Below are 57,671 nucleotides of genomic sequence, written 5' to 3'. Positions count from 1 at the left end.
GGACCTCGGCGGTGACGCGCCGGTAGCCCTCGGCGTGGCCGCCGTCGAAGCCCGCGGCCTCCGCGAACTGGTCCATCTCGCCGTCCGCCATCGGCGTGCGCACCCAGCCGGGGCAGACCGCGTTCGCACGGACGCCCTTCGGCCCGTAGTCGCGCGCGATCGAGCGCGTCAGCCCGATCAGCGCGTGTTTCGCGACGGTGTAGCCGGCGACGTTCGGCCCGGCGAACAGCCCGGCCAGCGACGACACGACGACGACCTGGCCACCGGTTTCGATCAGCGACGGCAGCGTGGCCCGGCAGAACACGAAGGCACTCGACAGGTTCGAGCGCAGCGCCAGTTCCCATTCCTCGTCACCGGTGTCGACCACCGAGGACAGCCCGTGCCCGCCGGCGTTGGCCACCACGACGTCCAGCCTGCCGAACTTGCCGACGATTTCCGCCACGGCGTTCTCGGCGGCTTCGCGATCGCTGGCGTCGCACGAGATGACGTGCGCGCCGGTTTCCGCGGCAACCTTCTCCAACGGTTCGAGCCGCCGTCCGAGCACCACCACCTGGGCGCCCTCGTCGGCGTACCGGCGGGCGACAGCGGCGCCGATTCCGGTACCGCCACCCGTGATCGCGACAACCTTCTTCACTTGCGGAGTCCTTTCTAAGCGGGAAAACCGGAACGGGCCGAGACGCCGAAGTCGGCGAGCACGGCCTGGCCGTTGACCGCCCGCGAACGCGCGGACGCGAGATGGAGCACCTGCCAGGCGACTTCTTCCGGAGCCTGCACCGGGAACGCGGGATCGTCGAGCACCTCGCCGAGATCGCCGCGCGCCATCGGGGTGTCGACCACCGACGGGCAGACGCAGTTCACCCGGACGCCGGGGAGATCGACCGCGAGGGCCCTGGTCATCGCGACCACGGCCCCTTTCGACGCGCAGTACGGGACCATGCCGGGCGCGCTGGTGAACGCCGAGTCGCTGGCCAGCAGCACGACCGAGCCACCCGACTCGGTGAGCCAGGGCGCGGCGTGTTTGACCAGCAGGAACTGGCCGGTGACGTTGACCGCCAAGAGCGCGGCGAAGTCCGCGGCGGAGGTCTCCGTGACCGGCGTCCCCACCGGACCGGAGATCCCGGCACAGCCGACGACGACGTCGAGCCCACCGAAGCGACTCGCCACGGTGTCGATCGCGGCGGCCACCGACGGCTCGTCGGTCACGTCGGCCTCGAGCGCCAGGAGACCGTCGGCCAGGGTGGGCACGGGTGCCCGGTCGAGGGCGCCGACCCGCGCGCCCTCGGCGAGGAATGCCTGGACGCAGGCAAGGCCGATACCGGATGCCGCGCCGGTCACCAGCACGGCCTTGCCCGCGAGATCCAGTCCCATGCCGTCATCCTCCGGTCCGGACCTTTCACGAAGCTTGGCCGTCAGTGCATCCTTCTTGTCGGCAGCCGCATGACGGTCTTTCCAGCCGGGGACGGACCGGCAAGACTGCGAAGCATGACCAGGCCGCATCCACTCGACCCGCTGACCGCCGACGAACTCATCGCAGGCCGAGCGATCCTGACCGCCGAAGGCCTGCTCACCGCCACCACGCGGTTCCCGGCCGTGCTGCCAGTGGAGCCGGAGAAGGGCGACGCCGCCCCCGATCGCCGCGTCCGGTACACGCTGCTGGACACCGCGACCGGTGAGGCCCGCGACGTGGTCGTCTCGCTGGCGAAACGCGAAGTGGTCTCCACCGAGGACTGCGGGCCCGGCCAGCCCGCGTACCTGTTCGAGGAGTACGACCTCGCCGCGTCGATCACCAAGGCGTCGCCGGAATGGCAGGCCGCCATGGAACGGCGCGGGCTCGCCGACCGGATCGAACACGCCTTCTGTGCTCCACTGGCGCCCGGGTTCTTCGGCAGGCCGGACGAGACCGGCCGGGTCATCCGCTCGCTGACCTTCCTGCGTGACGACGCGTCCGACAGCCCGTGGGCGCATCCGGTCGAGGGCCTGATCGTCCACATCAACCTGACCGAGCAGCGGGTCATCCGCGTCGAGGACGAGGGCGACGTGCCTGTGCCGCCGGAGCACGGCCGCTACGGCGACGTCCCGGCCAGGACCACGCTCAAGCCGATCGAGATCACCCAGCCGGAGGGTCCGAGCTTCACCGTCGACGGCAACGAGGTCACCTGGGAGGGCTGGAAACTCCGCGTCGGCTTCAACGCCCGCGAAGGCTTGACACTGCATGAGATCGGCTTCCAGGGCCGGTCGGTGCTGCACCGCGCGTCGGTACCGGAGATGGTGGTGCCCTACGGCGACACCGCGCCCGGCCGGTTCTGGATCAGCTACTTCGACGCGGGCGAGTACCTGCTCGGCAAGAACGGCAACGACCTGCGGCTGGGCTGCGACTGCCTCGGCGTCATCCACTACTTCCCCGCGTTCGTCGCCGACGACCACGGCCACCCGGTCGAGATCCCGCGCGCGATCTGCATGCACGAGGAGGACTACGGGATCCTGTGGAAACACACGGATCTCGACGGCCGCGCCGAGGTCCGCCGCTCGCGGCGGCTGGTGATCTCGTCGATCTCCACCATCGGCAACTACGACTACGGCTTCTTCTGGTACCTCTACCTCGACGGCACCGTGGAACTGGAGGCGAAAGCCACCGGCATCGTGTTCGCCGGCGCCGCGCATCCCGGCACGGATCACCCGCACGCCAACGAAATCGCGCCCGGCCTGTTCGCGCCGGTGCACCAGCACCTGTTCTGCGCGCGGCTCGACGTGGCGATCGACGGCGAACGCAATTCGCTCGTCGAGGTCGACGTAGAACGGGTCCCCGTGGGCGAGCAGAACCCGTACGGGAACGCGTTCACCTGGAAGGAAACCCCGCTGCGGACCGAACAGGAGGCGCAGCGGTTCGCGGATCCGGCCAAGGCGCGCGTGTGGGAGATCCGCAGCGCGGATCGGACCAACCGCCTCGGCTCCCCCACGGCGTACCAGCTCGTGCCGCGGCCGTCCGCGACCTTGATGGCGCAGCCGGAATCGACCGTCCACCAGCGGGCCACGTTCGCCACCCGTCACCTGTGGGCGACGCCGTACCGCGCCGACGAACGCTTCCCCGCGGGCGACCGCCCGAACGCGCATCCGGGCGGCGCGGGGCTGCCCGCCTGGACCGCCGCCGACCGCGACCTCACCGACACCGATCTCGTGCTGTGGCACGTGTTCGGCCCGACCCACATCCCGCGTCCGGAGGACTGGCCGGTCATGCCGGTCGACTACTCCGGTTTCTCCTTGCGCCCCTACGGCTTCCTGGACCGAAACCCGGCCCTCGACCTGCCTTCCGGCGCCTCCGCTGATCACTGTTCCGCCCACGAGCACTAGGACTTCTTCGATGCCCGAACTGACCCTGTCCGACACGTCCACCTGGCTGCCGCTGGACGGACTCGCCCCCGGCTTCGACGCGAACAAGGCGCCCACGGTCGGCGACCTGCACGGCCGCTCGTTCGCACTCGCCTGCGAAGACGGCACCACGTTCACCGCCGCCTTCTCCGGCACCCGGATCGACTGGGCCTACCACGGCAAGGGCACCGACCGCTGCGAGACGTTCCTGGTCGACGACGACCTGTACTACGTCCAGTTCCACCCGCAGGCACGGCAGGAGGAGGCCTTCACCCTGCTGCTCGACCTGCGCCGCGGCCGGGCGCTGCTGGTGCTGAGCAAGATCGGCGACACCTCGCCGCGCGTCACGCAGTCCTTCGTGGCCGCCACGATCGGCGGCATCGAGCCTGCCGGGGAGCCGCTCGCCCCGACCACGTCGCTGGTCGGACGCCGGGTGCTGTGGGTGTACAGCACCGAGCACGCGTACGAGCACGTGTACCTCAGCCCGCACTGGTACACGTGGCAGTGCCTGGCCGGGCCGGAGCGCGGGCTCGCGGACACCGACGAGAACTCGGTCTACGAGCTGCGTCCGGGCATCTACGTGTTCGCCTGGCGGGAGAAGGTGATCCCGTGCGCGTCGGTGACCGTCGCCGACCACCGGGACGCGAAGCGGCTGCGCTCGCACGGTGTCCTTTTCGGACTGGACGCCAGCGGGAGCACTCCCACCCACTTCACCTTCGGCGCGCACGGCAAGCTGCTCAGCACCACCGTGCACCCCGAGGCGTACGACCCGGCCGGGAGCTGAGCCTTGACCGCCGACATCGTCCTCACCAACGCCACGGTGTACACAGTGGACGGTCACCGCCCCTGGGCGTCGTCACTGGCGATCAAGGACGGCAAGGTGCTGTCGCTGGAGGACATCGAACGCGGGCCGAGCACCGAGGTCGTCGACCTCGACGGCGCGTTCGTGATGCCCGGCCTGGTCGACGTGCACAACCATCACGCCCTGGCCGGGCGCGCGGCGCTGTTCGAGCTGAACTTCGGCCTCGACGCGGGCCTGGACGACATCCTCGCCGCGGTCCGGTCGCGGGCCGCGGGGCTCGGGCCGGACGAGTGGGTGGTCGGCGGCGCTTGGGCGTCCACCCTGGTCGGCACGCTGTCGCGGACTTCGGCCCGCCACGCGCTCGACGAGGCCGCCGGCGGGCGTCCGGTCATGCTTTCGGACGACAGCAGGCACAACCGCTGGGTGAGCAGCCGGGCCTTGGAACTCGCAGGGGTCACCGCGTCGACACCCGACCCGGCGGGTGGGGAGATCGTCCGTGATCCCGCCACGGGCGAACCCGTCGGTGTCCTGCTCGAAGCGGCGGGCGTCGCCGTCGAGCGGGCGCTCAGCGAGACCCGGACGCTCACCGCCGAGCAGCATGTGGCGGCGTCGCGGCACGGGATCGGCACCCTGCATTCGTACGGGGTCACCGCGTTCCAGGACGCCGGCGTCTCCGCGGACATCCTGCGGGCGCTGAAGTCGCTCGACGACGCGGGCGAACTGCACGCGTGGGTCGTCTCGTCGCTGCTGATCAACGACCCGATCTTCGGTTTCGACCCGATCGGGGCACCGCTGCTGGAGGTCGCCGGGCAGTACCGGAGCGAACACCACCGGCCGGACTTCGTGAAGATCTTCCTCGACGGGGTCCCGCCGACGCGGACCGCGGCCTTCCTGGAGCCGTATCTGCCGGACGCCGCGCACGGAGCCTGCCACCACGGCGCCACCACCATGCCGGGTGACGAACTCGTGGGCTGGCTTCGCACGGCGGCCGCGGCGGGGCTGTCGGCGAAGGTGCACTGCACCGGGGACGCGTCGGTGCGCGCGACGCTCGACGCCGTCGAGAAGGTGCGTGCCGAGGGCTTCGCCGACGCGCGGTTCCAGGTCGCGCACGGCCAGTTCGTCCACCCCGACGATCTCCCCCGCTTCGCCGCGTTGGGGGTCGCCGCGGACATCTCGCCGTTCCTCTGGGTCCCCGGCGTCATCCCGGCGGCGATCGCCGAGGTGCTGCCCGGCGAGCGGGCCGGGCGGATGCAGCCGAACCGGTCGTTGCTGGACGAGGGCGCGCTGGTGGCCGGCGGTTCGGACTGGCCGGTCAGCGAGTCGCCGAACGCGTGGGAAGGCATCCACGGCCTGGTCACGCGCCAGGATCCGACCGGCACGTTCCCCGGCGCGCTGTGGCCCGAGCAGGCGATCACCCTCGCCGAGGCGATCGAGGTCTTCACCCTGGCCGCCGCACGGGCGATGGGGCTGGGCGACGTCACCGGCTCGCTGGTCCCCGGGAAGTCGGCGGATTTCGTGGTACTGGACCGCGATCCGTTCAAGACCGATCCGTCGGCGCTCGTCAAGACAAAGGTGACGCAAACGTGGTTCGCCGGGCACCGCGTGTATCACGAGGCCTGATCTCCTACACTGGTAGAAGAACCAGTGCGGGAGGTCTGCCGATGCCGAAGATCATCGACCACGACGAGCGGCGCAGCCATATCGTCGACGTCACCTGGGATTTGATCACCCAGGGCGGGATCGAGGCCGCCACCATGCGCGAGATCGCGGCGGCCGCCGGCTTCGCCAACGGCGCGCTCAAGCTCTACTTCCCGAGCAAGGAAGACATCATCCAGGCCACCTACGAACGCGCGCTCGGCATGATGCGCGAGTACGTGGAGCTGGACGAGTTGCGCGGGCTGACCGCGCTCCGCGAGCTGTGCGTCTCGTCGATGCCCATCGACGAGGACCGCATCGCCGCGGGGCGCGTCCTGCTCACCTTCTGGCAGCTGTCGCTGACCAACCCGAAACTGCAGGACAAGTACCTCGAGCACATCCGCTCGTGGCGGGGCCTGCTGCACCGGTATCTCACCGAGGGCCGCGAAGACGGCGACATCGTCACCGAAACGCCCGACGAGCAGCTCGTCGACGAGGTCGTGCTGATCAACGCCGGGGCGAACGTGATGAGCCTGGTCGCCGGGGAGTTCTCGACGATCGCCCTGCAGCGGCAGCACCTGGAGTCGTTCTTCGCGCGCCTGACCCGCCCCTGACCCTACGTACTACCGCATTTCGTCCTCTGAATGCGGTAGTACGTAGGGCGAACAGGCGCATTCAGAGGACTAAACGCGGCGGTCGAAGGTCCGGGTCAGGAAGCTCGCCACGTGCCGGTGCGAGCGCGGCGACGCGGGAAGATCCGTGTAGAGACCGTAGAAGCCGTGGATCTGGCCCGAATAGCGCGTCATCTCCACCTGGGTCCCGGCATCGGTCAGGCGCCGCGCGAACTCCTCCCCTTCGTCCCGGAGGACGTCGTACTCCGCCGTGAGCACCAACGCCGGCGGGAGCCCGGTCAGGTCGTCGGCGCGCAACGGCAGCAGGTACGGATCGTTCAGCTGCGCCGGATCCGACACGTACTGCTCGAAGAAGAACCGCATCGCCCCCGCGGTCATGCCGAAACCCTCGGCGAAGTCCACATAGGACCGGAACCCGTCGTCCGGGTGCCCGAAGACCGGGCAGATCAGCACCTGCGCGGCCAACGCCGGCCCGCCCCGGTCGCGGGACATCATCGACACCACCGTCGACAGGTTGCCGCCCGCGCTTTCGCCGCCGACGGCGATCCGCGCCCCGTCCACCGAAGGACCGGCACCGCCCGCGGCGAGCCACTCGACGACGGCGTAGCAGTCGTCCGGGGCCGCCGGGTACGGATGCTCGGGCGCGAGCCGGTAGTCGACCGCGACGACGGCGACCCCGGCCGCGTTGCACACCGCCCGCGACGCGACCTCGTTCTCGTCGATCGACCCGATCGTCCACCCGCCGCCGTGGATCCAGACGAACGCGGGCACCGGCGCCGTGGCCTCCGGCAGATAGATCCGCACCCGCACGCCGGAAGGCAGGACGTGGTCGCTCACCGAAGCGACCTCTTCGACCGAATCGGGACGTCGCCACGAAGCGGCGAACGCGGCGCGCAACTCGGGAGCCGTGAGCGGCCCAGCCGGAGCCTCCGAGGGAGCACTGCGGGCCAGCAGTTCCTTGACCGCGGGATCGAGGGTCACGGTCACACCGCTTCCGCGACGAGCACCCGCGGGCTGCCCGGCAGCGCGAGCCGGTCGGTGACCCGCCAGCCCGCCGCGTCCAGCCAGCCACGGACCTCGGCCTCCGGGTAGACGACCGTCCCGTCGATCACCAGGTACTCCCCCGCGTGCAACGCGTCGATCGGCCGCTGGACGGCGTCGTCGTCGAGGAAGAAGTCGAGCAGCAGCAACGTCGCCCCCGGCGCGGCGGCGGCGCGGGCGTTGCGCAGGATCCCGGCGTTCTGCTCGGCGTCGAAACGGTGGACGACGTGGTTGACCATCACCAGGTCGAATTCGCCCTCAGGCCGCGCGGTGGGTGTCTCCGCCCCGATGACGATCGCGCGATCGGCGAGCCCGGCCTCGGCCGCCGCGGTGGTGACCGACTCGGTGAAGCCCGGATCGAAGACGAACGTCGTGTGGAGTTCGTCGTTGGTCTTCATGGCTTCGACGGCGAACGCGCTCGACAGACCACCGAGGTCCAGCGCCTTGCGATGGGAGCCGAAATCGTACGCGCCGGCCAGCATCTTGGCGTGCAGGGCGTTGTACGTCATGACCCCGGCCATGAACGTGCCCCAGCGCGCGTCGTCCATCTCCAGCTTGCCCGGCTCGCCACTGTCGGCCGTGTGGCCGAACTGCAGCCAATGCGGGTAGCTGATCGAGTCCAGGAACGTGAGGAACGGCGCCAGATCGAGGTCCCCGCCACCGAGGTACTCCGCGGCGTCGTCGGCCAGTGCGTAGCGTCCGTCCACACGGGACAGCAGACCGAGTGATGACATGGCGTCACCGAGGATGCGGGTGATCTTCTCCGGTTTGCCGGTCTTCTCCGCCAGTTCCGCGGCCGTCAGCGGCCCGACGGCGAGCGCGGTGAACAGGCCGATCCGGCTCGCCGCGAAGAGTTGCTTGGCCGCCATGTACCCCACGGCGATGTCCACGATCCGCTCGGGACCGGCAGTCTTGGTCGACCCGCTCACGGGTGCCCTCCTTAGCTCGTTTCCGCCGAGAGTCTACAGACGTAGACAAAAGAATCCAGTGCAACTTTTCGCCCACCACCAGGAAAAACCTGCCGGATATCAACTTCCTACATTCGTAGAATATACCCATTGACAGCGCACTCCCCCAGTGTCAACATGCGTAGAACTACCCCCGCCGGAGGTCCGTTCCCCGGCAGTGCGGTCCGCTCCGGGCGGGCTCGGGAAAGGGGATTCATGACCCTGCTCGAATTACGAGAACTCACCGTCGGTGTGATCGCCGACGAAACCGAACGCGAACTGGTCCGCGAACTTTCGTTCGACCTCGACCAAGGCCGGACACTCTGCGTGGTCGGCGAATCCGGCAGCGGTAAAACGGTGACGGCCTTGTCGATCATCCGGTTGCTGGAGTTCGTCGCGCCGGTGTTCACCCGCGGCGAGATCAGCGTCGACGGCGTCGATCTCACGCGGCTGTCCGCCGACGAGATGCGCGCGTACCGCGGCCCGCGGATCGGCATGATCTTCCAGGAGGCGCTGGATTCGCTCAATCCCAGTCAACGGGTCGGCAAGCAGCTGGTCGAGGCCTACCGGAAGCCCGGCTCCCTGCCGCGTCAAGCCGCGCGCAAGGGAACGCCGTTGCACCGCGAGGCCGAGGCGAAGGCCCGAGGCCTCTTGAAGGAGGTCGGCCTCACCGACACCGACCGCGTGCTTTCCCTGTACCCGCACCAGATGTCGGGCGGGATGCAACAGCGCGTGATGATCGCGCTCGCCCTGATGGCCGACCCGAGCCTGCTGATCGCCGACGAGCCGACCACGGCGCTGGACGTGACCACGCAGGCGGAGATCCTCACCCTGTTCGACCGCGTCCGCCGTGACCACGGCACCGCGTGCGTCTTCATCACGCACGACATGGGTGTGGCCGCGCAGGTCGCGGACCGGATCGCGGTGATGTACCGGGGCGAACTGGTCGAACTCGGGTCCACAGAGGACATTCTGCATTCGCCGAAGCATCCCTACACCAAGGCGTTGCTCGACTGTGTCCCGCAGCTCGGGGTGAGCAGACGCGACGGCTTCCCCACCATCTCCGAGGCACTGCTCGAAGCCGCGATGAACGGCGAGTCGGCGGTCGCGACCGAGACCAGGTCCTTGAGCCGCCCGCAGGCCAGGGAGACGGACGAGGGCACCGCGCTCGTCATCGAATCGGTGTCCAAAGTGTACGGACGGCGCGGCCGGTTCTCGCTGAGCCGCGAGCCCGAGGTGCACGCGGTCAAGGACGTCTCGCTGGAGATCGCGCCGGGCGAGTTCTTCGGCCTGGTCGGGGAATCCGGTTCGGGCAAGACCACGCTCGGCCGTCTGGTGAGCGCGCTGGAAACCCCGACCGAGGGCACCATCGCCTTCGGTGAGCACCGGTGCACGCCGTCCGGTCTCGAAGGCGACGAGCGCGCGTTCCGTCGTCGCGCGCAGCTCATCTTCCAGGATCCGCAGAGCTCGCTCGATCCCCGGCACACCGCCGCCAGGATCATCGCCGAGCCGCTGCGGGAGCTCACCGGTCTCCGCGGCGCGGAACTCGACCGCCGCGTCACCGAATTGATCGACGAGGTCGGGCTTCCCTCCGACACCGCGAAGAAGCTGCCATCGCAGCTCTCCGGCGGACAACGGCAGCGCGTCTCGATCGCCCGCGCGATCGCGGCCGAACCCGACCTCATCGTCGCCGACGAGCCCACCTCCGCGCTCGACGTCTCGGTGCAGGGCCAGGTGATGAACCTGTTGCTGGACCTGCGGCGCACCCGCGCGCTCAGCTTCCTGTTCATCACGCACAACCTCAGCCTGGTGCTGTCGGTCGCCGACCGGGTCGGCGTGATGTACCGGGGCGAACTGATCGAAATCGGCGAACCGGACGAGATCCGGCTCCACGCCCGGCACGAGTACACCCGCCGTCTCCTCGCGGCGAATCCCGAACTGCCCGCCCACCCCCACACTGGAGTGCGGAACCCATGAGACGAACCCTGACCTCGGCCGCCCTCGGCCTGGCGACCGTCCTGCTGATCGGCTCGTGCATGGGAGGGCAGGCGGGCGGTGGCGCCGCCGACGGGCCCCCGAAGCCCGGCGGCAACCTCAACGTGGCCGTGCCCACCGATCCGCAGTCGCTCGACATGGTCGCGAACCCCGGCCAGGTGACCGCGCATATCGGCAACATGATGTACGAGAAGCTGTTCGAGGTGGACCGGAACTTCACCTCGCGGCCCATGCTGGTCGAGGACTACACCACCAGCCCGGACAGGCTCACCTACACCTTCAAACTGCGCCAGGGCGTCACCTTCCACGACGGCAACCCGCTGACGTCCGAGGACGTCGTGGCGAGCCTGAAGCGGTGGCAGCAGGTGCACCGCACCGGTCAGCTGGTCACGCCGGACATCGAGGCGATCACGCCGACCGACCCGGCGACGGTGACCATCAAGCTCAAGCAGCCGCGATACCCGCTGATCAACGAACTCGCCGGCGCGGGCACGGAGATCTACGAGGCGAAGAACCTCACCGGTGTCGCGCCGACCGGGTTCGCCCAGGACAAGGCGATCGGGACCGGCCCGTACAAGCTGAAGAGCTGGGACATCGGCCGTGAACTGGTGCTGGAGCGGTACACCGGCTACAAGTCGCGGTCCGAAGAGGACTGGGGCGGGCAAGCGGGCGCCAAGCACGCGTACCTCGACACCGTGACCTACAAGGTCGTCTCCGACCAGGACGCGCTGATCAACGGCCTGCAGACCGGCCAGTGGGACCACATCATGCCCACGAACGACCAGTACGAGCCGCTGCGCAACAACCCGGCCGTGGTCGTGCACAACCTGCCCGGCGGCAACGACAACGTGGTGATCCCGAACTTCAACACCGGTTCGAAGTTCGCCGACCCCCGTGCCCGCGAGGCGCTGAACCTCCTGCTGGACAAGCCCGCGATCAACGCGGCCACCGGCGGCAGCAAGGACCTCACCGTCGAAACCGGCGCCTTCGCCTCGCCGGACAACAAGCAGTTCTATTCCACCGCGGGCGAAGAGGTCTACAAGGCGCACGACCCGGAGAAGGCCAAGCAGCTGCTGGCCTCGGCGGGGATCACCGCCGGCGCGACCATCCGCATCGTCACCACGAACTCGTACCCGGAGTTCGGCAAGTGGGCCGTGCTGATCCAGGACAGCCTGTCGAAGATCGGCATCAACACCAAGATCGACACCTTCGACTTCGCCACCATGCTCGGCACGCTGACCAAGGAGCCGGGCGGCTGGGACATCACCACGCTGTTCTTCGACTCGGCGCTGACCTCGCCTGCCCAGATGCCGGCGCTGACCCTGGGTACGCTGAACGGTTCGACCTCGCCCGAGCTGGACGGGCTCATGGCGGAGTTCAACGCCTCGACCACGCCTGAGCAGGCGAAGGCGGTGGTGGACAAGCTGCAGGCGTTCACCTGGAAGCAGCTTTCGGTGATCACCCTGAGCCAGTCCAGGCTGTACGCGGCCTACTCCCCCAAGCTCAAGGGCTACGGCGACTTCTACCGCGTCTTCTGGAACACCTGGCTGGCGTCATGACCGGTCTGCTGCTGCGCAGGCTGCGCGATCTGGTGATCATCCTGGTGATCGTCGGGACGATGATGTTCTTCGTCATCCGGCTGATCCCCGGCGACCCGGCGCAGGCCATCCTCGGCCCGACCGCGCGACCGTCCGATGTGGACGCCCTGCGGGAGAGCATGGGGTTGAACGGGCCCTTGTGGGAGCAGTACCTCACGTGGGCCGGGAACGTGCTGCACGGCGACTTCGGCACGTCGATCACCTATCACGCCCCGGTGCTCGGCGTGGTCGCCGACCACATCCTGCCGACGCTCACGCTGGCCGTGCTCTCGACGGTGATCAGCTTCTTCCTCTCGGTCGCGATCACCTCGTGGCAGGCGGTGTCGCCGCGCAACCCGATGGCGCGGGCGCTGGACCGGCTGTCCGCGCTCGGCATGGCGATGCCGGACTTCTGGATCTCGCTGATGCTCGTGCTCGTCTTCTCGGTGACCCTGCGCTGGTTCCCCTCCAGCGGCTACGAGAACCTGTTCACCGATCCGGCGACGGCGGTGCCCGCGCTGGTGCTGCCGCTGACCGTGCTGGTCATCGGGCAGGCCGCGTTGTTCGTGCTCACCCTGCGGGAAAGCCTGCTCGGCGAGCTGCCGCTGGCGTATCTGCGCACCGCGCGGGTCAAGGGGCTGTCGGAGCGGCAGGTGATGACCAAACACGTCCTGCCGAACGCGCTGATGCCGCTGATCACCCAGCTGGGCAGCAACTTCGCCATGCTGGTCGGCGGCATCGTGATCATCGAGTCCATCTTCGTCGTGCCGGGGCTCGGCCATCTGCTGATGGGCGCGGTGTCCACCCGCGACTTCCCGCTGATCCAGGGTGTGACGCTGTTCGTCGCGGTGCTGTTCGTACTGGTCAACCTGCTGGTGGACCTGTCGTACGCACTGCTCGACCCGAAGGTGCGTGTCTCGTGAGCGTCGCTCTAGTGGAAAAGACGTCGCCGGTGCGCGAGAAGCCCTCGTCCGGCCGCGCGGCCAAGGTGTTCCGGCGCAACCGGATGCTGGTGATCACCACCGCGTTGCTGGCGGTGATCGTCCTGGCCGTGATCGTGCTGCCGTTCTTCCTGCCGAGCGTCAGCGCGACCGACCCGGTGAACCGGCTGCTGCCACCGTCGGCCGCACACCCCCTCGGCACGGACTCGTTCGGCCGCGACGTGCTCGCCCGCCTGGTCTCCGGCGGGCGGGCGTCGCTCGGGCTGTCCGCCCTGATCACCCTGTGCGCGGCCTTCACCGGCCTGGTGATCGGGCTGATCAGCGGGTTCTTCCGAGCGGCCGACGCGGTGCTGATGCGGGTGATGGACGCCTGGATGTCGTTCCCGGCGATCATCCTCGCGATGGCGCTGGCGATCTCGCTCGGCGCGAGCATCTGGACCGAATTGATCGCGCTGACGGTGATCTTCACGCCGTTCACCGCCCGCGTGATCCGCAGCCGCGTGCTCGGCATCGCCGGCCGTGCCTACATCGGCGCGGCGCGGGTTTCGGGGATGAGCCGGTGGAAGATCCTCGTCGTGCACGTGTTCCCGAACGTGCTGCCGCTCGCGCTGGTGCAGGTGGTGATCCTGTCCGCCGCGGCGATGCTGGTCGACGGGGCGATGAGCTTCCTCGGCCTCGGCATCGCTCCCCCGACCCCGACCTGGGGCAACATGATCGCCGAAGGCCGGTCGTACCTGGTGCAGGCGCCCTGGCTGGTGATCGTGCCCGGCGTGACGATCATGGTGTGCGTCTTCCTGCTGAACCTCATCGGATCGTCGCTGCGGATCGCCGTCGACGCCCGCGCGCGGACGCTGAGCGAGATGCAGCGCCTGCGCACCCGACGTCCCTCCGGCAGCTGAGAAAGGATCCCGTTGTCTGCCACTACTTCCCTGGCCGTGCGCCGATTCGCCCCCGAAACCGTCTCGGGACCGCCGGTGCTCCTGGTGCACGGATTCGCCTCCGACGGGCACACCGACTGGATCACCACCGGATGGCCCGCCGCGCTCACCGCCGCGGGCCGCGAGGTGGTGATACCGGACCTTCCCGCGCACGGCTCCAGCCCGGCCCCCGCGGGTTCGCTCGGTGCCGTCGCGATCACCGCGGAACTGTCGCGGCTCGTCGCCGATCTGTCCGAAGTGGACGTCGTCGGGTACTCGCTGGGCGCGCGGCTGGCCTGGGAGCTGCCCGCCCAGGCTCCGGTGCGACGGCTCGTTCTCGCCGGGGTGAGCCCGTTCGAACCGTTCGGCGCCGTCGATGTGGCTGCCGCACTGGCCTTCGCCGGTGGCGGCAAGGCTCCGTCGGATCCGCTGACCGGGATGATCGCGCATATGATCACCGCGCCAGGACGGAATCCCGCGGCGCTGGCGCGGTGCATCGAGGATCTGCGCGCCGAGCCTTTCGCGCCGGTTCTCGGTGCGGTGGCCGTGCCCACCCGGTTCGTGGCGGGGGTGGAGGATCCGGTGAGTCAGGGCATCGAGACGCTGGTGGAGCTGGTGCCGGGCGCGGATCTCGTGCGGGTGCCCGGGGATCACGGTGGGGCCTTGCGGAGCGCTGAGTTCAAGGCGGCCGTGCTCGATTTCCTCGGCTGAGGATTGCGCTTGTGTCATGAAAGGGCCGTTCAGGACATCTTTCGTCCTGAACGGCCCTTTCATGACATCCGGAGCGTGGTGCGGCCGCCCCGTCGGTTACGAAAGCCACTTTCGCAACGTTGAAGGTTGCGAAAGTGGCTTTCGCAACATCTCCCGACGTCAGAACGTCCCATCCGCGGCGACCGAGCGGTCCAACCAAAGATCCTCCAGAGCCGCCCGCACCTCAGCACCACGAGAAGCGGCCAAAGCGACAGCGCCCAGGTTGTCCTCCAGCTGAGCCATCCGGCTCACCCCGAACAGCACGTTCACCACCGGCTCGTACGCGAGACAGAACGCGACAGCCAGCTGCGACGAACTCACCCCGAAGTCTCCGGCGACAGCGGCGACACGCGCGGCGGCGGCGCGGATCGACTCTCGGATCTCGCCCGGATCCGCCCCGATCTTCCGTGACGGGGTCTTCCCGAGCAGCACCCCGCCCTCGAACACGTCCGACGCCTGCAAGGTCAACCGGCCGGCCTCGAAATGCTTGCCGTAGAAGGAACCTTCGGCCATCGACCGGCGTGCGATGCTGTACTTCAGCTGGGCGAAACGAGGCGCCGGAAGCCCTTCTGCCGCGGCGAACTCCAGCGCCAGGTCGAGATCCGCGGCGCGCCAGTTGTTCACGCCCCAGACGTCGAAGCGGCCGAGGCGGATCTGTTCCGCCACCTCGGTGACGATGCGCGGGATGTCCGGCCGCTCGAAGTAGTCGCCGACCACGACGGCTTCCGCACGCTCGACACCGACGCGGTCGAACGACGTCTCGAGTTGCTTGGCGAATCCGGTATTCGGGTAGTCCCACAGCCAGAGCTTTCCGCACAGCTGGTACTCGTCACGCTTGATTCCGGCGGCGCGGACCGCCTCGCCGAAAAGGAGATCCGTGCGCGACTGTTCGGCATGCGGCCCCATGTCGTAGTGGGCCACGTCGAACAGCGTGACCCCGGAATCGACGGCGTGCCGGATCAGGCGTACCGCGTCGTCGAAGTCCATGCGGTCCCATGTGTTCCACGATCCCAGGCTCAGCGCCGAAGTGGCGAAGCCCAGTCCGTTCCGCTTCTCGTCCACGAGTTTTCCTTTCGCTGGCAACGGAAACAAGTTTTAGTCTACGATCGTAGAATGAACAAGAGACTCGTTGTGGTGACCGGCGGTGCCAGTGGCATCGGCCGCGGAGTCGCCGAAGCCTTCCAGTCCGCGGGCGACCGCGTGGTCATCGCCGACGTCGACACCCGGGCGGCCCACGACCTCGCCGCCGAACTCGGCGCGGAGCACGTCGAACTCGACATCTCCGACCCCGGATCGGTCGACGCGGCGCTGGCGCTCGTCACCGATCGCTTCGGCCCGGTCGAGGTCCTGGTCAACAACGCCGGTCTCGCCGGTGGCGGCGGACCGTTGGTGGGACTGGACATCGGCGTCTTCGATCTGTGCATGCGGGTGAACTTCCGCGGCACCTTCCTGATGACCCGCGCGGTCGGCGCGCAAATGGTCGAGACGGGCACCCGCGGCACCATCGTCAACATCACCTCCATCGGTGCCAGGCAGCCGACCCCGGGGCTCGGCCACTACGAGGCCACCAAGGCCGCCGTCGAGGCGCTCACCCGCTCGGCCGCGCTCGAACTGGCGCCGCACGGCATCCGGGTCAACGCCGTCGCCCCCGGCCCGGTGCTCACGCCGATGACCGCCGGATTCGCCGCCGACACCGCCGCCCGCGCGGCGTGGGAAGCGAGGATTCCCTTGGGAACCATCGCTTCCGTCGCCGACGTGGTGCCGTCAGTCCTGTTCCTCGCCTCCGCCGACGCCGGCCATCTCACCGGGGTGAGCCTCCAGGTCGACGGCGGGCAACTGCTCACCTGAGTACACGACGCGGCCGCCGGACACGGTGAGTTCCACACCGACGTCCGGCAGGTCCGCGAACGCGATCTCGAGCGGATTCGCCGCCAGCACGCAGAAGTCCGCGACACGGCCGACCGTCAGCGATCCCTTCCAGTCCGCCGCGCCGTCCTGCTCGGCGGCCACGACCGTGTAGCAGCGCAGCAGCCGGGCCATCAGCCCGGCGTCCACTTCGGACGCGGCCAGCATCCCGGCCGCCGCCGCGATGTGCACCCGCCAGTCGGGGGTCACCACGGGCGCGTCACTGCTCAAGGTCAGCGGAACACCCGACGCGAGCATTTCCGCCAGCGGCCAGGCGCGGGCGCCGACCTCGGCGCCGAGCGCGTCCGTCAGCATTCCCCGCATCGCCACCGCGATCGCGGGCTGCGTGGTCAGCCCGACCCCCGCCGAAGCCATCCGTGCCAGCTGATCCGGCGTCACCAGATCGCCGTGCACCAGATGATCGCCGCGGCGAAGCGATCCGAGCGCGGCTTCGATGCTGCGATCCCCCGTGGCGTGCACGGCGACCGTCATCCCGGCGTCATGGGCGAGCCGGATCATGGCGGCCAGATTGCCCGCGCGGCCCGGATCGTCGTCGCCGTCGACGAGGAGCGCGCCGTGCGAACCGTCGGCGTAGCAATGATGTGTCCACGCGGAGCGCATCGGCGGAATGCCGTCGGCGAAGATCTTCACCCCGGGCACGGTGAGCCACAACGGATCCGCGGCCGGTGACGGGGTCGCCAACCCCCGCTCGAAGTCGTCCAGCGAGCTGGCGCCGTCGAGCAGGCCGAACAAGCGCAGCGCCGTCACCCTCGCGCGCAGCAGGCCCTCGTCGGCCAGCGACGCGTACTCTTCCAGCACTTCGGCACCGAAACAGCCCGTCTCGCCCGGGCCCAGACCGGGTTCGGTGTAGCTCGTGATGCCCAGCGACGCGCACAGCTCGCCCGCCCGCAGGATGGCGGCCCGCCGTTCGGCCGCGGTCCGCACCGTTTTCTCTTCTCCCCCGGTGAATCCGGCGCCGCCGATCAGGGTGTCCGGCCAGCGCGCGCCGAGCCAGGTCGCGTGCAGGTGCGAGTCGTTGATCCCGGGCAGAACGGTTCTCCCCGCGAGGTCGATCACCTCGGTGTCCGGGCCGATGTGGTCCAGCGCGACGTCACCGAGGGCGACGATCCGGTCTCCTCGCACGGCCATCGCCCGTACGACAGTGCCCGCCGGGTCGAAGGTGAGCACAGGACCGCCGCGAACCACGAGCGAAGCGGGACGAATACGTTGCGACGGCATGGTTTCCTCCAGGATCTGGACTTTTTCTCCTACGACTGTAGACTAAAAAGATGGTCAACAGAACCGAAGCGGCGGTGCTCACCGAACACGGCTCCGCGCTCACCTTGCGGGAACTACCGCTGCCCGAGGAGCCGGAACCGGGCGCCGCGCTGGTCCGGATCACCTGCACCACGCTGTGCGGCACCGACGTGCACCTCTGGTCCGGCCAGATGACCTTCCCCGGCATGCTCCCGATGGTGCTGGGACACGAAATGGTCGGCGAGGTGGTGGCCGTCGGACCGGGTACCACCGACACCCTCGGCCGCGAGATCGCCGAGGGCGACCGCATCGGCTGGTCCGAGTCGACCTGCGGAAAGTGTTACGGCTGCACGATCTTGCGCGAACCGGTCGCCTGCGAGAAGCGCGGGTACGGATTCCTCCAGCGTTCCGACGTCTTCCCGTACGCCACCGGCGGACTCGTGCGGCACTGCTACGTGACGCCCGGTGCGGCCAAACTCCTGCTTCCCGGCGACGTCAAGGACACCTGGGCGTCGATGTCGGGCTGCGCGGGCAAAACCGTGCTGCGAGCCGTCTCCCGCGCCGGCGGGATCCGTCCCGGTGCGACGGTCGTGGTCCAGGGCGCGGGCGCGCTGGGCGTCTTCGCCACCGCGGTCGCGAGGATCTCCGGCGCGGGTGACGTGATCACCATCGGCGGCCCCGGCGACCGGCTGAAGACCGCCGAACGGTTCGGGGCGACGGCGACGATCCCGGTCGACGGTACCGTCGAAGACCGCATCGAACGGGTCAAGGAACTCACCGACGGCCGGGGCGCCGATCACGTCTTCGACTTCGCGGGCGGGCCGACCATCGGCGAGGAGGCCGTCGCCTTCGCCGCTCAGCGCGGCACGATCGCGATCGTCGGCTCCACCGGCCCCGCGCCCTCCCCCGTGGCGCTGGGCACGGTGATGGGCAAGGAACTCACGGTCGTCGGTTCGCTCAACGGCGACATCGCCGACTACCACCGCTCGGTGGACTTCTTCCGCACCTTCGCCGATCGGCTGCCGTGGGACGAATTGTTCAGCGAACCGGTCGGTCTTTCCGAAGCCTCCCAACGTGTCGAGTCGATGTCGCGGCTCGGCGAGCTCAAAGCCGTCATCGATCCCCGCCTCCCCTAGGAGACCACGAATGACCATCCCCCAGCGTCGCATCGGCCGCGACGGCCCGCTCACCGGCGTCCTCTCGCTCGGCTCCTGGCACACCTACGACCGGATGGACTTCCGCGAGGCGGTCGACCTCGTCCGCACGGCGGTCGATTCCGGCATCACGCTCTTCGACGTCGGCGTCTACGGATTCCCCGGCGCCACACCGGTCTTCACCGACGTGCTGTTCTCCGCGATGGTCCGCGCCGCGGGCCTCCGCCGCGAGGACTACCTGCTTTCGGCCAAGCTCTGGCTGGAGGGATATCCCGAGCACAACCTCCGCGATCAGCTGGACAACGCGTTGTTCCGCGCGGGCGTCGAGCACGCGGATCTCGTGGTACTGGGCGATCTCCGGCGCGACGACACCGACCTGCACCGGCTCGTACTGGATCTGAACGAGCTCCGCGAGGCCGGGCTCATCCGGCACTGGGGCGTCAACAACTGGTCCGCCACCACGATCGGGGCCTTGCACGATTTCGCCGCGGCCGAGAACGTACCCGGCCCCGCCATCGCGCAGCTGAAGTACAGCGTCGCGCGACGGTCCATTCCGGACGGTGAACCGTTCGCGAAGGTCTTCGGCGAACTCGGCGTCACACTCCAGTCTTCGGACATCTTCGAGGGCGGGGTCCTGCTGGGCAAGAACAGCGGCGCGCGCCAGGTGGGCCGCGACCCCGGCGACATCCGCGAACGCATCGCCGCCTCCGCCCCGGCGCTGGCGAAGATCGCGGCCGACCTGGACGCGACTCCGGCACAGCTGTGTCTCGCCTTCACCCTCACCCATCCGGCCAACACGACCACCCTCTTCGGCGCGACGAGCACCGAGCAGCTCAAGGACAACCTCGGCGCCGTCGACCTCGTCGAGCGTGTCGGTGCGGAGCAGCTCCGTGAACTGGTCGAGCCGTACTGGGCCGACCGCGGCGTCGTCGATCCGGAGGGACCGTGACGGCCTTCGATCCCGAACTCGCCGGAGCCCTCGAAGGTCTGCCCGCCGGACCGCCGCTGAGCACCGATTCGCTGGCGGGCATCCGCCAGGCGATGGCCGAGGGAAACCTGACCTGCGCCGAGGCGATCGGCGACCGGGATCTCGTCTGGGAAGACCACCGGGTACCCGGCACCGACGTCGTCGTCACCGTCGTCAAACCGCGCGATGCCCGGAACGCGCCAGGGTTCTACAACATCCACGGCGGCGGCATGGTGCTGGACGACCGGTTCGCCGACCTGCCCCGGATGGTCGCGCTGGTCGAGGAATTCGGCTTCGTCGCGGTGACCGTGGACTACCGGCTCGCCCCCGAGCACCCACATCCGGCGCCGATCGAAGACTGCTACGCAGGCCTGACCTGGATGGTCGAGCACGCGGCCGAACTCGGTTTCGATCCCGGACGGCTGATCGTCGGCGGTGGCAGCGCGGGAGGCGGGCTCAGCGCCGGAATCGCGCTTCTCGCCAGGGATCGCGGCGGACCGGCGCTGGCCGGGCAGCTCCTGCTGTGCCCGATGATCGACAGCCGCAACGATTCGGCGTCCACAGTGGAATTCGCGGAACGCGGCGTGTGGGGACGCGAGGCCAACGAGTTCGGCTGGCGGTCGCTCCTCAATGGACAGACGTCGCCGTACGCCGTTCCCGCGACCGCGGAAGACCTGACCGGACTTCCGCCCGCCTTCATCGAGGTCGGCGCGGCCGAGATCTTCCGTGACGAGGACGTCGACTACGCGCGGCGGCTCTGGCGGGCCGGCGTGCCCACCGAACTGCACGTCTGGGCGGGCGCGTACCACGGTTTCGACCGGATCGCCCCGGACAGCGAGGTGACCCGGGCCGCGCTCGCCGCCCGGGCCTCCTGGCTGCGCCGCACTATCGGCCGAGCATGAACCTGGCGGCCTGTTCGCCGACCAGTACCGCCGGCGCGTTGGTGTTGCCCGTGGTCACCCGCGGCAGCACCGACGCGTCGGCGATCCGGAGCCCGCTCAGTCCGTGCACGGCCAGCTCCGGGTCGACCACCGAGTCCGCGTCGGTGCCCATCCGGCAGGTCCCGACCTGGTGGTGGTAGGTGATCGCGGTCCGGCGGACGTATTCGCAGACATCGGCCTCCGGCCCCGGATACAGCTCGCGGGCGCCCCATTCCTCCGCCAGCGCGGACGCGCGGCCGATCTCCCGGCACTGCTCGACCGACGCGACCAGGCTCTCGAAGTCGGCCGGATCCTCCAGCGCGGCGAGGTCGATCAGTGGCATGTCGTCCGGGTCCGGTCCCGAAAGCCGCAGATTGCCCCGGCTGCGCGGCGTGACCATGCCCGCCATCAGCGAGAACCCGGTCTCCGGACCGGTCATCCACTCCTCGTACATCGGCACGCTGAAGTGGATCGGCTGGGTGTCGGGCACCGGCAGGCCGGGACGGCTGCGCCAGAACAGATGCGTCTGTGTCACCGACCGCCCCGGCGCGGGTGGGTCGACCTGACGGCGATCGGTCGCGAAGATGACCGGCGAGAGCAAGTGGTCGTGCAGGTTCTTCCCGACGCCCGGCAGCTCGGCGACGACGTCGATACCGTGCACCTCCAGTTCGTCGACCGGGCCGACGCCGCTGCGCAGCAGGATCGCCGGTGCCGCCAGCGCGCCGGCGGCGAGCACGACCTCGTCGGCGAAGACCTTGCGCAGTTCACCGTCGACCTCGGCCAGCACGCCGGTCACCTTGTCACCCTCGAAGAGCAACCGGTGGACGAGCGCTCCCGTGTGGACGGTCATCCGTTCGGCGGCGGGCTGCCCGTAGGCGAGCCAGGTGTTGAGGCGTTTGCCGTCGCGGGTGGTGATCCGCTGCACGGACACGCCGTCGAGCTCGTCGCCGTTGTAGTCCGGGTTGAACGGCAGCCCGATCTCCATCGCCGCGTCCACAATGGACTGCTGGATCGGATGCAGCGGCTCGTTCGGCACGACGTCGAGCAGATCCTTCTCGATCCGTTCGAACACCGGGCGGACGTCGTCCCAGCGCCAGCCGGGCACGCCCCAGCCGTCGTAGTCGGCCGGGGCGCCGCGCACCCAGATCATCGCGTTGAGCGAATGCGACCCGCCGAGCACCTTGCCGCGCGGCAGATGCAGCCGCCGGTTCGCCGCGTGCGGCTGCGGCACGGTGTAGTAGTCCCAATCCTCCGGGCCGTGCCACAGCTCACCTGCCCGCGAAGGGTCGTGAATGGCCGGATTCGTGTCCGGCCCGCCCGCTTCGAGCAGGGTGACCCACACCCCGGAGTCGGCCAGTCTCCTGGCGACCACCGAACCGGCCGAACCCGCTCCCACCACGATGACGTCCATGTCCCCCACCCTCGCAAGGCACGCGGACGTCCGGCGGATTCGGTTCGCTGGCCGACAATCGGCGTGCCCTGGCGGGCAAGACCGGAGACGCCGCGGCGCCCGATACTCGATCACACACCGGTCGAGGAGGAGCTAGCCATGGCCACACGCCTGTTCATCGACGGACAGTGGACCGCCGCGGGAGGCGGGTCCCTGCCGACGTACGATCCGGCCACCGGCCAGGTGATCGAGGAGGTCGGCACCGCGTCGGCCGCCGACGTCGACGCCGCCGTCGGTGCCGCACGGAAGGCACTGAACGACCCCGCCTGGGCGGGACTGCTGCCGGTCCAGCGGGCCGCGCTGCTGTTCAAGCTGGCGTCGCTGGTCGACGAACACCACGAGGAGCTGGCCGCGCTCGAAACCCGCGACCAGGGCCAGCCGATCGGGATCTCCCGCCAGGTCAGCGTCACCGGCGCGGCCGAGCACCTGCGGTACTTCGCGGGCTGGGTCACCAAGATCCAGGGCACCACGAACCCGGTGTCCTTCCCGGACACGCTGCACTACACCCGCCGCGAGCCGGTCGGGGTGAACGCGCTGATCACGCCGTGGAACTTCCCGCTGATGATCCTCGTGTGGAAGCTCGCGCCCGCACTGGCCACCGGCAACACCGTGGTGATCAAGCCCAGCGAGGTCACGCCGCTGACCAGCATCCGGCTGGTCGAGCTCGTGCACGAGGCCGGGTTCCCGCCGGGCGTGGTCAACCTGGTCACCGGCGACGGCGCGGTGGGCGCCCTCCTGAGCAGGCACGACGACGTCGACCACCTGTCCTACACCGGGTCGACCGCGGTCGGGAAGCTCATCACGGCGGCCAGCGCGGAGTCGAACCTCAAGCGGCTCACCCTCGAACTCGGAGGGAAGGCGCCCAGCATCATCTCGGGCGACGCCGACATCGACGCCGCCGTCGCCGGCAACCTCGCGGGCGCGACGCTGAACAGCGGTCAGGTCTGTGCCGCGTACACCCGGTTCTTCGTGGACCGCAAGCGTGAACAGGAATTCGTCGCGAAACTGGCCGCCGGGCTCGAAGGTCTCAAGCTCGGCCCGGGGCTGGACGAGTCGACGCAGCTCGGGCCCCTCGTGTCCGCCAAGCATCGCGAGCACGTGGACTTCCTCGTCTCCACCGGCAGCGAGCAGGGCGCGGAGCTGGTCACCGGCGGCAAGCCCGTCGACCGCGACGGCTACTTCTACACCCCGACGCTGTTCGCCGGCGTGGCCGACGACATGACGATCATGCGCGAGGAGATCTTCGGCCCGGTCCTCGCCGTGACCGCCTACGACGATCCGGACGAGTTGCTGGCGCGGGCGAACGACACCGAATACGGGCTCGCGGCCACGGTGTGGACTCGCGATCTCGGCGTCGCGCAGCGGTTCGCGAACGGCATCCGCGCGGGCGCGGTGTTCGTCAACATGCCGCCGATCCCGGACATGGCCGCGCCGTGGGGCGGGTACAAGGCGTCGGGCTGGGGTCGAGAGATGGGGCCGTGGGCGGTCGACGCGTACACCGAGATCAAATCAGTCTGGCTGCACTACTCGTGACCGCGGGCGACGCGGTGAACTCGACCGCGATGAGCAAGTCGCAGATCGCCTATCACTGGATCAAGGCGAGGATCGACGACGGCACCTTCTCCCCCGGCTACCGCCTCGTGTTCGGGCAGATCGCGCAGGAGCTCGGCGTCAGCACCGTGCCCGTGCGCGAGGCGGTGCGGCGGCTGGAGGCCGAGGGGCTGGTGACCTACGAGCACAACATCGGCGCGCAGGTCGCGATGGCCGACGAGAGCGACTACCAGCACACCATGCAGACGCTCGCGCTGGTCGAGGGGTACGCCGCCGCGCTGGCGGCGCCGTCCCTCCCCGATGAGGCACTCGACCAGGCCAAGGGACTCAACGCGGAGCTGACGGCGTGTCTCGACAACTTCGAGCCGTCGCGGTTCACCGCGCTGAACCGCGACTTCCACCGCGTCCTGTTCGGCACCTGCCCCAATCCGCAGGTGCTCGATCTGGTCAACCGCGGCTGGAACCGGCTGGCCGGGCTGCGCACCTCGACGTTCAGCTTCGTCCCCGGCCGTGCGCACGAATCCGTGCAGGAGCACCAGAAGATCCTCGACCTGTTCGACCGGAACGCTCCGGCCGGAGAGATCGAACTGGCCGTGCGCGAGCACCGGCTGACCACTTTGGAGACCTTCCTGGCCTGGCGGCATCCCTAGACCGGGACCGTCTCCGGTGGCGGGAAGGCGTAGAAACGCACGGAAAGCTCCTTCTCACCCTCCGCCGGACGCCGTCGGCGATGGCAGTACCGCGTGATCAGCTCGCGGTACTCCGCGTCCAGTTCCCGGAATTCCGCCTCGGTGAGCCGTGCCGAAGTCCGCTGCGCCGTCGCCCACGGGCCGAACTCGTCGCGGTGCTCCGCCGCCCAGGACAGCAAAGCGACCTCGTTCGCGTACTTGGCGTCGAGGAACGCGGTGACCCGCTCGCGATCCTCACCGTCGTAGTCGTCCGGCTTCGGCTCGCGCAGATCCTGCGGGATCGGGATCCAGTTCCCTTTCCGGTCACGGCGCACGAAACCGTTGTCCTGCAAGGTTTTCAGACACTCGTCGACTTCGGCGCGTGCCAGCCCGGTCCGGCGCGCGACGTCCTCCTCGGCGGCGGGAAGCGCGCGCGTCACCAGGTGGTAGCGCGGGTCCTCGCGCATCGCGATGTCGGTCAGGTTCACCAATCGCTTCGGCAGCGCGTCACCCAGCAGCCGGCGCGCGGCGAAGGCCAGGACCACGGCGACCGGGATCTCGACGAAGACGGCGAGCGCGACACTGGTCCATCGCTCGGACGACGTCCAGCCGAGCATGACGTCGAACCACGCGTCGCAGCACAACATCGCGGCCGTCGCCGACAGCAGCGGCACGGCAGCCCGCCGCCGGCGCATCCCCAGCCACGCTCCCGCCGCGAAGCAGAGCAGGAGCGCGACGTCGAACCCGACCCAGGCCGCACGCCACTGCCCGGTGTCGTACCGGTCGGGCAGGGTGTGCGCGAGGTAGACGGTCCAGGGCACGAGCAGGACCGCCGCGCCGGCGAGCACCGTCAGGAGCATCCGTCGGATCATGATCACGACGTTAGAAGCGGGCGGCGGTGGGGACATCCGGGCTTTCCCCTGGTCCGTTCTCGGGGTCCGGCCGCGTCAGCGCGGCAGCGAAGCGCCCCAGACCAGGAACCAGACGGCCACGGACGCCATGAGCAGCCAGCGAGGCGCGGCTCGGCTCCCCGCGAGTTTGGGCAGCCCGTGATCGGTGACCTCCTGTATCCGGTCGACGAACCTCATCACCACGCCGCCGTAGTCGTAGAGCACCTGCGGAGGAACACGGCCCGCTCGCCGGAAGGCACGGCTGAGCGCCCAGTCCGGCACCAACAGGACGAACCGCAGGCCTTCGGCGGCCTTCCGAGCAGGCTTGCGCAGAGCGTTGCCCGCCCACGGCATGACGTACGTGACGACAAGCCACGCGATGAGATAACCGAAGGCGGCCGCGTAGGCGAAGCCGAGGACGATCCTGAACCACAACGCGAACCCGAGCCGGTCGGCGACCTCGTCGAGCAGACCGAAGAGACCGCCGATCAGCGGCAGGTCCGAAATCGGGTTCACGGGAACGTCACCAGGCATCGTCTTCTTCGTCGTCATCGTCATCGTCGTCGTCCACGCGACGGCTGACGACCTGCGTCGGTGGCTTTTCGTCGACCGCAGCCGGTTTGCGCGCGGCGAGCGGATTGACGTCGCCGATGTGGCCCGAGACCGTCTTGGCCGCGTCGTTCATGATCTCCTTGACGTCGTGGCGGTTGACCAGTTTCTCCTTGATCAACATGTCCAGGACGTCGCGCGCCTTCTCCGAGTTCCTGTCCTTCTCCCGCAACACCAGTTCGATCACGGCCTTGGCGTCGTCGCCGTGTCCGGAAAGGACCATGGCGAGCATGCTCATGTTGTCGTTGTGCAGAGCCTTGGCGTACATCTCCATCCGCTGCTGCTTCAACGCGAGATCGTTCTCCTCCCTGAGCATCGACAGTTCCCGCTCGTGAGCGGTGACCCGCAATTCCTCCAGATGCCTGCGCTGTCCGATTTCGGGATCGATCAGCACCGAGCAGCGTTCGATGACCAGTGCCGGCGACACGACGATCGGCTTGCCTCTGTAAGCTGCGTTGATCTCGGCCTCGGCCTGCGCGTTCTCGGTGAGCGAGAATTTGCGGGTCACCGTGCGCAACTGCCCCTCGAGAGCACGCTGCACTTGCCCGACCGGATCACTCAGCCCCGACCGCACGGCGATGATCGGGTCGGAAACCCGCCAGCTGACGTTCACGGTGGCGGGGAAGCGAAACGCCTCCTCCTTGGAGGGCAGTTCGAGCGGGAACACGTCGTCGTGCGTGGTCAGGTCGACGGAGTACATCTCGCTCGGCGTGCCCAGCCAGACCTCGCCCATGGTCATTCTGTTGACCGCGAGTTCGTACGTACCACGCCTGGTGAGGTAGACGATGGCCGTGTGCCCCGACGAGACCGGATTGACCTTGCGCAAGCTCGCCCGGTTGACGTCCAAGGTGCGCACGATCTTGCCCTCGTCGGCGGGCTCCTCGGTCATTTCACGATCCTTTCGTCGAAATGGAGCAACAGCGTTCGTACGGTCCCGGCAAGGTTTCGCTTCATGGAAGCCAGGTATTCGAGATGTTCGCGGATGCTGTCGAGCTCGCCGGATTCCCTGCCCACGTCGTAGAGGAACCGGGCAAGTGGCGCGCGGAGGGTCTGATCGCGCCGCGACCGCCGCACCCAGTTGTTGATCCGCGCATAGCCCCCGTGCATGAATCCCGCCGCGATGAGGACCCGGCCGAACAGGGTGAGTATCTGCTCGCGTTGCACGGCGTCCTGATCGGCCACCCACAGGAAGATCGGCCACTCTTCGGCGCTCTCCACCACTTCCACGTCGTCCAGGAAGCGTGAGATGTAGATCAGCGCTCTCAGACCGGTCTCGCGTCGCTGCGGGAACTTCTCGTCCGCCGTCCAGTTCAGCAGAGCCCGCAACACGGCCGGTCGTTGTTCCGTTTGCCGGAAGAGCCGGCAGATACTCTCGCCGATCATGTAGGAAAGGATCAAGTCGTCCTGCCTCGCCGCGTATTTCAGCAAAGACAAGACCTTCTCCGTGCTCATCGCCTCAGTGGTACCCAGAGCCTGTGCCGCGGTTCTCCGCAACACCATGGGCATGGTCGGCTTCTTTATCCAGTCGGTGAGCAACCGGTCAATCAGCCGGCTGAGCGCCGGGTCCCTGCTGGGTAGCTGCAATGCCGCCGCGGCCGCCCATCGCGGATCGTAGCCGTCGGCCGTCGCCCAGGCGCTGATGATCTTGCTGTAGATCGAGGGAAAGTCGTAAACGCTCAGCAGGCCGACGGCCACCGCCGCGCGCATACTCAGCCGATTGTTGTTCTGCTCGCCGAGCTCGGTGAGCCATTCCCTGACTATCTCGAATTCCTCGCTGTACTGGGCACAGATGTGATCGAGCAGCCACCGCGGGAATCGGTCGTCGTTGAATCGAACCTTCCGGACCGCCACGTCGCCGTACTTCAGTTTCAGGGTGTCCTGGACCACTTCAGCCCTGGCCGCCTCGAGTCGTTGGTTCAGCGAGGTTTTGAACAGCGGCTTGGCCCGGTCGAAGCGACGCGGGATCTCCACCGCCTTGATCCGCTTGGCGAGTATGGCCGCCGCGTCGGACACCAAGGTCACCGTCTCGTTGTTGAGCACCGCCAACGCGATTACGAACGCTCGCTGCTCCGGGTCGGATTGTTCGTCGAACCACTCCAGAAAACTGGCCTGGGTGACCCGGGAGTACCGCTCACGGACCCGTTCCAGGTCGATGCGGTCGTGTGCAACCTCCACCAACAAGGCACCGAGTTCAGCGAGTTCACGCGGCGGAACGTCCTCGGTGATCTCGGCGATGATCTCCTTTACGTCGGGGCGGGAGAGCAAAGCACCGGCCGTGCTCGCAACGGACGATCCCCGGAGGCCCCACTCGACATGCCGGGTCAGCAGGGTCTGCGGCTCGATGGTGCCGAGCTCGTCGATGACGAAGTCGCCGACCTCCCGCGCGGGAAGAGGCACCGTTTCACCGACGATGACGATCATCATGCAGCCCTTGTCCCGCATCAGCTGACTGAGCTTTTCCGCATGGAACAAACGGAGCCCGGCCGCTTGGTCAGGGTCGAGTGATTCGAGCAAGTAGCCGTGGGAGTCCTCGAAATCGTCGGCTTCGAGCGCCTTCAGCCTGGTGTCCGGATCGAGCTTACGCACCCCGGTACGGCACGTCTCATCGAGCAGACGCAGCGCGGTCGTCGTCCGGCCGGAGCCACTGCGCGCCCTGACGAAGACGATCTGACGCGCCACCAGTGTGTCCTTCAATCGTTGGTAGCCCGCAGGCTCCACAAAGGATGCACGAATCCGGTCAAGCAGTGTCGACGAGACAGGTCCACTGCGTAAAGTCGCCTCGAAACGGCCCGGAGCACCGGACGTATGATTGTCACCGAGAGTGGCGACCGACGTGGTCCCGATGAAGATGTTGTTCGTACCCGTCCCGCCCAGCTGCAAGCCACCGTCACCTAGCAAAGCCCGGAGGGCTTCGTCGAAGTTGTGGTTCACCTCTTTCCAAGTCGCCGGGTCGGTGTCTTTCTTTTCCGCCTCCGGCGCACTTTCCTGGGCCTCGCCCGGGGGTGTCGGCTCGACCGCCGGTTCCGGTGTCGTTTCCGGCGGCGGAGTCGGCTCGGATTCCGGCTCTTGTGACTCCGCCCCGCTCTCGTCCGGCCCTTCCTCCGGCGTGGTGTCTTCTTCGTCAGCCATTCGGGCCCCCGTAGAGGTTGTCGCCGAGGTGGTTGACCGAGGTCTGACCGATGAAGGTGTTGGTCGTCGTCTTGCCCGGGGTCTCCCGCTTCGGGTCCCCTGGCACCGGAGGCTTCGGGTAACCGGGCACCCGCAGGAAGAGCGCGCTGCCGTCCGGCTGCGTCACCTGCCGATAGCTCGCTGCGCCGGCGTGTCCCGTCCGCAGTACGTGGTCATGGACGCGTTGCGAGGCGACCACCACGCAGTCACCCCTGGGCGCGGCGGCCAGCGTCTGGTCCACGACGGCCGCGGTGACCGACGCTTCGGTCATGGTGATGTCAAGGCAACGAAGGCCGTTGCCTGTGGGTACTTCGCCTTCGTGTACCCCGATTCTCAAGGTGGTATCGGATAAGCGGGCGAGCCGCTCGTCGCCGATCGATTCGAGTGCGGGCACCACTTCGGACATCACCTCGGAAACCGTCCTCTCCGAGAGCGGGATCACCGTCGTGGACCGCGTGGCGGTCGTCGACCGCAGATCCGGCGGTACCTCGACCCGGCAGCGGGTCAGGGCGAGTTCAAGGATCCCGTCCAGGCCCAGATCCGGGTTCTCGGTGGCGAGGACCAAAATGGTCCCCTTGACCGTCTTCAGGCCCGGTGTACGTCCCATTTTCGCGATGAGCTTCCGCACCAGATCGGCGGGCGAAGTGTCCCTGGCGTCGACGTAACCGATGGTTTCCCGGAGCCCCGGGATCTTCGTGTCGTCGAACCTGACCGGCAGGATGTACGCCTCCGCACTACGAAGGGCTCGTGCCTGCGCGGAGACGCGTTCGTGGTTCGGCCAGACCTTGCGCGCGAAGTCCGCGGAGGCGAACAGCAGACAGAACCGGGACTGGTAGTTGTAGACCTCGTCGAGATGTGTGTAGGTGTCCTCGCCCCACATGTCCACGGTCTTGTACTCGTCGAAGAAGACGTCGACACCATCTGCTTCGAGCAGCTCGGCGACTTCCCTCGCGTACTCACGTTGCTGACCGGCGAAGGACAGGCAGACGTCATACCGCCGCTCCGCGGATCGATTGTGGTCGATCATTCCCATACTCCTTGGTATCCGGATCAGCCGACGTCGCCGACGATCTCGGTGACGGACGATTCCTCGATGAGTGGCTCGCAGGCGAACAGGGCCAGATCCGACCAGACGATCGGCGGAGTCGCGTCGAGTCGTGCCGAATGCGCGGTGACGGGTTCCTCGGCGAGATCCGGCGAGCCGATCGGCGTGGAGGTGGCCGTGTGGTCCGCGCCCAGCGCTTCCGGCAACCAGACCTGGGTAGCGTTCGCGACAGCGCGGTAGCCGGACCCCGCGTTCCAATACCGGGTGTTGAACGTGCCTTCGCTCGTGGCCTGAAGCCCGGTGAAGAAGGAGATCACCGAGGTAGGTTCACCGCCGACCGGAGAGACGGTCGGGAACAGCTCTTCGAGCCGCTGTCCGGGAAGTTCTTCGATGACGTGGGCGCGAATCTCCCCGACGAGGATCTCCTCTGCCAAGCCCTTGCGAAGGTCCGTCCACAATGCCCGGCGGGCGGCGGGTTCGGTATCCGGATCCGGCCGGGGATCCGCTTTGTCGAGGCCCCTGTCGAACTTGAGCGCGGACATCGACTTCGCGACGGTTTCGGCGTACAGACCGGACGTCCAGCCGCCGGTGAACGTCCGGCCGCCGACGATCGCGGTGAGTCTTGCCAGCGTCGATGGGTCGATCTCGGCCGTGGCCAGCCCGAACGCCCACGGCCGGGACAGCGCCGCGAGATCCACGGGTGTCACGGTGGGCATCGCCGCACCGCCGCAGCCGGAGTGCGTGACCATCGCGATAGTCATGGCCACCTCCTGATACTCGGCACAGGCGGTCGTGAGCCGGATCAGTTCCGCCGCCTCGTGTTCCGCCGCACGGTGCGCGTCCTCGTAATCGGTGGTGAGCCGGACGAACCCGCGCGCGTCGGACAGCCACAGCCGGAGTCCGTAGGTCATGACGAACGTCGAACAGACGACGAAGCCACCGGCGGCCCCACCGGCGAGCAGCGCGGCCTGGGACCAGTCGAGCCTTTCGGCGAAGCCGGCGATCAGGCCGCCGACGATCCCGGTGAAGGCCAGTACGCAGACCACGAGCCAGGCCCACCACAGTCGCTTCGTCAGCGTGAAGCTCGCGTACATCGCCGGCGGTGCCTCACGCAGGCGCTTCAACGCGGTCAGGAAAGCGTCCTTCGCGGCGTTCGCGTCGTCGAGCAGGCGGGTACCGATACCGGAGAGCAGTGAACCGGGCCGCTCGTCCTGCCATTCCCGCAGTGGCTTCTCCGAGGCGGGCGGAGCCGGGCTGATCGACGCCGGGGCGAGAACCTCGCGCCGTGCGCCGGAAAGCGGTTGCGCGCACCCCTCAGGGAGTCTTCCGGCATCGGCCAGGCCGAAGGCGAGCTGCCGCAACCGTGTCCACTCTGCGGAAAATCCGCCTGGCCTCGCGTGCCTCGCGACGTCGGAGAGCAGTGCCCGGGCCAGATCCACCGTACCTTTGGTGACACTCAGATCTGGCAGGATTCCCATGTCCAGTTCTCGGTCGTCCAGCCCCACCACGGCGCCGGTTTCCGCCGCGACCCGAAGTCGCTGAGCGAACCGTCTGACCCGGTCATGGGCCCCGTCGACGACCACCGAGCCGAGCGCTTCGCGCAGTTCGGCGATCCGGCCGAGGATGAACAGTCCCAGCAACCGGAGTACCTGGCCCGGGGTGATCCGCAGAAGCCTGCGACCCCGGCCGGAGTACGGCGTACGACGAACCCGTGCTCCCGGCCCGTCCAGGTACTCGACGAGGGCGCGCTCGACGATCCCGTCCGGATCCGCGGCGGGCACGGCGTTCGCGCGGAGCGCCACCCATTCCGGGTCACGGCGGTGCGAGAGAATCGTGCGCACGAGTTCGGCGGCGATGCCATCACCACGCAGCGCCCGTGCGTGTGCGCGTACCAGTCGAACGCGGGGTTCCTGGTGACCTGCACCCGCGACGTCGTCGTCGAACGGCGCATCGTCCATTCCCGGCCACATGCCCCCGATCGTGGCGACCGCGAGCGCCGCATGGGCGGCCAGATCCTCGGCTGTGTGGATCTCGCGGCTGGTGTGCAAAGGGTCCACGCCGTCCTGGTCCACCACGACCGCGGTGGTGTCCCACCGGTTCGACAGCACCGACGGGGACACCTTCGCCACCCCGGTCGACGGCACCAGAACACCCACTGTGGACAGTCGCTGGCCATGACCGAGATGACGCTCGATGAGGTCCTTGACCCGCAAGGAAAGCGTGACCGAGCCGGAGTCGCTGTCGCTCCCGGTCGAAGTTTGCAGGCAGAGCAGGCGCACCCGGTCGTACTTGACCGCCGCCAGCGCGTCGAGCAGCGGGACCGGTTCGCTGTCCTGATCGCTGCGGAGCACCCGATGTCTGCCCTCCCTTTCCTCCTCCCACCACAGGAACGGCCGGAGGAGGCCTGCCGCTCCCCAGGCCAGCAGCACATCTCTGGTTTCACCCGCTCCGATGACGACGGTGATGCTCCGCACCGGATCACCCCACATCGGACGGGTCGATGGTTTCACCGTTGATCACGGCATCGTGGAAGACCGCGAGCGCACTCCAGATGTCCTCCCGGATCTCCCAGGCACGGGAGACCCCCAGCGCCGACGCGGCGTTGAGCGGCAGATCGCGGAACGAGTCGTAGTGGTCTTGATACTTCTGCACGTACCGGAGCGCGAACTTCACCCGGTCCTCCGGTGAGTCGTGCCTCGTTCCCGCGACGTCGGGTTCGGGCATCGGGGCGCCCGCGCCGGTCAGCCCGTCCTCCAGCCAGCGCGCGAGCTCGCCCTTGTCACTCAGTTCGTCCTGCCGCTCCAGCGACTCGCCGAGCTGGATCAACCGCTCGTACGGTGCGGAGTCGGCCACACCGACCACCGTGAGTGCCGTGGACTCGAGCACCGCGGGCAGCCACTCGTTCAACTTGCGGATCTTCTTACCCAGCAAGGGGAAGGGAAACTTCGCGTACCCATCCGGGGTCCACACCCCGGTGGGCGCGGTACGCAGGTCCCCGCCCTCGCAGGTGATCTGGTTGAGAAACCGCGCCAGGAACCAGCCACGCACGATGGCGCGGCGGACGGCGGGAGGGCACGGCACGAACCACGGCAGCCCTCTGGCCCGGCGCCAGGTCCAGAAGCCCGCCATGTTCGGCTGGCTCTTCTCCTGTTGCCACTGTGCGGCGATCGGACGTGTGAGCGAGGAGATCACCGCGGGCTGCACCGGCGCGTCCAGGAAGGTGAAGATGTCGATCCGCTCGGTGTCCCGCGTTCCGAGCAGCTGCCCGAAATCGGCGTCGCTGTGCGAGGCGAAGACCTTCCGCGCGGCATCCTGCCCAGGATGACCGTTCGGGAACGGCAGTGGTGTCATCACCTCGCGGTAGCCGAGGGACCGTTGATGCACCCGCATCAGAGCGGGTGCGTCGATCGCGATCAGCGGGCGCGACAGCTTCACCGCCTGTGCCAGTAGGTTCCGGAAGTTCTCGAGTCGGTGTTCGTGTTCCTGACGGCGGTCCCCCCGTTCGGCCAGGTAGGTACCCAGAGTCTGGCCGAGATGCCTCGCCATCGGTGTGTCCGGCCGCCGGATCCAGTCGCGTGCCCGGTCCCGCAACGCGGTCAGGGCGAGCCCGGTCTTGAATTTGGCGGCGGACGGGCTCTGCGTCTGCCGGAGCCTCGCGTCGCGAGGCACCCAGCGCTTCGTGGTTTCGATTGCGCGTTGCCCCTGTCCGGAGATCACCGCACCGCGCGCCCGTACGAGTGCGTTGCCGTCGTTGTCCTCGTTCGATTGCGCACGCAACAGCCGGGTGAACTCTTCGGGGTACGAGCTCACCCGTTCCAGCACGAGTTCGTTGCCCGCCGGGTAGTAGGAGCCCGGAACCGGTGCGTCCTCGACCGGCCAGCCCGGCACGGGCGACGGTTGGACGGACGAACCCGCGCGGTCGGCCTGCAAACCGTCGAGACCGCCGACGAGTGCCATCCTGAGCGGATCGAGCAGGTTGTCCCCGATGTCGCGGATGAGCTCGATCGCCAGCTCGTGCACCAGCACTTCGGTCCGGTTGTGGAAGCAATCGATCGCCGCGTCGACCGCCTGCGCCACCTTGGGGTGGTCGGCGGGCAGTGTCGTCGTGCCGGCAAGCGCCGCGCTGACCCGGCTGTTCATCTCGGTGACCATGCGTTTCTGACTGTTCAGTTCGTCGACCAGCTCTTTGACGACGATCTCGGTCAACTCGGTCTTCACCTGCCGGAGCACGTCCACCGCCACCGGCCCGCCTTCGGCCGCGAGCAGGTCCGCGGTATGCGTTTCGATGACCTTTTGCAGATCGCGGGTCCACCCGGTGGTGGCTTCGCAATAGCGCGCTTCGCAAGCGGTGAACTCCGTCGTCCACTGTTCGGTCATGCGCTCGGTCACCCGCTTGGCCACCAGCCGCGCGTCGGCTTTCGGCGGCCACTGCGCCCGCACCGTGCCGAGCAGCTTGGGCCTGATCTGCGCGCGGACGTCGTCGCGAGCCTCGTCGCTGCTCAGGCCGCCCCTGATCGCGTCGAGGATGTCGTTGCGGTGCGGTCCTTGTTCGTCGAGGCCGCAGGTGGAGAGGAAACCCCGGACCGACACCTCCACCCGGTCTTGCCGCGCCTTCTCCTCGTTGATCACCTTTTCGTCGGCGAGACGCCAATGACCGGAGAGCACGTGCTCGATGGCTTCCCTGGTCAGCCGGTCGGTGCTGTACCCGGCGAAGCGGTCCAGCCCGATGCCGACCGACGCACAGCCGAAGGAACTGAGCGGGACTTCCGTCTTGTCACCGGTCAGGCCCGTCCGATCCGGCCCGTTGGCCCGCGACGCCCAGTTGCCGACCTCGTAACTGGAGAACCTCGACTGGATCTCCGGGCTGGTGGCCCATACGGTCATCCCGCGGGCGACCGCCTCGTAGACCTCACCCTGGTCCGAGTAGTTCACCTGCCCGTTGGTGCGGCCGATCAGGTACGGGATCCGCGGTCCGCGGGTGGTGATCCGGTCCACCGCGGCCGCGCCCGCCGCGCGCAGGAATGAGAACTCGTCCTGCGACGGCGCCTCGCCGTTCCAGCGTCCGTTGAGCAGTTCGCAGACGGTGGCCAGCGCGTTGGGGTTGATCCCGGCGCGGTCGGCGGGCGACAGCTCGTCGAAGACCTCCGGCGTGTACATCACCGAGACCAGGCGGCCCTGCACACTGGGTTCGAGCTGTCCCAGCATGTCGCAGACGTCGAGGAACAGCCCGGAACCCGAGCCTCCCGCGAGCGAGGTGACCACCACGACCTGCGTCGGATTCTGGCTGGGCACGCCGTCCCCGGTCAGCCGCCGGCACACCTCGCTGAATTCCTCGTTCGCCTGTTCACTGTGGAGCGCGTTGACCGCGGTGCGGAGTCGTTCGTGTGCCGCGGCCATCCGGGCGCCGAGGATGACGCGCCCCACCGCGCGGAACCGGCCGCCGCCGGACTCCGGGGCTACATTGCACTCGTCGGGGTCCGGCCGCCATCCGGCGGTATGCCGGACCACGGCGTCGCTGCGGGCGCACAGCATCTCGTCGACGTCCCGGTAGGTCAGCCCTTCGACCGCCAGTCCGACGTAGTCGCTGGGCGGCAACAGCGGGATCCGTTCCGGCCTGCGGTCCTGTTCGAGCGGCACGTCGATGTGGACGAGCTGCCACGCGGCTGGCATGCCTCCGTCGTGACCGCGTTCCGCGAGATACTCGAGCAGCCTGGCTCGCAGCATCCGCAGCGTCACCCCGCCGGATCCGCCGACGCCGACGACGAGGAACTTCTGCAACATCACGTTCTCCTAGCAAGTCATTTGGGCGGGATGAACGGTTCCGGTTCCGGCTCGGCGGCCGGCACGGGACCGGCTTCCGGAGGCTTGATCCGGTCGGCCGAGTTGCGGACCTCGGCGGGTACTTCCGTTTCGACGTCCACCAGCAGCCGCGCGAGCTTCGTCCCGATGTGGAAATCGGTCACGAACAGGTGCAACGTCGCGCGGAGCGGTCCCTGGCTCTCGGGAGACACCTGGTCGACGACGAGCACCCAGGTCTGACCGAGGTCGAAGTCGACGCGGCCCCAGTCGGCCTTCTTCCGCCCACCGCCCGCGGCGGTGAGGACGCCGGCACCGCCGGCGCGGACGGTTCCGTGGGGCAGGGCCCACGGCAGCACCGGGATCCGGCGTCCGAAACTCAGCACACCGGATGTGAACGCCTTGCATTTCTCGCTGGGAGCACCGTCGAGATAGCTGAACGACTGCACGTCCAGCACTTCCCGCAGGGGTCTCGCCGTCGCGGCGTCACGGACGTCGATGCTCGTGACCTCCACCTCGCGTTCGGCATGGCGGATCTGTCCCGGATCGAGGTACCGCGCGGACCATCGGTTCAGCAGCCACAGCAACACGAAGGGCAGCAGCACCCCGCCCACGACGATCAGGACGAACAGCGTCCATTGCGTGACGGCGTCGGGCGCGCGGTCCATCTGGAACCGCACGGGGACGGTCAGTTCGCGTGGGGGTTCACCATCCGCGCTGAGTGTCGCGATGAATTCGCCCTGTGCGACTCCGCTGCGCACGTTCTCCGGCGAAACCTCGACGGCGATCTGTGTCCGTTCGCCTGGTCCGACGCGCACGCAACGTTGTGGATCGGTGGCGTCCGGGGTGAACCGGGTGGTCATCTCCCCGGTGTTCGGTGGGGTCCGCGTGAACCGGGGCGCGAACCAGACACAGCCCTTGCCGCCTCGTCCGCCGGTGATGGTGAGCGAGCCGGTCGTCGTACCCCGGTCGAGGATCGGCGGCAGGTCCAGTGCGCCGGTGACGGTGGGATACGCCGACGGCGGTTTGACCGTCACCTGCCGTGTCACCGCGCGCGGTTGCAACCGCAGGCCGGACGCCGTCACCACGTCCAAGGTCACCTTCAACGTCGCGACCGAGGAGACCGTGGTGTCAGGCATCGTGAACCCCGCCGTATAGGCACCTGCGGCTCCGGGAGTCACCGGGATTCCCACCGGTTTGCCCTGCGGATCGGTCAAGGTGGCGGTCACCTTGGCGGAGCGCACGAAATCCGCGGGAGTCCGCGGCGATCCCGCCGTATCGGTCACCCGGATCTGGAAATCGGTGCGCTTCCCCGCCTGGAACTCGGGTGAGGCCGGTTCGATCGCGGGGATCAGTCCGCCGAACACGGTCAGTTGTGACTGTGCGATCGCCGCCGGATTGGCCCCACCGGTGTCGACGAACCGGACGGTCCAAGTGCCCACCCAAGCCGGCGACCCCACCGGTAACCGCCCATCGACGACCAGATCCGCCGCGGTCAGCGCCGATACGGTGAGTTCAGCCCCGCCGACGGTGAGCGGACTTCGCTGATCGGCACTCAGCCGGACGGTGTTCCCGCTCGGCGGGGTCACATCCACCGCGATCCCGGGGCCGCCGAGCTTGAGCAGAAGGTGGAATTCGCGAAGGGACTGATCGAGTGCGAAGCGCTGAGCGCAGCGTTCGTCAGCCGGTGACGCGGGCGCGCACACACTGACCGGCTGCGGAGGCGGGACGGGAGTGCCACCGAGCGCCTGCGCGATCGCCGAGTCGAAAGCGCTGCGCAACTCCTCGAGACCACCGACGGCCACGTAGTCGCCGGGCGGGTCGTTAGACTCGCCGCAGCGGGTTCCCGGGGCGTCCCGTTCAGCGATGGACTGCAGAAATCCTTGTTCGCGGGTCGCCAGTCCGAGGGCGACGATGGCTGTGCCGGCCTCGCGAAGCTGGTCGGTCAGCTGCCCTGGTCCACAAAGGAACTCCTTGCCACGAGCGATGATCCCGTCGAGGTCCATGCGGCTCGCGTCGCGGCCGTACGGCCGATCGACGTTCTTCGTGGTCAGCTCGTACATCCCGTCGGTGAACAACAGCAGAAGACGGCAGGGTGGCTGTGTACCGCTCGCGGCGTCCTTGCGGACGAACTCGTTCTGCGCGCCGAGCAGCGCCGTGGCGAAGTCGGTGTCGTTGGCCGTGTCGCGTTCGGCGAACCCCTTGGCCTGCCCCTCGAGATCGCCGATCGTCGAAGGGTTCAGCTCACGCCATGGACCGGCCGCGAAGGACGTACCGAATCCCGCGAGCTGCACTTCTATCGATTTCTTCGGCGTCGTGTCGCCGGTCGAGCCGTACCTCGACAGGGTCCGCAACATACTCACCAGCGCGTCGACCCGATTCGCGTCGGCGTCGGTGCTCTTGAGGCTCTTCGATTCGTCGACCAAGGCCAGAACGGCGAGTTTCCCCCGCGCGGAGAAACACGAAGCGACCTCGCTGTACGTAGTCGCCGGACCGTTCTGCGCGGAGGCGTCACCCACCGGCGAAAAGGTCGCCAGGAGCACGACCAACACGACCGGTATGAGCCGAGTGAACCGGAACATCAGCGCACCGCCAATTCCGTGGCGATCGACCAGGCGTGTGCCCCGGAAGCGATGATTCCGCCCAGCAGCACCGCTGACCAGCCGAACCGGGCTGAAGTGGACGACAGGTACACCGCGTTCGGCGCGGTGCGCCGACTCGTGTCGACCTTCATGAAGATCGTGATCAATCCCGCGCAGACCACCGATCCCAGCAGGTAACCCGTCAGGTGGCTGCCGAAATCGCCGAAGAGGAGCAAGATGTACGAACCCGCCACCGAAAGAACGGCCAGCAGCAGGATGGCCATGGGTGGCTTCTTCTCCTGCCATGAGTCGGCGTATTCATCGTTCATCGCGGACAACCATCCGTTTCCAGTCACCAGGCCGGGCCACCACATAGTCGGTTACTCCGAACGCCACATCACGGTTTGGTCAGGCTTTGTCCAGAAGTTGTCAGATGTGACGCGATAGCCTGATTCCCGGACGTCGCGCCGCGCGTTTGGTCAGAATCTGGACAAATATCCGTGCTTCGGGTGAATCCGTCGACGAAACAGGGCAGGGTGAGAATCCACTCTCGGTGGATGCCACGAGCGGCGCCGATCGCGTGACAGTCGATGAGCAGGCATAAGCGGAGGAATCGAGCGTTCATGCACGAAAACGATCCCGGTGCGCCGACCGACGCCGACCTTCCCGCGAGGGTGCGGTGGTCATCCGGTTTCGTCGGCAGGCATCCGCACCTGAGAGCGATCCACGACATTCTCTCCGGCGACACGTCGCCCGCGGTGCTCATGATCACGGGCAGGCCGGGGATCGGCAAGAGCAGTCTCGTCGCGAAATACGCGCACATCCACCGGAAGGCCTACCCCGGCGGGATCTTCTGGACAGGCCCCTTCCGACAGCATCCCCCCGAGGATTTCCTCTCACGGTTCCACCTCGACCTCGCACGCGTCGCGACGGAAAAGTTCGGCCTCGACGTTCGAGGTACGTCGCTCACCAGACTCCGGCAAGTCGTCGCGGACCACTTGTCCACGACAAGGGCCCTGGTGGTCGTCGACGATCTGCCACCGGACCTGCCGCCGAGCGTGCTCGACCAGTTGCTGATCCCCTCAGGACAAGTGGCGACGATGCTGACCAGCCGGGTCGAGAAGCCGACTTGGTGGGCATCGTCTATGGAACTGGGAGGGCTCACCCCCCACGAGAGCCTGGAGTTGTTCTCGGCGGCGAAGGCGTCAATGGCCGGCCGGAACACGGAAACCGTGCTCCGGTTCACCGAACGCTGTTCCGGACTCCCCTGCGTTCTCCACAGCGCGGCGAAAGCGATCGGTGACGGGCTCGAAGTGCGAGCGTTGGACAGTCGTCCACACGAGGTCGCGACGACCGTCCGAGCCGAACTCCGCGGGCTCGATCCGGCGACGCTCGCAGTCCTCCACGTCGCCGCGGCGCTCGCTCCGGTGCCGGTGCCGACGCGATTGATCTCCGAAGTCCTCGGGCTGGCGGCCGAGCCACCGATGCCACCCTTCACCGATATAGCCGACGGAGGCTGGCAAGTACACGATGCCGCTCGCGCCGTGCTTCGCAAAGATCCCGCGCGGCTCGCGACGTTCGCGTTCCAGGCGGAGCCGATCGTGCTCGATTGGCTGGCACACGACCGTGGTGACCGCCGCGACTTCCTGATCCAGCACGCCGAAGCGGTGGCGGAATGGCCGGTGCCGCACCGTGTCCGGTTACTGAGGCCGACCGCGGACGCCTACGAGGTTTGGGGGGACCTTGCCGCAGCGGGCGAAATTCGCGCGGGGATATTGACGATCCGGCCGGACGACCCGGAGGACCTGGTGGCGGCGGCGCGGGTGGAGCTCGGTTGCGGACTGCAGACCGAAGCGGTGCGCCATGCCGGAAAAGCTGCGGAACTCGCCGATACCGATCGTCGTGTCCGTCTCCGCGCGAAGCTGATCGCCGCACGAGCGTTGGACGAATTGGGCAGGTACTCCGAAGCAGAACACGAGTTCTGGGACGCCCACTCTCCCTCCGCCGGTGAAGACATCGCCGACGAGGAAGGTTTTCGCTTGGTGCTGGCGACGGCGGTCGCGTACCGGCTGCGCGGCAGACCGGCCGACGCCGCCACCTTGTTGGAGCCTGTCGTCGACGACCCGCGGCGCGAATTCGCGGAGATCGTCTTGAAAGCGAAGCTGGAATGGGCACGGGCTTTGCATCTGACGGGACAACCCTGGAAGGCCAGAGCCGTCGCGGACGAGGTCGTCGCCGCGTACCGGACGGCGGGGCGTGGATGGCATTTGGACTGCGTGGAAGCACAAACCGTCCACGCGGAAGCGGTACTCGAACTCGACTTGGCCGAGCTGAGGCCCGCCGCGCCATCGTGGGAATGGTCCGCGGGCGCGCTCCGCGAACTTATGGCCGGCTATGCGGAGGACCAAGGTCGCGATCATCCGCTGACGCTAGCGGCGGCCGTCCGCGCGGATCGCGCGCTCCTCGCGCATGGACAACCGCGACGGGCGCTCGCGGCTCTGATCGCCACCGAACGAACGATCGGCCGAGTGTTGGAGGTCGACCATCCGCTTCGCTGCCGTGCCCGGCACGGAATGGCGCTCGCACACGGCATGCTGCGTGAATTCGAACGGCAGGCCGACCTCCTGGATTCGATACTCGAGCCCCAGATCCGGCTTCTCGGGGTCTGTCACCCCGAAACCATCGAAACGCATCTCGACCTTGCCATCGCCTTGGTGCTTTCCGGCCGGGAGACCGGAGACCGTGAGGTCGCACTGGTCGAGACCGCCGAGCGCGGTCTCGCCGGCACAGGTGGATCGGTGGCGAAACTTTCGGCGAAGGTGATGACCGCGAACTGGGTGGCCCGGCTGCCCAAGCCGGTACTGTCGATGATCGTCACCCACGACCGAAACCCCTGAAATCAGGAAAGTGACTGCGTGGGCCAATTCCATTTCACGCCGTAGGCGAATCCGGGATCGAGATTTTCGAAGCGGACGTGGACCTCACCCGCTTCATTCACCGGGATGCTCGTACCTTCGGCGATCGGGTCACGGGCGTCATCCTGGAAGGCCTTGTTCAGCAGGACCACTTCGCGAGGCGCCCGTTCGTGGCCGAGTCGGACGTGCAGATCGAAAAGGTCGCAAGGGTGCCGGGGCACGCAGACGTAATGTGGCTCGATCCTGGCACGAAATCGCAAGGCGATCTCGTGTCGGTCGCCATGATTCAAGACGTTGGGCAATTTGAGCGCCAGCCCGAATCGGTCGGAGGACTCCATCCTCCTACCGGTGAGGATCCCGCCATGGAAGACCTCGACGTCCAGATCTTCCTGGCGCGCCCGTGCCCTGGACGCTTCCGGCGCCGTCACGGTCAGCGCCAGATCGAGTTCGGTGAGGGCGTCGGTGTCGGCCACCACCCGGCGGAATTCGAACGCTTCCGGCACCGGCCTGTCGACCGCGAGCGCGACCCGCAGCTCCTCGGTGTGCCATTGGTGTGCCTTACGTTCAGGCCGGGAAGACGGTCTCAGTGTGCCGACCGCGAATTCCGCGAGTTGCGCTATCCCCTCATCGATCCGGCGGCGCGCGGTCCGGTCGTCACGATCGATTCTGGTGGCCGCCCAATGTACCCGATCCTGGTAGAAGGGCATCCGCGCCTCCGGAACGAGCCCGAGGGCGGCGAGGACGACCGTCCGCAGATCGTCGGGCAGGTGAGCACTCATTGCCGTCAACCGTGCGGAAATCTTGCGGCGGACTTCGGTGGCACCGTCGTCGGTGCCGAGTTCACACACCATACGGAGAGCGGGGCCCACCCGCTCGACCAGCTGTGGCATTGCCACTCCACGACCTTTACGCAAGATCTTCAGCTCGCTGACCAGGTCGCCTTTGCCGACGTCCACAGAACCTCCCCTGTCTGTCACGTGGCTGCACATCCTGGCGAGTCGGGGAGGCGGTTGTCCAGTCGATCTTGACAAAGTTTTGGATCCATCTCTCGCCGACAGGTTTCCCGTTGGCAGGCAACAGGAAACCGCTTGTCCTGAACCTGCGGGAAGTGAAACCATTTTGGAGCGGCAACGGAAACGGGGACCGATCAGCGAGGAGTCCTAATACACGATTCGCCTGATCGTACCGTCGTGAATTCCGATGTCCGCAGCCGGTTGGCGTGGCACTGGGAGGGGGCACGCCAACCGGCTCCTGTCGTTGACCACCGCCCACATCCGCTACGCAATCCGATGTCCGTCAAGGGGTCTCGGCTCGAAATTCGTGGACCGTGACGGGGTTCGACTTGAGTCTCCACCCACTGGAGCCTTTACCGTCGCTCCCATGACGATCACCGTTCTCGACACCTACCCCGCCATGCGCGAGATCCTGCGCGCGCCACGGGCGGACCGCGCGGCACTGCTCAAGGCGATGGTCGAGCCCGCCGCCGGGATGTACCGCTACTTCCCCGGCGACGTCGACCTCGTGGCGATGCACGCGATGAGTTCCGGATTCCCGCTCGACCGCGACGAGGATCGCTGTCTGGAGGCTCTCGAAGCCCTGCACCAAGCGGACGCCTGGAACCGCATCCAGCGAGCCCTCGACGACGCCGTCACCGCGCAGCTCGCCGCGACGCCCGGACTGGCGATCCCGGACATCACCGTGCTCACCGTGCTGGGTGATCCGGGCGACCGGCACTTGATGGGCCCGAACCTGGGGATGTCGGCCAACGGCAGCGTGTCCGGCCACATCTACCTCAATTTTTGGCCGTATCCGGAGAATCTGGCGAGGCTGGAGGCCACCGCCGTCCACGAGCTCAACCACAACCTGCGCTACAGCCCCGGTGGGGTGATCTGGGATCCGGCGATCGTCACGGTCGGCGAGCAGATCGTGTCCGAAGGCCTGGCCGACGCGTTCGCCCGCCAGCTGTACGGCGACGAACTCGGTTACGCCCGCATCGGCGTGCCGCATCTGCGGGACGACGCGGTGTTCGAGAAGGTCGTCTCCGGCCTGGAGATCACCGGTATGCAGAACTTCGCGGCCTGGGTGCACGGCGACGAGACGGCCGCCCGCTACGGCGGCACTCCCGTCGGCCTGCCGACCGGCGCCGGGTACGCGGTCGGCAACCGGCTCGTCGACGCCTACCTCGCCGCGACCGGCCGGACCGCCGCGGAGGCCCTGCTGGTGGACCGCCGCGACGTCATCGACACCGCTCTGGCCGAGGTGCGGTTCAGCCAAGCCCCTCGGGGGTGACCAGGCAGAACGGATGTCCGATCGGATCGGCGTACACGCGGTAGCCGATGGGTTTGTCCGAGCCGTCGAGGAGGTGCCCGCCGAGGGCGAGTACCTCCTGCTCTGCTTCGTCGAGATCGGTCACGAGCACATCCAGGTGCAGTTGCTGCGCGGGTTCGCCCCGTTTCCAGTCCGGCCGGACGTAGTGATCGGTGCGGTGCAGGGCGAGCTCAGGCTGGTCACCGCCCAGTGTGATCCTGACGTGATCGGGGCCGTTCCCGGTCCGGGGCGCGCCCAACAGGGCTTCGTAGAACGGAGCCAGGGCCTGTGGGTCGGGGCAGTCCACCACGACGACGGCGAGTTTCGGGCGCGGCCGGAACAAGAGGTCGAGGTGGTAGTCGACGGTGGCCAGCACCTCGGCTGCCTGCCGCTCGTCCACACCCGCTGGTGCGCGCAGGAGATTCACCATGCTCCACAGGAGATGCGCCTCCCGTGCCGGATCCCGGTTCGCGCCGATGTCACCCGCTTCCTGGGCGGCCCGCAATGATCCGGTCACGTCCTCGATTCCGGCCTCGGCCAGGTGGGTGCGCACGAGCTCTCTGGGAGACGTCCCGGGACGTGAGTGCACCGAGATCGGCCGGCGCGCTCGTTCTCGTCGGGCTTCATCGGCCAACGGCTCCTCCTCGATTTCCTGCGGGACCACGATCGCACAGGTCCACAGCGGATTGAGCCGTCCGAGTGACCGGAGTATCAGGACTCGCGGCGCCTCGACCGGATCGTGAGCGCCACCAGCGCGCCACCGACCAGAAGCAGGAACAGGCCGGACACCAGCAGACCCCGGACCTCGCTGCCGGTCGAGGCCAACGGCCCACTGTCGGACGGTCCGCCGCCCGGCGTGGTCGCTCCCGGCTGCCCCGGTGTCGCGGAGGTGGTCACCCCGGGAGCCGGGGTCGTGCTCGAGGAACTGCTGCTGGTGGTCGGCGAGGTGCTGCCAGACGAGGTGGTGGCGCTGCTCGAAGTAGCGCTCGACGAGCTGGTACTCGACGACGTGGCACTTGATGACGTCGGGCTCGATGACGTCGCGCTCGACGAGCTGCTGCTCGACGTCGGGCTGGTCGGCGTGCTGCTCGTCTGACTCGACGACGTGGTCGACGTCGGCGTGGTCGAAGTGGACGTGGCCGACGTCGAGGAGCTGGACGTCGAGGTGGACGTGGCCGAGGTCGGCGAGCTGGAGGTCGAGGTCGGACTGGTCGTGGTCGTCGAAGTCGGGCTCGTCGACGTGGAGCTGCTGCTCGTCGTGGCCGAGCTCGACGAAGACGACGACGAGGACGAAGACGAGCTGCTGGGCGTAGTGGTCGGCGTGCTGCCGCATTCCGGCAGATCACCGTCGAACGGGTAGGCGTGGAACTCCTGCCCGCCACCACCGGTCGCTTCGGAGCTGTGCACCAGGGAGCCCGTGGTGAAGAACCGGCCGTTCATCCCGGACGCGGTGACGGTCGCGGTGCTCCCGGGTTCGCCGATCAGCACACTTCCCTGGAACTGGGCGCCACCGGCGATCTTCACCTGGGTGGCGTCCGGGAAGTTCCACAGCAGCCGTTCGCGCAGTTTGTTGAGCGGGTCCTGATCGTTCAGGTCACCGGTGTAGGTGTTGATCGTGCGGGCCGCTCCCACCATGTTGACCAGGATCGTCGCCCCCGCCGGGATGCCCTCGAACTCGATTCCCTGCATGCCGCCGGTGGCGCCGGTCAGGTCGAAGTCCACGTTGAACACTTGCAGCGCGGACTTACCATCCCCGGTGAACAGGGTGCGATAGCCCTGGTTGACCGCCGTGCCGGTCGCAGGCCGCGGCGTAGTGCCTTCGCGTGCGTAGCACTTGCTCGCCACTCGCAGATCCTCGCGCAGGCTCAAATAAGGCTTCGCCGCGTCGGGGTCCTTTTCGAGTTTCCCGGTCACCGTCCCGGTGACGGTTCCCGCGTGCCGGACGACCCCGCCGTCGGCGAGCAGCCGCTGGTCGGCCGCGACGCTGACGTTCCCGCCGGTGGTCAGGAAGTCGGCGCCGTCGGGCGGCGGAACACGTGATCCGACACCGGCGATGCCGACGTTGTAGACGGACGACGCGCCCGCTCGTTTCGCCATGTCGAAATCGCCGAGGACGACGACGCGTCCTTCGGCTTCGGCCGCCGCTTCCCGTACCTGGAATTCGCCACCGACATAGACGTTGATGCCGTTGTCCCGGCCCGCGTAGTCCTTGTTGTTCACCGGCGGGTATTTGCCCGGGCAGGCCGGACCGACACACGGACCCAGTCCGCCCGGCAAAGGGGCGGCGGCCGCGCCGCCGGTGACCACGAGAGCCGCCACGCACACCGCTGCGGCGGCACCGGCGGAAAGAGAGGCGAATCGCCTTGCACGCATGCGGCGATTCTTGTGCCCACCGGCCGTGTGAACACAATCGGAATCCGGAAATACCCCCGACCGGGCGAGGCGGGTGACCCCGCCCATTCGTGGCCGTCCAGCGTTGTCCAGAGAACGAAATTCCAGGTGGACCGCGAAATCCCTAAAGTTCTGGCCGACGATGGGAGGTTCGCCACATGACGGACACCGGAGTGCGCTCGCGTATCGGTTCGGTGGAAGTGCTCGCGGGCTTTCTCGTGCTGATTCTGCTCGCGCGGGGTCTGCTCGGCGACGTCCTCGGGGCGCCGATCGTGCAGACCTGGACGACGGTCTTCGTTTCGATCGTGCTCCAGGCCGTTCCCTTCCTCGTCTTCGGCGTGACCCTTTCCGCCGCCATCGCGGTCTTCGTGCCGCGGGAATTCTTCGCGAAAGCCCTGCCGAAACATCCGGCCCTCGCGGTTCCGGCCGCCGCGGCGACCGGAATGGTGCTGCCGGGCTGCGAATGCGGTTCGGTCCCGGTCGCCGGCGCCCTGGTGCGCAAAGGGGTCACCCCGGCCGCGGCGCTCGCGTTCCTGCTCGCCGCCCCCGCCCTCAACCCGGTCGTGCTGGCCGCGACGGCGATCGCATTCCCGGATCGGCCGTCGATGGTCTTCGCCAGGGCGGCGGCCGGGCTCGCCGCTTCGGTCGTGATGGGCTGGCTGTGGCTCGGCCTCGGCCGGACGGAGTGGATCAAACTGCCCGAACACGCCCACGGTGACACGCGCTGGCGGGCGTTTGCCGGCGCCGCGGGCCACGACCTGGTGCACGCGGGCGGCTTCCTGGTCGTCGGGGCCATGGCGGCCGCGACGCTCAACGTCCTGATCCCGGGACGCTGGCTCCAGGCCGTCGCGGACGACCCAGTGCTCGGTGTCCTCGCGCTGTCGCTACTGGCGGTCCTGTTGTCGATCTGCAGCGAGGCGGACGCCTTCGTCGCCGCCTCGCTGACCCAGTTCTCCCTCACCGCCCGCCTGGCGTTCCTGGTGGTCGGGCCGATGGTCGACCTGAAACTGTTCGCCATGCAGGCCGGCACCTTCGGCAGGCGGTTCGCCGCGCGGTTCGCGCCAGCCACGTTCGTGGTCGCGCTCGCCTGCGCGGCCGTAACCGGGTCGGTGCTCTGGTGAACCGGACCGCCGCGACCATCGTGCTGCTCCTGCTGGGCGCGGCGGTGCTCAAGGTCTGCCTGACCGGCCAGTACCTCCGCTATGTCAAGGAAGGACTCTGGCCGTTCCTGCTCGCGTCGGGCCTCCTGGTTCTGGTGCTCGCGGCCACGAACCGCCATCGTCACCCGAAAGTGGGGTGGCTGCTCCCGCTTCCGGTGCTCGCCCTGCTGCTGGTCGCCCCGCAACCGCTCGGCAGTTACGCGGCGGGCAACGCGGGCATGGCGCTGACACGCTCCGACGAGTACCCGCCACTCCCCGACGGCGACCCGGTGAAGGTGACCGTCCTGGACTACGCCTCGCGCGCGGTGTTCGACGAGGGTCGTTCCCTCGGCACGAGGCGGGTCGTGCTCACCGGCTTCACCGCCACCGACGCGGACGGCGCGTCACTGCTCGTCCGGATGATCCTGACCTGCTGTGCCGCCGACGGACGACCGGTCAAGGTCGTGCTGGACGGCCGCGTCCCGAGCGAACCCGACACCTGGATCGAGGTCACCGGCACGTTCCGGCCGGGGTCCGTGGTGGACGAGGTCAACGGGGAACGCATCCCGTTCCTGAAGGTCGAAAGCGCCACGCCGGTCCCCGCGCCCGAACGGCCTTACGAATAGTCAGGTCCAGCTCCACTGGATGCCGTACTGGCCGGGCTGCGGATCGAGGGTGATGAACTGGAAGGTGCTGGTGTCCCGGTCGAACGTCGCCTCGGACCGTTCCTCGGGTGGCAGGACGCCGCGCGGCCGGAAGAAACCGGCGCAGCGCCGCGGCAACCGGCCGGGATCGAAGCTGACCTGCACCGCGACGTCCCGCGCCGGCCGGTAGAGCGCGACCTGCACGTGCCGTTTGCCCTGGCCCGGCGGATAGCGCACGCCGAACTCGACGACGGCGAGCTCGCCTGCCGCCAAGGTGCGGTCGAGGGCGAACTCGAACACACAGGTGGACGACGGGACGTCCGCGCGGAACCGCGCCGGGCGGCAGCCGTCGGTGAAGAGCACGGTCGGCGGCTGGGTGATGCTGGTACACCGGTTCACGAAGACGAACCGCGACGTGCCGTCCCGATCGGCTCGGATCAGCCGCCGGACCCGGACCGATTCCTGGTTGCCGTCGCCGTCGACGCGGTAGGTGAGGTACTGGGAAAGCCGGTGCGGGGTGTCGAGCTCGTCCGGTGTCACGTCCATTTTGGACAGTGCGCGCACCACCTCCTCCGGTCGCCGCCACACCTGGTCGTAGCTCAGGGCGTGTCCGGTGCGGACGGTCCAGCGCCCACGAGGACGACGCGGGCCGAGCAATCCGGTCAGCGTTTCCGGCGACTGACCGAGAATGACCTCCAGTGCGGTCACCGCGGCGAGGGAACTCGCCCGTTCCGGCCGATTCTCGCCATTCTGCCAATAGCTCAGCGCGCTGACGCTGACCGGCGTCTCGTGATCGCGCAACCGGCGGCTGATCTCACTGAGACTCAGCCCGCTGCGTTCGATCGCGGCGCGCAGTGCGGCACCGAATTCCGCCGGAGCGAGACTCGTCATGAAGGCGCAGCGTACCGTCCGAAACGCCCGACTTTCGTCGGGTGAACGGGCGCCGTTCAGAGTTATCCAGCCTCGCCACGACTTTTCGTTGACGCTCCCCCGGCCGCGATTAGGGTCGGAATCGTCGGAAGAATCCCCCGAATCCCCGACGACTCGCACGTCCTCCCGCCGATGACCGAAGAGGATGATCTCGCATGCGCTCAACCACGAAACGATGGCGCCGTCGCACGCTCGCCGTCGCCACCTCCACGCTGGCGGCCGGGGCCTTCCTGGTCGCCGCGCATCCCCAGGCAGGCGGGGCCGCTCCGCCCGCCGTGCCCGAAGTGGCCGATCAGGTTCCACAACTGACCGAAGCGGGCGTGACCGGCGGCCCCGCGTCGGTGTCCGGCGGCGGCACGTCCACTTCGGCCGACCGGTCCGTCTGCGCACCCGGAGCGCACTGGCTACGCGTCCGGTTCACGGAGCTTTCGTTGCGCGGCAACGACTCCGTGACCCTGACCGGCAGTAGTGCGGGCTCGTACACGCTCACTTCGCGACACTGGCCGGGCAAGGCGTTCCATACCCGCGCGTTCGAAGGCGACTGTGTGCGGGTGTCGGCGGCACTGTCCGATCCCGCCAGCCGCTTCGCCATCGACGCCTATCAGGCGGGCGACCGGCCGCTCGCCGCCGCGACGACCACGGTGGCCGCGGTCGGCGACGTCTGCGGGTCTTCGTGCAACCAGACCGCGCCGCTGATCAAGAACATGAACCCGCAGGCGCTGATCCTGGCCGGCGACAACGCCTACAGTTCGGGCACGCTGTCGGAATACAAGAACAACTACGACCCTTACTACGGGCAGTTCAAAGCGATCACCTATCCCACGCCGGGCAACCACGAATACAACACGTCCGGAGCCTCCGGATACTTCGATTACTTCGGTGCGCGAGCCGGTGAACGCGGCAAGGGCTACTACAGCTTCGACGTCGGCGACTGGCATTTCGTGGCGCTCAACTCCAACATCACCCGGAGCACCGGTTCCGCGCAGGAGACCTGGCTGAAGAACGACCTGGCGGCGAGCACCAAACCCTGCACGGCGGCGTTCTTCCACCACCCGCGCTTCAGCCGCGGCACCCACGGCGACGACTCGTCGGTCACGCCGTTCTTCCAGGCGCTCTACAACGCGAAGGCGGATCTCGTCGTCGTCGGCCACGACCACAATTACCAGCGCTACGCACCGTCCCGGCCGGACGGCACCCGCGACGACGCGAACGGCGTCCGCGAACTGCTGATCGGAACCGGTGGCCGGGGTTACTACAACTTCGACCAGTCCTCGGCCGCCGTGCAGGAGGCGGGTAACACCAACACCTTCGGCGTCGGGAAGCTGACGCTGACCGCGACCGACTACCGCAGCGACTTCGTGCCTGTGTCGGGCCGCACCTTCACCGACACCGCGACCGGCAAATGCAAGAAGGCCGCCTCGTCCCCCGCCTTCTCCGTGGGCACCACGCCGTCGTCGGTGTCGGTGAAACCGGGCGGGACGGCGTCGGTGACGGTGAACGTCGGCAGCACCGGCGGCTTCACCTCGGCGACCGCGCTTTCGGTCTCCGGCCTGCCCTCGGGCGTGACCGGGACGATCTCCCCGTCGTCGGTCACCCCGCCCGCGAACGGCACGGCGACCGCGACGCTGACCTTGACCGCTTCGGACACGGCGTCCGGATCCGCGGCCGCCACGATCACCGGGACCTCAGGCTCCACGACGCAGACTGCGAAGGTCACGGTGAGCATCGGCGCGGCGGGCGGTGAGGCGTTCGCCGACGACTTCGAGACGGACAAGGGCTGGCGGCTCAACGCGGCCGGATCCGACACCGCGACGGCGGGCGAATGGGAACGAGGCGACCCCGAACAGACCACCTCGACCTACAGCAACCAGATCAAGCAGCGCGGCGACACCACCAGCGGCGTGAACTGCCTGGTCACCGGGCGGCTGGCCGGGTCGGAGTACGGGGTCAACGACCTCGACGGCGGGGCGTCGTCGATGGCCTCACCGGCGTTCACGGTGCCCGCGGGCGGGAAGCTGACCTTCTCCTACACCTTCGCGCACGGCGACAACGCGACGTCGGCGGACTACCTGCGGATTCGCGTCCTCGACGGGACCACGCCGACGACGGTGTTCGAGAAGACCGGGTCCGCGACCGAGGTGGCCGGGGTCTGGCAGAACGCGACGGCGGACCTGTCGTCGTTCGCCGGTCGAAGCGTGCGCCTGCTGGTCGAAGCCGCCGACGCGAGCACCGCGTCGCTGTGGGAGTCCGCGGTCGACGACATCCGCGTCACCGCGTAGCGCCGGGAAGGCCGCCATGTACGTCTCCTCCATCCGCTCGGCCGGCCCAACCCGGCCCGCGAGCCGTTCGAAGCACGCGGTCCCGGGCACGGTCATCGGGCTGGGCGTGGTCAGCCTGATCACCGACCTGTCCGCCGAGATGGTCACCGCCGTCCTCCCGCTCTACCTCGTGTACGGCCTCGGCGTCGGATTCCTGCAGCTGGGCGCGATCGACGGGCTGTACACGGGGGCGACGGCGTTGCTGCGGCTGGCGGGCGGCTATCTCGCCGACCGTCTCGGCCGTCCGAAGGCCGTGGCCCTGGTGGGTTACGGCCTCTCGGCGGCGACCAAACTCGCCTTCCCGGCCGCCGGGTCGTCGCTCGGCGCGATCGGCCTGGTGATCGGCGCGGACCGGGCGGGCAAAGGCATCCGCACCGCGCCGCGGGACGCGATGATCACCCTCGCCACCCCGGCCGACGGCCTGGGTCGCGCGTTCGGTGTCCATCGCGCCATGGACACCGCCGGCGCGCTGCTCGGGCCGCTCGCCGCCTTCGGCCTGCTGACCGTGCTCGCCGGCGACTACCCGGCGGTGTTCGGGGTGAGCTTCTGCCTCGCCGTGATCGCGGTGATCGTGCTGGCGGTGTTCGTCCGCGCACCCGCCGGGGCCGTCGAGCGGTCGCGAGTCCGGTTGCGCGCCGGATTCGCCCTGCTGCGCGGGCCGGGACTCCGCGGCACCTGTCTGGCCGCGGCGCTTCTCGGTGTGTGCACGGTCGGCGACATGTTCCTGTTCGTCGGCGTGCAGCGGTCCGCGGGGCTGCCACCCGGGGCACTGCCCCTGCTGCCGCTGGCGACGGCGCTGACGTTCATGGCGCTCGCGTCGCCGATCGGGCGGCTCGCGGACCGGCTCGGCCGGTGGAAGGTGTTCCTGGCCGGGCACGTCGTGTTGCTCGCCGCGTATGTCGTCCTGGCCGCTTCGGCGACCGGCTGGCTCGTCGCGGTGATCGTCCTGGCGGCACACGGGGTGTTCTACGCGTGCACGGACGGCGTGCTGATGGCGCACGCGGCGCCGCACGTGCCGGAATCGTTGCGGGCCACCGGTCTCGCGTTCGTCCAAACCGGACAGGCGCTGGCCAGGGCCGCCGGCGCGGTGCTGTTCGGCGTGCTCGCGGCAGGAATGGCGCCGGCCCCCGCGTTCGCGGTGTTCGCCGTGGCGCTGCTGGTGTCGGTACTGGCCGGATCGAGGGTGGCATGAGGCGGATCTGGGCTGGCGTCGCGGCGCTCGTGGTCACGGTGGTGGCCGGGGCGGTGTTCGTCGGGCTGCGCACCGGCGACGCGGTTGCGGAACAGCGGCTGGACCTCGCGCGCGGCGGGCTGCTGTACGTCGACGAGTCGGGCCGAGTCCGGCAGGACGAGCGCGTCGGCCCGTCCTGCCAGCGCGTGGACGTCGCCGCGGGCACCCTGGCATGCCTGCGCGCGACGGCGGTGCCCGACCAGGCCGAACTGGTCGTCACGAAACCGGGTGCGGAGCCTCGGCAGATCTCCGAATGGGGAACGCCGTCACGGGTCAGGGTGTCGCCGTCCGGGCGGCTGGTGGGCTGGACGGTGTTCCGCGCCGGGGACTCGTATCTGGGCGGCGTGGGCACGTTCTCCACCACCGCCGGGATCTACGACCTGGACACCGGGAATCATTACGGCTCACTGGAGGACTTCGCGCTCACCGTCGACGGAAAGCCTTACCCCGCCAAGGATCTGAACTACTGGGGCGTGACCTTCGCCCGCGACGATCTGACCTTCTACGCCACGGCCCGGTCCGCGGGCGGCACCTGGCTGGTCCGAGGCGACCTCCGCGGCCGCACGCTGACCACGGTGCGGCAGAACGTCGAATGCCCCTCCCTTTCACCGGACGGCACGCGCGTCGCCTACAAGTTCCGTGACGGCGACCGCTGGCGGCTGCACGTGCTGTCCCTCGCCGACGGCCGTGACGTCCCGCTGGCCGATCCGGCGCATCTGGACGACCAGGCGCAGTGGCTGGACGACCGGACCGTCGCCTACGACCGGGACAAGGCGATCTACTCCGTCCCCGCCGACGGCACCGGCGCGCCCACGCTCCTCCGCGCGAACGCCTCCTCCCCCGCGGTGGTGCGGTGATCCTCCGTGACTGCACCCCGATCGGCCTGGCGCTGGCGGCGGTCGCCGCCGTCGTGGTCGTGGTCCTGCCCGCGCCGGTCCCGGCGGTCAAGGCTCCGGTCTCCGCGTCGGTCACCGATGTGTGGCCGGGCGCGCGGATCGCAGCGAACACCGTCACCGGTTCGCCTTACACACCCTTGGCGTACCTGGATTCCGGTACCTCCGCCGGTATCACCCGGGCGAGCGATTCGCTCAGGCTGACACTGGGAGAACGGGTACTCCGCGAAGTCCCGTTGGCGGGCTCGCCCCGCTTCGTTCTCGCCACTTCGCCGGACTCGCTGGTGTGGCTGGAACTGTCCGACATCACCGGGACGGGCGCGTTGTGGCGTTCCGGGCCACGCGGGGAAAGCCCCGTGCTGGTCACCGCCGACACCGGGCGGGTCGTACTTCTGGACTCCCAGTACGACCTCGTCGTGCACGAAGGCCGAGCGTCCTGGGCCGCCGTGCGGGGCGACGCCACCGAGGTGCGGACGGTCGCGTTGTCCGGCGGCCCGGTGACCACCACCCCGCTTCCCGGCGACTTCGCGCTCACCGCCTGGCCGTTCGCGACGTCGGCCGCCGTCGAGCAGGCGGGTCCGTCGGAGCTGGTGGACCTGCGCGACGGCCGGGTCTCGCGGGTCGGCGGGCAGAACGTCGAACTGGTCGACTGCACGCCGTCCTGGTGCCGGGTGCAGGTGCTGCGCCAGAGCGGGACGGCGCGGTTCGACCTGATGAAACCCGACGGCTCCGACCGGAGACGGGTCGGCGGGAAGGGGATCCGGCCCGCGTTCGGCGACGTCGTCGTACTCGACCGGTACGCGATCGTGGTCGACGACGACCGCGGTGTGCTCGCCCTCTACGACACCGCCACGGGCCGGATCGCCGACCTGGCGGCGGAGTTCGGCACCGTGCTGGCGCGGGGGCCGTACGTGTGGTGGTCGGTGGGCGGGAACGAGGCGCTCACCTGGCGGGTACTGGACCTGCGCACGCTCGAGGCATCTGTTTGACTGCTGCCGTGCCGTCCGATCGTGAGACCTCCGTCGAAGCGGAGTTCTCACGGGTGGTCGGCCGGTTCGCCGGTCCGGCCAGGGGCGCCGGACTGCTCGTGATCAGCGTTTTCGGCGTACTCGCCACGCCGTCGGGCGCGCTCCCGCTCGCCTTCGGTCTGCTCGCGCTGGCCTTGGTCACCGCCGTGGCCGAGTACGTCGTGGGGAAGACGGGCCGGGGCAGGCCGCTGGCGTTCGCGCTGACCTTGGTACGCGCCGGGGCGATCTGCGGCACCCAGTTCCTGACCGCGCCCGAAGCGGGCGAGCTGAACCAGTGGGCGCTCAACGTGCTCACCCTCACCGCCATCACCCTCCAATGGGAATGGCCGCCGAAGATCACCGTGCCCGCCATCGCCTGCCTGCTGGCGATCGAAGTGGTGCCGCTCGGCTTCGAGGACGGCTTCTCGGTGGTCCTGCGAGTGCTCATCGAAGCCACCCTCGCCCGCGGCGCCTTCCTCCTGCTGTCGCGGACCACGCGCCGGATCGACCATCTCCGCGAGCGCCGGGCCCGGCTGACGCGCGAGGAATCCCTTGCCGTGGAACGACGTCTGCGGGAACGTGAGTATCTGGCCGTGCTGCACGACACGGCCGCGGCCACCTTTCTCACCGTCGCCCAGCGCGGGGAAACGACGGACCCGGCCGAGGTCGCCGACTACGCCCGCCGCGATCTGGCGATCCTCATCGGCGAATCCGGCCCCGGCAGCGTGGTCGATCTCGAAACGTCGTTGCGCGGCGTGCTCGCGCAAAGCCCGGTGAAGGTCGAGACGCACTGGTCGCCGGTCGCGCCGATCCCGGCGTCGGCGGCGCTCGCGCTGGTCCGCGCCGTACGCGAGGCGCTGGTGAACGTCGACCGGCACGCGGGTGTCGGCGAGGCGAGGCTGACGGTCGAAGACGGCGTGCGCGTGACCGTCCGGGACGAAGGCCGCGGTTTCGATCCGGCGAAGACCCCGGCGCAGCGGCGAGGTGTCCGTGCATCGCTCGTCGAACGCATGGCCGCGGCGGGCGGCCGGGCCGAGGTGACCTCCGCGCCCGGAGCGGGGACCACGGTGGAACTGGTGTGGCCGCATGAATGAGACCGCCGACCGCGTCCTCGGCGGCTGCCGGATCGCGGTCCTGCTCGCGACGGCGGCGATCCAGGTCGGGCTGAGCCTGGCCCGGCTGACCGACACCCCCGGCCGGATCGCCTACGCGGCGCTCGCCGGTGTGCTCGTCGTCGCGGCGTGGTGGGTGCTGCGCTGGAAGCCGGTCCCCTGGCCGGTCGCGTTCACGGGGGCGGTGGTGGTGCTCGCCGCGTCGACGGTCGCGGTCTGGACGCTGCCCCCGGAACGGCTTTTCGGCGACGAGAACTGGGCGTCCGGTCTCGCGGGCTGGCATCTGCTGGTGCTGCTGATGGACCGTCCCGCGATCGCGATGGCCGCGCTCGTCCTCCAAATGACGCTCGCCGTCGTCCGGCAGTTCGGCGTGGAGCTCACCGATCGCGGTGAGATCGGCAGCGTGGTGATCGTCGCGCTCAGCGTGCTCACCTTCCAGGCCGCGACGCTGGCGCTGATCAGGGTGGTCAACCGGCGGGCGGGTGAGGCCGCGGAGGCCTCCGCCGAACGGGACCGCCAGGCCCACCGCAAGGCGCTCGCCGAGGAGCGGGAGGCCGACCAGCGGAACCGGTTCGCCGGACAGCTCGGGGCCACCTTGCCGCTGCTGGCCGGGCTGGCCGACCGCACCCTCGACCCGCGTGACGACGAGGTCCGGCGGCGGTGCGCGCTCGCGGCCACGCAGTTGCGGCGGTTGTTCGCGGAGAACGACGACGTCCCCGACCCGCTGCTGCACGAGGTCTCGGCCTGCGTCGATCTCGCCGAGCGGCGGGGACTGACGGTGACGCTGGCGGTCAGCGGCGAACCGGCCCCGGTCCCGACCGCCGTCCGCCGCGAACTGACCGGTCCGCTGATGACCGCGCTGGTCGCGGCCCGGTCGCACGCCAGGGTCAGCGTCCTGCGCGCCGACGACGAGATCCGTGTCGCGGCGATCACGGACGGTGAACCGGGGGTGACGGAGAACGGATCGGGCGCCGTCGACGTCGAATGGCACGCACTGGGAGAACGATCGTGGATGGAGGCGAAATGGCGTTCGCGACCGAACTGACCGCGGTGGTCGTCGACGATCATCCGGCCGTACGGGCCGGGGTCGTGCACTGGCTGTCCTGCGGCACCCCGCCGGTGACTGTCGTGGCCGAGGGCGAGGACGTGCGGGCCGCGTGGATCGGCGAGGGCGCACAGGCCGACGTCGTCATCCTCGACCTGCACCTCAACAGCACCACCCCGGTGATGGGCGATCTGCGGCGGCTGACCGAAGCGGGCCGTCGCGTCGTCGTCTACTCGATGCGGGCCGACGACGAGACCGTGCTGCAGTGCCTCGAACTCGGCGCGCTCAGCTATCTCACCAAGGCCGAGGGCGCGGAACATCTCCTCGAAGCCGTGCGCACCGCGGCGGCCGACCGGTCGTACACGCCGCCGTCGATGGCGGGCGCGATGGCCGGGGACCGCTCGGAACGGCGGCCCGCCCTCTCCGCGCGCGAGACCGAGGTGCTCATCGAGTGGTTCCAGTCCGAGTCGAAGGACTTCGTGGCGCACCGGCTGGGGATCTCGCCGAACACGGTCAACTCGCATCTCGAGCGGATCCGGGTCAAGTACGCCCAGATGGGCAGGGAGGCCCCGACGAAGGCCGCTCTCGTCGCGCGGGCGATCCAAGACGGGCTGATCGGCGTAAGCGATTTGTGACCGGTTGTGGTGCGAACGGACCACTCGCACCCCCTCCTCCAGCGACTACGTTGCGTGACGAGCCACGAGTCCGAGGAGATCCATGAAGTCCGCCCTGATCGCCACCTGCTGCGCCGCGGCACTCCTGCTTTCCGCCTGCGGCGGGGAAGAGAAGGGCGACAAGACCGTCCGGGCCGACGGCACCCTGGCGCCCGGCAGCACGCTGAAGGTCGGCGAACGCGCCGTCGTCCCGTTCAAGGACGCGGACAAGTCCGGCACGATCGCGATCACCGTGAAGTCGGTCGACCTCGGCCCGAAGGAAGACCTCGCCGAGTTCAAGAACAAGGGCGAAGGCATGCTCCCGGTCTACGTCCGGATGGTGATCGAGAACGTCGGCGGCACGGACCTCTCCGGCACGTCGGTATCGGTGCGCGCGGTGGACCCGAGCGGCAAGAGCACCAAGGTGATCCTGGCCAACAGCACCGCGGCCTGCACAGGCGAGGAGGCGCCCGAGGCCTTCACCACCGCCGGCGCGACCTACGAGACCTGCAAGACCGAAG

Annotated in this window: 47 protein-coding genes (2 of these 47 only partly in view); 27 read left to right on the top strand and 20 right to left on the bottom strand. The window is 68.7% G+C overall.

Annotation, left to right across the window (positions count from 1 at the left end):
* Window positions 1-634 carry the 5' portion of an SDR family NAD(P)-dependent oxidoreductase gene (locus tag AB8M46_RS27115; RefSeq protein WP_037337000.1) on the bottom strand. The gene continues 164 nt to the left of window position 1, outside the view, so the window shows 634 of its 798 coding nt (coding positions 1-634); its start codon is at window positions 632-634; its stop codon lies beyond the left edge, outside the window.
* A 14-nt stretch (window positions 635-648) separates the two neighbouring features.
* Complete coding sequence (locus AB8M46_RS27110; protein WP_394362077.1) at window positions 649-1,368, bottom strand: SDR family NAD(P)-dependent oxidoreductase; 720 nt, start codon at window positions 1,366-1,368, stop codon at window positions 649-651.
* A 114-nt stretch (window positions 1,369-1,482) separates the two neighbouring features.
* On the opposite strand from AB8M46_RS27110, the gene AB8M46_RS27105 reads away from it, so the two are divergent.
* Genes AB8M46_RS27105 through AB8M46_RS27090 form a run of 4 tightly spaced genes read left to right on the top strand, consistent with a single transcriptional unit; the run spans window position 1,483 to window position 6,417 of the window.
* The gene (locus AB8M46_RS27105; protein ID WP_394362076.1) at window positions 1,483-3,348 is read left to right on the top strand and encodes a primary-amine oxidase; all 1,866 of its coding nucleotides are present in this window, start codon (window positions 1,483-1,485) and stop codon (window positions 3,346-3,348) included.
* 10 nt (window positions 3,349-3,358) lie between these two features.
* A complete protein-coding gene (locus AB8M46_RS27100) occupies window positions 3,359-4,150 on the top strand; it encodes a molybdenum cofactor biosynthesis F family protein (protein ID WP_394362075.1) in 792 nt (263 codons plus the stop codon).
* A gap of 3 nt (window positions 4,151-4,153) precedes the next feature.
* A complete protein-coding gene (locus AB8M46_RS27095; RefSeq protein ID WP_394362074.1) occupies window positions 4,154-5,788 on the top strand; it encodes an amidohydrolase in 1,635 nt (544 codons plus the stop codon).
* A gap of 41 nt (window positions 5,789-5,829) precedes the next feature.
* Window positions 5,830-6,417 carry a TetR/AcrR family transcriptional regulator gene (locus AB8M46_RS27090; protein WP_016333932.1) on the top strand — a complete coding sequence of 196 codons (588 nt, stop codon included), beginning with the start codon at window positions 5,830-5,832 and terminating at the stop codon, window positions 6,415-6,417.
* A 69-nt stretch (window positions 6,418-6,486) separates the two neighbouring features.
* On the opposite strand, the gene AB8M46_RS27085 is transcribed toward AB8M46_RS27090, so the two are convergent.
* Entirely contained in the window at window positions 6,487-7,422 is a 936-nt protein-coding gene (locus tag AB8M46_RS27085) for an alpha/beta hydrolase (protein WP_037336986.1), read from the bottom strand.
* On the bottom strand, window positions 7,419-8,405 hold the full coding sequence (locus AB8M46_RS27080; RefSeq protein WP_394362073.1) for a methyltransferase dimerization domain-containing protein: 987 nt from the start codon (window positions 8,403-8,405) through the stop codon (window positions 7,419-7,421). Before AB8M46_RS27080 ends, AB8M46_RS27085 begins: the two co-directional genes overlap by 4 nt.
* A gap of 234 nt (window positions 8,406-8,639) precedes the next feature.
* Between AB8M46_RS27080 and AB8M46_RS27075 the strand changes: the two genes are divergently transcribed.
* The 5 genes from AB8M46_RS27075 (at window position 8,640) to AB8M46_RS27055 (ending at window position 14,564) form a co-directional block, all read left to right on the top strand.
* Window positions 8,640-10,400 carry a dipeptide ABC transporter ATP-binding protein gene (locus AB8M46_RS27075; RefSeq protein ID WP_394362072.1) on the top strand — a complete coding sequence of 587 codons (1,761 nt, stop codon included), beginning with the start codon at window positions 8,640-8,642 and terminating at the stop codon, window positions 10,398-10,400.
* Window positions 10,397-11,977 (top strand): ABC transporter substrate-binding protein, encoded by a 1,581-nt coding sequence (locus AB8M46_RS27070; protein WP_350597448.1) that lies wholly within the window; start codon window positions 10,397-10,399, stop codon window positions 11,975-11,977. The genes AB8M46_RS27075 and AB8M46_RS27070 overlap by 4 nt, the downstream gene beginning before the upstream one ends.
* Window positions 11,974-12,918, top strand: coding sequence for an ABC transporter permease (locus AB8M46_RS27065; RefSeq protein WP_394362071.1), 945 nt, complete (start codon window positions 11,974-11,976; stop codon window positions 12,916-12,918). The genes AB8M46_RS27070 and AB8M46_RS27065 overlap by 4 nt, the downstream gene beginning before the upstream one ends.
* Window positions 12,915-13,835 carry an ABC transporter permease gene (locus AB8M46_RS27060; RefSeq protein WP_125736992.1) on the top strand — a complete coding sequence of 307 codons (921 nt, stop codon included), beginning with the start codon at window positions 12,915-12,917 and terminating at the stop codon, window positions 13,833-13,835. The genes AB8M46_RS27065 and AB8M46_RS27060 overlap by 4 nt, the downstream gene beginning before the upstream one ends.
* Before the next feature lie 75 nt (window positions 13,836-13,910).
* Window positions 13,911-14,564, top strand: a complete 654-nt coding sequence (locus AB8M46_RS27055) for an alpha/beta fold hydrolase (protein WP_394362153.1) — start codon at window positions 13,911-13,913, stop codon at window positions 14,562-14,564.
* Between the two features lie 159 nt (window positions 14,565-14,723).
* Here AB8M46_RS27055 and AB8M46_RS27050 read toward each other — a convergent pair whose 3' ends face one another.
* Window positions 14,724-15,665 carry an aldo/keto reductase gene (locus AB8M46_RS27050; RefSeq protein WP_394362070.1) on the bottom strand — a complete coding sequence of 314 codons (942 nt, stop codon included), beginning with the start codon at window positions 15,663-15,665 and terminating at the stop codon, window positions 14,724-14,726.
* Window positions 15,666-15,734: 69 nt separating this feature from the next.
* Here AB8M46_RS27050 and AB8M46_RS27045 point away from each other — a divergent pair, with 69 nt between their 5' ends.
* Window positions 15,735-16,451, top strand: coding sequence for an SDR family NAD(P)-dependent oxidoreductase (locus AB8M46_RS27045; RefSeq protein WP_081975772.1), 717 nt, complete (start codon window positions 15,735-15,737; stop codon window positions 16,449-16,451).
* On the opposite strand, the gene AB8M46_RS27040 is transcribed toward AB8M46_RS27045, so the two are convergent.
* Window positions 16,368-17,747, bottom strand: a complete 1,380-nt coding sequence (locus tag AB8M46_RS27040) for an amidohydrolase (RefSeq protein WP_394362069.1) — start codon at window positions 17,745-17,747, stop codon at window positions 16,368-16,370. The two genes, AB8M46_RS27045 and AB8M46_RS27040, sit on opposite strands and share 84 nt — an antisense overlap.
* A 50-nt stretch (window positions 17,748-17,797) precedes the next feature.
* On the opposite strand from AB8M46_RS27040, the gene AB8M46_RS27035 reads away from it, so the two are divergent.
* The 3 genes from AB8M46_RS27035 to AB8M46_RS27025 are packed head-to-tail and all read left to right on the top strand — an operon-like array spanning window position 17,798 to window position 20,788.
* Window positions 17,798-18,901, top strand: coding sequence for a zinc-binding dehydrogenase (locus tag AB8M46_RS27035; protein WP_394362068.1), 1,104 nt, complete (start codon window positions 17,798-17,800; stop codon window positions 18,899-18,901).
* A gap of 10 nt (window positions 18,902-18,911) precedes the next feature.
* Complete coding sequence (locus AB8M46_RS27030; RefSeq protein WP_394362067.1) at window positions 18,912-19,868, top strand: aldo/keto reductase; 957 nt, start codon at window positions 18,912-18,914, stop codon at window positions 19,866-19,868.
* Window positions 19,865-20,788, top strand: a complete 924-nt coding sequence (locus tag AB8M46_RS27025) for an alpha/beta hydrolase (protein WP_394362066.1) — start codon at window positions 19,865-19,867, stop codon at window positions 20,786-20,788. Before AB8M46_RS27030 ends, AB8M46_RS27025 begins: the two co-directional genes overlap by 4 nt.
* On the opposite strand, the gene AB8M46_RS27020 is transcribed toward AB8M46_RS27025, so the two are convergent.
* The gene (locus AB8M46_RS27020; protein ID WP_394362065.1) at window positions 20,772-22,217 is read right to left on the bottom strand and encodes a GMC family oxidoreductase; all 1,446 of its coding nucleotides are present in this window, start codon (window positions 22,215-22,217) and stop codon (window positions 20,772-20,774) included. The genes AB8M46_RS27025 and AB8M46_RS27020 overlap by 17 nt on opposite strands.
* Window positions 22,218-22,355: 138 nt before the next feature.
* On the opposite strand from AB8M46_RS27020, the gene AB8M46_RS27015 reads away from it, so the two are divergent.
* Together AB8M46_RS27015 and AB8M46_RS27010 are read left to right on the top strand one after the other, a co-directional pair.
* On the top strand, window positions 22,356-23,789 hold the full coding sequence (locus AB8M46_RS27015) for an aldehyde dehydrogenase family protein (RefSeq protein WP_394362064.1): 1,434 nt from the start codon (window positions 22,356-22,358) through the stop codon (window positions 23,787-23,789).
* Window positions 23,786-24,457, top strand: coding sequence for a GntR family transcriptional regulator (locus AB8M46_RS27010; RefSeq protein WP_081975771.1), 672 nt, complete (start codon window positions 23,786-23,788; stop codon window positions 24,455-24,457). Before AB8M46_RS27015 ends, AB8M46_RS27010 begins: the two co-directional genes overlap by 4 nt.
* Here the strand turns inward: AB8M46_RS27010 and AB8M46_RS27005 are convergent.
* The 9 genes from AB8M46_RS27005 to AB8M46_RS26965 form a co-directional block, all read right to left on the bottom strand.
* Entirely contained in the window at window positions 24,454-25,347 is an 894-nt protein-coding gene (locus tag AB8M46_RS27005; RefSeq protein ID WP_394362063.1) for a helix-turn-helix domain-containing protein, read from the bottom strand. The two genes, AB8M46_RS27010 and AB8M46_RS27005, sit on opposite strands and share 4 nt — an antisense overlap.
* A gap of 75 nt (window positions 25,348-25,422) precedes the next feature.
* A complete protein-coding gene (locus tag AB8M46_RS27000; RefSeq protein WP_394362062.1) occupies window positions 25,423-25,923 on the bottom strand; it encodes a hypothetical protein in 501 nt (166 codons plus the stop codon).
* Window positions 25,889-26,863: a hypothetical protein gene (locus AB8M46_RS26995; protein ID WP_394362061.1), complete on the bottom strand. Its 975-nt coding sequence runs from the start codon at window positions 26,861-26,863 to the stop codon at window positions 25,889-25,891. The genes AB8M46_RS27000 and AB8M46_RS26995 overlap by 35 nt, the downstream gene beginning before the upstream one ends.
* Window positions 26,860-29,103: a hypothetical protein gene (locus AB8M46_RS26990; protein ID WP_394362060.1), complete on the bottom strand. Its 2,244-nt coding sequence runs from the start codon at window positions 29,101-29,103 to the stop codon at window positions 26,860-26,862. The genes AB8M46_RS26995 and AB8M46_RS26990 overlap by 4 nt, the downstream gene beginning before the upstream one ends.
* Window positions 29,096-30,169: a toll/interleukin-1 receptor domain-containing protein gene (locus tag AB8M46_RS26985; protein WP_394362059.1), complete on the bottom strand. Its 1,074-nt coding sequence runs from the start codon at window positions 30,167-30,169 to the stop codon at window positions 29,096-29,098. Before AB8M46_RS26985 ends, AB8M46_RS26990 begins: the two co-directional genes overlap by 8 nt.
* A gap of 23 nt (window positions 30,170-30,192) precedes the next feature.
* Window positions 30,193-32,661 (bottom strand): hypothetical protein, encoded by a 2,469-nt coding sequence (locus AB8M46_RS26980; protein WP_394362058.1) that lies wholly within the window; start codon window positions 32,659-32,661, stop codon window positions 30,193-30,195.
* Window positions 32,662-32,665: 4 nt separating this feature from the next.
* Window positions 32,666-35,968 carry a tubulin-like doman-containing protein gene (locus AB8M46_RS26975; protein WP_394362057.1) on the bottom strand — a complete coding sequence of 1,101 codons (3,303 nt, stop codon included), beginning with the start codon at window positions 35,966-35,968 and terminating at the stop codon, window positions 32,666-32,668.
* A gap of 17 nt (window positions 35,969-35,985) precedes the next feature.
* Window positions 35,986-38,565, bottom strand: coding sequence for a hypothetical protein (locus AB8M46_RS26970; protein ID WP_394362056.1), 2,580 nt, complete (start codon window positions 38,563-38,565; stop codon window positions 35,986-35,988).
* A complete protein-coding gene (locus AB8M46_RS26965; protein ID WP_394362055.1) occupies window positions 38,565-38,894 on the bottom strand; it encodes a hypothetical protein in 330 nt (109 codons plus the stop codon). Before AB8M46_RS26965 ends, AB8M46_RS26970 begins: the two co-directional genes overlap by 1 nt.
* 294 nt (window positions 38,895-39,188) lie before the next feature.
* Between AB8M46_RS26965 and AB8M46_RS26960 the strand changes: the two genes are divergently transcribed.
* Complete coding sequence (locus AB8M46_RS26960; RefSeq protein WP_394362054.1) at window positions 39,189-41,462, top strand: AAA family ATPase; 2,274 nt, start codon at window positions 39,189-39,191, stop codon at window positions 41,460-41,462.
* Window positions 41,463-41,464: 2 nt separating this feature from the next.
* On the opposite strand, the gene AB8M46_RS26955 is transcribed toward AB8M46_RS26960, so the two are convergent.
* Window positions 41,465-42,436 (bottom strand): hypothetical protein, encoded by a 972-nt coding sequence (locus tag AB8M46_RS26955; RefSeq protein ID WP_394362053.1) that lies wholly within the window; start codon window positions 42,434-42,436, stop codon window positions 41,465-41,467.
* A gap of 424 nt (window positions 42,437-42,860) precedes the next feature.
* On the opposite strand from AB8M46_RS26955, the gene AB8M46_RS26950 reads away from it, so the two are divergent.
* Window positions 42,861-43,769, top strand: coding sequence for a DUF2268 domain-containing protein (locus AB8M46_RS26950; RefSeq protein ID WP_394362052.1), 909 nt, complete (start codon window positions 42,861-42,863; stop codon window positions 43,767-43,769).
* On the opposite strand, the gene AB8M46_RS26945 is transcribed toward AB8M46_RS26950, so the two are convergent.
* Together AB8M46_RS26945 and AB8M46_RS26940 are read right to left on the bottom strand one after the other, a co-directional pair.
* The gene (locus tag AB8M46_RS26945) at window positions 43,747-44,340 is read right to left on the bottom strand and encodes a VOC family protein (RefSeq protein ID WP_394362051.1); all 594 of its coding nucleotides are present in this window, start codon (window positions 44,338-44,340) and stop codon (window positions 43,747-43,749) included. The two genes, AB8M46_RS26950 and AB8M46_RS26945, sit on opposite strands and share 23 nt — an antisense overlap.
* A 158-nt stretch (window positions 44,341-44,498) precedes the next feature.
* Window positions 44,499-46,160: a choice-of-anchor A family protein gene (locus tag AB8M46_RS26940; RefSeq protein WP_394362050.1), complete on the bottom strand. Its 1,662-nt coding sequence runs from the start codon at window positions 46,158-46,160 to the stop codon at window positions 44,499-44,501.
* 176 nt (window positions 46,161-46,336) lie between these two features.
* Here AB8M46_RS26940 and AB8M46_RS26935 point away from each other — a divergent pair, with 176 nt between their 5' ends.
* Both AB8M46_RS26935 and AB8M46_RS26930 read left to right on the top strand, forming a co-directional pair.
* Entirely contained in the window at window positions 46,337-47,299 is a 963-nt protein-coding gene (locus AB8M46_RS26935) for a permease (RefSeq protein WP_394362049.1), read from the top strand.
* Window positions 47,296-47,943, top strand: coding sequence for a TIGR03943 family putative permease subunit (locus tag AB8M46_RS26930; RefSeq protein WP_394362048.1), 648 nt, complete (start codon window positions 47,296-47,298; stop codon window positions 47,941-47,943). Before AB8M46_RS26935 ends, AB8M46_RS26930 begins: the two co-directional genes overlap by 4 nt.
* Here AB8M46_RS26930 and AB8M46_RS26925 read toward each other — a convergent pair whose 3' ends face one another.
* Entirely contained in the window at window positions 47,944-48,852 is a 909-nt protein-coding gene (locus AB8M46_RS26925) for a helix-turn-helix transcriptional regulator (RefSeq protein WP_037336940.1), read from the bottom strand.
* A gap of 194 nt (window positions 48,853-49,046) precedes the next feature.
* Here AB8M46_RS26925 and AB8M46_RS26920 point away from each other — a divergent pair, with 194 nt between their 5' ends.
* The 8 genes from AB8M46_RS26920 to AB8M46_RS26885 all read left to right on the top strand — a co-directional run.
* Complete coding sequence (locus AB8M46_RS26920) at window positions 49,047-51,170, top strand: metallophosphoesterase (RefSeq protein WP_394362047.1); 2,124 nt, start codon at window positions 49,047-49,049, stop codon at window positions 51,168-51,170.
* Between the two features lie 16 nt (window positions 51,171-51,186).
* The gene (locus AB8M46_RS26915; protein ID WP_394362046.1) at window positions 51,187-52,401 is read left to right on the top strand and encodes an MFS transporter; all 1,215 of its coding nucleotides are present in this window, start codon (window positions 51,187-51,189) and stop codon (window positions 52,399-52,401) included.
* Window positions 52,398-53,297 carry a TolB family protein gene (locus AB8M46_RS26910; protein WP_394362045.1) on the top strand — a complete coding sequence of 300 codons (900 nt, stop codon included), beginning with the start codon at window positions 52,398-52,400 and terminating at the stop codon, window positions 53,295-53,297. Before AB8M46_RS26915 ends, AB8M46_RS26910 begins: the two co-directional genes overlap by 4 nt.
* Window positions 53,294-54,322 (top strand): hypothetical protein, encoded by a 1,029-nt coding sequence (locus AB8M46_RS26905; RefSeq protein ID WP_394362044.1) that lies wholly within the window; start codon window positions 53,294-53,296, stop codon window positions 54,320-54,322. The genes AB8M46_RS26910 and AB8M46_RS26905 overlap by 4 nt, the downstream gene beginning before the upstream one ends.
* 8 nt (window positions 54,323-54,330) lie before the next feature.
* Window positions 54,331-55,434 (top strand): sensor histidine kinase, encoded by a 1,104-nt coding sequence (locus AB8M46_RS26900; RefSeq protein ID WP_394362043.1) that lies wholly within the window; start codon window positions 54,331-54,333, stop codon window positions 55,432-55,434.
* Window positions 55,427-56,497, top strand: coding sequence for a histidine kinase (locus tag AB8M46_RS26895; RefSeq protein ID WP_125737010.1), 1,071 nt, complete (start codon window positions 55,427-55,429; stop codon window positions 56,495-56,497). Before AB8M46_RS26900 ends, AB8M46_RS26895 begins: the two co-directional genes overlap by 8 nt.
* Entirely contained in the window at window positions 56,476-57,132 is a 657-nt protein-coding gene (locus AB8M46_RS26890) for a response regulator transcription factor (protein ID WP_037336921.1), read from the top strand. Before AB8M46_RS26895 ends, AB8M46_RS26890 begins: the two co-directional genes overlap by 22 nt.
* Before the next feature lie 82 nt (window positions 57,133-57,214).
* Window positions 57,215-57,671 carry the 5' portion of a hypothetical protein gene (locus tag AB8M46_RS26885; RefSeq protein WP_394362042.1) on the top strand. The gene runs 83 nt beyond the window's last position, so 457 of the gene's 540 nt are visible here — the first part of the coding sequence; it begins with the start codon at window positions 57,215-57,217; the stop codon falls past the right edge of the window.

This window comes from Amycolatopsis sp. SB7-3 (genome assembly GCF_041021335.1).
In the GTDB taxonomy this organism is placed as follows: Bacteria; Actinomycetota; Actinomycetes; order Mycobacteriales; family Pseudonocardiaceae; genus Amycolatopsis; species Amycolatopsis japonica.
This window is presented reverse-complemented; position numbering and strand designations above follow the sequence as displayed.

Bases quoted from the DNA above. Each gene is read 5' to 3' on its own strand.
- AB8M46_RS26975 (WP_394362057.1), bottom strand. From the start codon at position 35,968: ATGTTGCAGAAGTTCCTCGTCGTCGGCGTCGGCGGATCCGGCGGGGTG.
- AB8M46_RS27075 (WP_394362072.1), top strand. From the start codon at position 8,640: ATGACCCTGCTCGAATTACGAGAACTCACCGTCGGTGTGATCGCCGAC.
- AB8M46_RS26890 (WP_037336921.1), top strand. From the start codon at position 56,476: ATGGCGTTCGCGACCGAACTGACCGCGGTGGTCGTCGACGATCATCCG.
- AB8M46_RS26970 (WP_394362056.1), bottom strand. From the start codon at position 38,565: ATGTTCCGGTTCACTCGGCTCATACCGGTCGTGTTGGTCGTGCTCCTG.
- AB8M46_RS26925 (WP_037336940.1), bottom strand. From the start codon at position 48,852: ATGACGAGTCTCGCTCCGGCGGAATTCGGTGCCGCACTGCGCGCCGCG.
- AB8M46_RS27100 (WP_394362075.1), top strand. From the start codon at position 3,359: ATGCCCGAACTGACCCTGTCCGACACGTCCACCTGGCTGCCGCTGGAC.
- AB8M46_RS27090 (WP_016333932.1), top strand. From the start codon at position 5,830: ATGCCGAAGATCATCGACCACGACGAGCGGCGCAGCCATATCGTCGAC.
- AB8M46_RS27035 (WP_394362068.1), top strand. From the start codon at position 17,798: ATGGTCAACAGAACCGAAGCGGCGGTGCTCACCGAACACGGCTCCGCG.
- AB8M46_RS27020 (WP_394362065.1), bottom strand. From the start codon at position 22,217: ATGGACGTCATCGTGGTGGGAGCGGGTTCGGCCGGTTCGGTGGTCGCC.
- AB8M46_RS27105 (WP_394362076.1), top strand. From the start codon at position 1,483: ATGACCAGGCCGCATCCACTCGACCCGCTGACCGCCGACGAACTCATC.
- AB8M46_RS26960 (WP_394362054.1), top strand. From the start codon at position 39,189: ATGCACGAAAACGATCCCGGTGCGCCGACCGACGCCGACCTTCCCGCG.
- AB8M46_RS27000 (WP_394362062.1), bottom strand. From the start codon at position 25,923: ATGACGATGACGACGAAGAAGACGATGCCTGGTGACGTTCCCGTGAAC.
- AB8M46_RS27040 (WP_394362069.1), bottom strand. From the start codon at position 17,747: ATGCCGTCGCAACGTATTCGTCCCGCTTCGCTCGTGGTTCGCGGCGGT.
- AB8M46_RS26935 (WP_394362049.1), top strand. From the start codon at position 46,337: ATGACGGACACCGGAGTGCGCTCGCGTATCGGTTCGGTGGAAGTGCTC.
- AB8M46_RS27030 (WP_394362067.1), top strand. From the start codon at position 18,912: ATGACCATCCCCCAGCGTCGCATCGGCCGCGACGGCCCGCTCACCGGC.
- AB8M46_RS26985 (WP_394362059.1), bottom strand. From the start codon at position 30,169: ATGATCGACCACAATCGATCCGCGGAGCGGCGGTATGACGTCTGCCTG.
- AB8M46_RS26990 (WP_394362060.1), bottom strand. From the start codon at position 29,103: ATGGCTGACGAAGAAGACACCACGCCGGAGGAAGGGCCGGACGAGAGC.
- AB8M46_RS27015 (WP_394362064.1), top strand. From the start codon at position 22,356: ATGGCCACACGCCTGTTCATCGACGGACAGTGGACCGCCGCGGGAGGC.
- AB8M46_RS26910 (WP_394362045.1), top strand. From the start codon at position 52,398: ATGAGGCGGATCTGGGCTGGCGTCGCGGCGCTCGTGGTCACGGTGGTG.
- AB8M46_RS26915 (WP_394362046.1), top strand. From the start codon at position 51,187: ATGTACGTCTCCTCCATCCGCTCGGCCGGCCCAACCCGGCCCGCGAGC.
- AB8M46_RS26965 (WP_394362055.1), bottom strand. From the start codon at position 38,894: ATGAACGATGAATACGCCGACTCATGGCAGGAGAAGAAGCCACCCATG.
- AB8M46_RS27005 (WP_394362063.1), bottom strand. From the start codon at position 25,347: ATGATCCGACGGATGCTCCTGACGGTGCTCGCCGGCGCGGCGGTCCTG.
- AB8M46_RS26920 (WP_394362047.1), top strand. From the start codon at position 49,047: ATGCGCTCAACCACGAAACGATGGCGCCGTCGCACGCTCGCCGTCGCC.
- AB8M46_RS26995 (WP_394362061.1), bottom strand. From the start codon at position 26,863: ATGACCGAGGAGCCCGCCGACGAGGGCAAGATCGTGCGCACCTTGGAC.
- AB8M46_RS26950 (WP_394362052.1), top strand. From the start codon at position 42,861: ATGACGATCACCGTTCTCGACACCTACCCCGCCATGCGCGAGATCCTG.
- AB8M46_RS26895 (WP_125737010.1), top strand. From the start codon at position 55,427: ATGAATGAGACCGCCGACCGCGTCCTCGGCGGCTGCCGGATCGCGGTC.
- AB8M46_RS27110 (WP_394362077.1), bottom strand. From the start codon at position 1,368: ATGGGACTGGATCTCGCGGGCAAGGCCGTGCTGGTGACCGGCGCGGCA.
- AB8M46_RS27065 (WP_394362071.1), top strand. From the start codon at position 11,974: ATGACCGGTCTGCTGCTGCGCAGGCTGCGCGATCTGGTGATCATCCTG.
- AB8M46_RS27070 (WP_350597448.1), top strand. From the start codon at position 10,397: ATGAGACGAACCCTGACCTCGGCCGCCCTCGGCCTGGCGACCGTCCTG.
- AB8M46_RS26940 (WP_394362050.1), bottom strand. From the start codon at position 46,160: ATGCGTGCAAGGCGATTCGCCTCTCTTTCCGCCGGTGCCGCCGCAGCG.